The 57,671-nt window shown below is 48.4% G+C and carries 43 protein-coding genes (2 of these 43 running past the window's edge); 35 read left to right on the top strand and 8 right to left on the bottom strand.

Annotated elements, in window-relative coordinates:
- The 13 genes from NO352_RS16190 to NO352_RS16130 all read left to right on the top strand — a co-directional run.
- A protein-coding gene (locus tag NO352_RS16190; protein ID WP_289356144.1) for a hypothetical protein crosses the window boundary here: on the top strand, positions 1-520 show its 3' portion. 245 nt of this gene lie to the left of the window's left edge; only the last 520 of its 765 coding nucleotides appear in the window; the start codon falls outside the window, past its left edge; its stop codon occupies positions 518-520.
- A 25-nt stretch (positions 521-545) separates the two neighbouring features.
- The gene (locus NO352_RS16185; RefSeq protein ID WP_289356143.1) at positions 546-1,283 is read left to right on the top strand and encodes a hypothetical protein; all 738 of its coding nucleotides are present in this window, start codon (positions 546-548) and stop codon (positions 1,281-1,283) included.
- Between the two features lie 26 nt (positions 1,284-1,309).
- Complete coding sequence (locus NO352_RS16180) at positions 1,310-2,278, top strand: DUF4179 domain-containing protein (RefSeq protein ID WP_289356142.1); 969 nt, start codon at positions 1,310-1,312, stop codon at positions 2,276-2,278.
- A 257-nt stretch (positions 2,279-2,535) separates the two neighbouring features.
- Positions 2,536-3,597, top strand: a complete 1,062-nt coding sequence (gene aroF / locus NO352_RS16175; protein ID WP_268598988.1) for a 3-deoxy-7-phosphoheptulonate synthase — start codon at positions 2,536-2,538, stop codon at positions 3,595-3,597.
- A gap of 594 nt (positions 3,598-4,191) precedes the next feature.
- Positions 4,192-5,616, top strand: coding sequence for a type I glutamate--ammonia ligase (gene glnA, locus NO352_RS16170; RefSeq protein ID WP_028531881.1), 1,425 nt, complete (start codon positions 4,192-4,194; stop codon positions 5,614-5,616).
- Positions 5,617-5,828: 212 nt separating this feature from the next.
- Positions 5,829-7,124, top strand: a complete 1,296-nt coding sequence (locus tag NO352_RS16165) for a sugar ABC transporter substrate-binding protein (protein ID WP_289356141.1) — start codon at positions 5,829-5,831, stop codon at positions 7,122-7,124.
- Between the two features lie 79 nt (positions 7,125-7,203).
- Positions 7,204-8,520, top strand: a complete 1,317-nt coding sequence (locus tag NO352_RS16160) for a sugar ABC transporter permease (RefSeq protein ID WP_289356140.1) — start codon at positions 7,204-7,206, stop codon at positions 8,518-8,520.
- The gene (locus NO352_RS16155) at positions 8,521-9,354 is read left to right on the top strand and encodes a sugar ABC transporter permease (protein ID WP_289356139.1); all 834 of its coding nucleotides are present in this window, start codon (positions 8,521-8,523) and stop codon (positions 9,352-9,354) included. It begins immediately after the preceding gene.
- Between the two features lie 62 nt (positions 9,355-9,416).
- Complete coding sequence (locus tag NO352_RS16150; RefSeq protein WP_289356138.1) at positions 9,417-11,168, top strand: glycoside hydrolase family 13 protein; 1,752 nt, start codon at positions 9,417-9,419, stop codon at positions 11,166-11,168.
- 116 nt (positions 11,169-11,284) lie between these two features.
- On the top strand, positions 11,285-12,199 hold the full coding sequence (locus NO352_RS16145) for a LacI family DNA-binding transcriptional regulator (protein WP_289356137.1): 915 nt from the start codon (positions 11,285-11,287) through the stop codon (positions 12,197-12,199).
- 206 nt (positions 12,200-12,405) lie between these two features.
- Positions 12,406-13,752 (top strand): alpha/beta hydrolase, encoded by a 1,347-nt coding sequence (locus NO352_RS16140; protein ID WP_268593711.1) that lies wholly within the window; start codon positions 12,406-12,408, stop codon positions 13,750-13,752.
- Positions 13,749-15,092: an alpha/beta hydrolase gene (locus tag NO352_RS16135; RefSeq protein WP_289356136.1), complete on the top strand. Its 1,344-nt coding sequence runs from the start codon at positions 13,749-13,751 to the stop codon at positions 15,090-15,092. The genes NO352_RS16140 and NO352_RS16135 overlap by 4 nt, the downstream gene beginning before the upstream one ends.
- Positions 15,093-15,188: 96 nt before the next feature.
- Positions 15,189-15,917: a hypothetical protein gene (locus NO352_RS16130; RefSeq protein ID WP_289356135.1), complete on the top strand. Its 729-nt coding sequence runs from the start codon at positions 15,189-15,191 to the stop codon at positions 15,915-15,917.
- A 71-nt stretch (positions 15,918-15,988) separates the two neighbouring features.
- Here NO352_RS16130 and NO352_RS16125 read toward each other — a convergent pair whose 3' ends face one another.
- On the bottom strand, positions 15,989-16,132 hold the full coding sequence (locus NO352_RS16125; RefSeq protein WP_289356134.1) for a hypothetical protein: 144 nt from the start codon (positions 16,130-16,132) through the stop codon (positions 15,989-15,991).
- A gap of 140 nt (positions 16,133-16,272) precedes the next feature.
- On the opposite strand from NO352_RS16125, the gene NO352_RS16120 reads away from it, so the two are divergent.
- Genes NO352_RS16120 through NO352_RS16090 form a run of 7 tightly spaced genes read left to right on the top strand, consistent with a single transcriptional unit; the run spans position 16,273 to position 22,666 of the window.
- Positions 16,273-16,848: a sigma-70 family RNA polymerase sigma factor gene (locus tag NO352_RS16120; protein ID WP_005548403.1), complete on the top strand. Its 576-nt coding sequence runs from the start codon at positions 16,273-16,275 to the stop codon at positions 16,846-16,848.
- A complete protein-coding gene (locus NO352_RS16115; RefSeq protein WP_005548401.1) occupies positions 16,838-17,668 on the top strand; it encodes a hypothetical protein in 831 nt (276 codons plus the stop codon). Before NO352_RS16120 ends, NO352_RS16115 begins: the two co-directional genes overlap by 11 nt.
- A gap of 29 nt (positions 17,669-17,697) precedes the next feature.
- Positions 17,698-18,537 carry a carbohydrate ABC transporter permease gene (locus NO352_RS16110; protein ID WP_289356133.1) on the top strand — a complete coding sequence of 280 codons (840 nt, stop codon included), beginning with the start codon at positions 17,698-17,700 and terminating at the stop codon, positions 18,535-18,537.
- Between the two features lie 13 nt (positions 18,538-18,550).
- A complete protein-coding gene (locus NO352_RS16105) occupies positions 18,551-19,429 on the top strand; it encodes a carbohydrate ABC transporter permease (protein WP_289356132.1) in 879 nt (292 codons plus the stop codon).
- 20 nt (positions 19,430-19,449) lie between these two features.
- The gene (locus NO352_RS16100; protein WP_289356131.1) at positions 19,450-20,607 is read left to right on the top strand and encodes an efflux RND transporter periplasmic adaptor subunit; all 1,158 of its coding nucleotides are present in this window, start codon (positions 19,450-19,452) and stop codon (positions 20,605-20,607) included.
- A 51-nt stretch (positions 20,608-20,658) separates the two neighbouring features.
- Positions 20,659-21,987 (top strand): ABC transporter substrate-binding protein, encoded by a 1,329-nt coding sequence (locus NO352_RS16095; protein WP_289356130.1) that lies wholly within the window; start codon positions 20,659-20,661, stop codon positions 21,985-21,987.
- 22 nt (positions 21,988-22,009) lie between these two features.
- Positions 22,010-22,666, top strand: a complete 657-nt coding sequence (locus NO352_RS16090; RefSeq protein ID WP_289356129.1) for a hypothetical protein — start codon at positions 22,010-22,012, stop codon at positions 22,664-22,666.
- A 418-nt stretch (positions 22,667-23,084) separates the two neighbouring features.
- Here the strand turns inward: NO352_RS16090 and NO352_RS16085 are convergent, their stop codons facing one another.
- Positions 23,085-24,233, bottom strand: a complete 1,149-nt coding sequence (locus NO352_RS16085; RefSeq protein ID WP_171418213.1) for an oxalate decarboxylase family bicupin — start codon at positions 24,231-24,233, stop codon at positions 23,085-23,087.
- Positions 24,234-24,701: 468 nt separating this feature from the next.
- Here NO352_RS16085 and NO352_RS16080 point away from each other — a divergent pair, with 468 nt between their 5' ends.
- Together NO352_RS16080 and NO352_RS16075 are read left to right on the top strand one after the other, a co-directional pair.
- Entirely contained in the window at positions 24,702-25,571 is an 870-nt protein-coding gene (locus NO352_RS16080; protein ID WP_289356128.1) for a lipoate--protein ligase family protein, read from the top strand.
- 143 nt (positions 25,572-25,714) lie between these two features.
- Positions 25,715-26,407, top strand: coding sequence for a LysR family transcriptional regulator (locus NO352_RS16075; RefSeq protein WP_289356127.1), 693 nt, complete (start codon positions 25,715-25,717; stop codon positions 26,405-26,407).
- 276 nt (positions 26,408-26,683) lie between these two features.
- Here NO352_RS16075 and cydB read toward each other — a convergent pair whose 3' ends face one another.
- Together cydB and NO352_RS16065 are read right to left on the bottom strand one after the other, a co-directional pair.
- Positions 26,684-27,700, bottom strand: a complete 1,017-nt coding sequence (cydB, locus tag NO352_RS16070) for a cytochrome d ubiquinol oxidase subunit II (protein ID WP_289356126.1) — start codon at positions 27,698-27,700, stop codon at positions 26,684-26,686.
- Complete coding sequence (locus tag NO352_RS16065) at positions 27,684-29,093, bottom strand: cytochrome ubiquinol oxidase subunit I (protein ID WP_268621642.1); 1,410 nt, start codon at positions 29,091-29,093, stop codon at positions 27,684-27,686. The genes cydB and NO352_RS16065 overlap by 17 nt, the downstream gene beginning before the upstream one ends.
- A 454-nt stretch (positions 29,094-29,547) precedes the next feature.
- Here NO352_RS16065 and pdxR point away from each other — a divergent pair, with 454 nt between their 5' ends.
- From pdxR to NO352_RS16045, 4 genes are all read left to right on the top strand, one after another.
- Positions 29,548-30,996, top strand: coding sequence for a MocR-like pyridoxine biosynthesis transcription factor PdxR (gene pdxR, locus NO352_RS16060; RefSeq protein ID WP_289356125.1), 1,449 nt, complete (start codon positions 29,548-29,550; stop codon positions 30,994-30,996).
- A 190-nt stretch (positions 30,997-31,186) separates the two neighbouring features.
- Positions 31,187-34,717, top strand: coding sequence for a discoidin domain-containing protein (locus tag NO352_RS16055; RefSeq protein WP_289356124.1), 3,531 nt, complete (start codon positions 31,187-31,189; stop codon positions 34,715-34,717).
- 347 nt (positions 34,718-35,064) lie between these two features.
- A complete protein-coding gene (locus NO352_RS16050) occupies positions 35,065-36,105 on the top strand; it encodes an efflux RND transporter periplasmic adaptor subunit (RefSeq protein WP_005552228.1) in 1,041 nt (346 codons plus the stop codon).
- A gap of 1 nt (position 36,106) precedes the next feature.
- Positions 36,107-39,211, top strand: a complete 3,105-nt coding sequence (locus tag NO352_RS16045; RefSeq protein ID WP_289356123.1) for an efflux RND transporter permease subunit — start codon at positions 36,107-36,109, stop codon at positions 39,209-39,211.
- A 96-nt stretch (positions 39,212-39,307) separates the two neighbouring features.
- Here NO352_RS16045 and NO352_RS16040 read toward each other — a convergent pair whose 3' ends face one another.
- A complete protein-coding gene (locus NO352_RS16040) occupies positions 39,308-40,225 on the bottom strand; it encodes a serine hydrolase domain-containing protein (protein WP_289356122.1) in 918 nt (305 codons plus the stop codon).
- Between the two features lie 459 nt (positions 40,226-40,684).
- Here NO352_RS16040 and NO352_RS16035 point away from each other — a divergent pair, with 459 nt between their 5' ends.
- The 9 genes from NO352_RS16035 (at position 40,685) to serC (ending at position 53,689) form a co-directional block, all read left to right on the top strand.
- Complete coding sequence (locus tag NO352_RS16035; RefSeq protein WP_289356121.1) at positions 40,685-41,476, top strand: alpha/beta hydrolase; 792 nt, start codon at positions 40,685-40,687, stop codon at positions 41,474-41,476.
- Positions 41,473-42,435 (top strand): ABC transporter permease, encoded by a 963-nt coding sequence (locus tag NO352_RS16030; RefSeq protein ID WP_289356120.1) that lies wholly within the window; start codon positions 41,473-41,475, stop codon positions 42,433-42,435. Before NO352_RS16035 ends, NO352_RS16030 begins: the two co-directional genes overlap by 4 nt.
- A gap of 14 nt (positions 42,436-42,449) precedes the next feature.
- Entirely contained in the window at positions 42,450-43,352 is a 903-nt protein-coding gene (locus NO352_RS16025) for a carbohydrate ABC transporter permease (protein ID WP_289356119.1), read from the top strand.
- A 345-nt stretch (positions 43,353-43,697) separates the two neighbouring features.
- Positions 43,698-45,293, top strand: a complete 1,596-nt coding sequence (locus tag NO352_RS16020) for a type 2 periplasmic-binding domain-containing protein (protein WP_005552220.1) — start codon at positions 43,698-43,700, stop codon at positions 45,291-45,293.
- Positions 45,294-45,562: 269 nt separating this feature from the next.
- Positions 45,563-47,728 carry a glycoside hydrolase family 3 N-terminal domain-containing protein gene (locus NO352_RS16015; protein ID WP_289356118.1) on the top strand — a complete coding sequence of 722 codons (2,166 nt, stop codon included), beginning with the start codon at positions 45,563-45,565 and terminating at the stop codon, positions 47,726-47,728.
- A 124-nt stretch (positions 47,729-47,852) separates the two neighbouring features.
- Positions 47,853-51,248 (top strand): GH36-type glycosyl hydrolase domain-containing protein, encoded by a 3,396-nt coding sequence (locus tag NO352_RS16010; RefSeq protein WP_289356117.1) that lies wholly within the window; start codon positions 47,853-47,855, stop codon positions 51,246-51,248.
- Between the two features lie 178 nt (positions 51,249-51,426).
- A complete protein-coding gene (locus tag NO352_RS16005) occupies positions 51,427-52,392 on the top strand; it encodes a LacI family DNA-binding transcriptional regulator (RefSeq protein WP_289356116.1) in 966 nt (321 codons plus the stop codon).
- 87 nt (positions 52,393-52,479) lie between these two features.
- Entirely contained in the window at positions 52,480-52,626 is a 147-nt protein-coding gene (locus NO352_RS16000) for a hypothetical protein (protein WP_163979111.1), read from the top strand.
- Positions 52,598-53,689: a 3-phosphoserine/phosphohydroxythreonine transaminase gene (gene serC, locus NO352_RS15995; RefSeq protein ID WP_005552214.1), complete on the top strand. Its 1,092-nt coding sequence runs from the start codon at positions 52,598-52,600 to the stop codon at positions 53,687-53,689. Before NO352_RS16000 ends, serC begins: the two co-directional genes overlap by 29 nt.
- Before the next feature lie 103 nt (positions 53,690-53,792).
- On the opposite strand, the gene NO352_RS15990 is transcribed toward serC, so the two are convergent.
- The 3 genes from NO352_RS15990 to NO352_RS15980 form a co-directional block, all read right to left on the bottom strand.
- Entirely contained in the window at positions 53,793-54,377 is a 585-nt protein-coding gene (locus NO352_RS15990) for a DUF3238 domain-containing protein (RefSeq protein ID WP_289356115.1), read from the bottom strand.
- A gap of 132 nt (positions 54,378-54,509) precedes the next feature.
- Positions 54,510-55,220 (bottom strand): response regulator transcription factor, encoded by a 711-nt coding sequence (locus NO352_RS15985; protein WP_005552212.1) that lies wholly within the window; start codon positions 55,218-55,220, stop codon positions 54,510-54,512.
- A 261-nt stretch (positions 55,221-55,481) separates the two neighbouring features.
- Positions 55,482-57,671, bottom strand: partial view of an MMPL family transporter gene (locus tag NO352_RS15980; protein ID WP_289356114.1) — the 3' portion only. It continues 972 nt past the right edge of the window; the window shows 2,190 of its 3,162 coding nt (coding positions 973-3,162); its start codon lies beyond the right edge, outside the window; the stop codon is at positions 55,482-55,484.

Genomic DNA, 57,671 nt, shown 5'->3' with positions numbered 1-57,671 from the left:
TGTTATCTTCACCGGGCATGTCGCACCTTCCTATGAAACCTATGAGGATTATTTGAAGAAGGCTGCTGATTTAAAAGGAGTCATATTAGTAGAGCCTACAAATCTGCCAGAAGGATATTCCTTTGCAAAAGCAGAACTTTTATGTCCATTCAGTCCGCAATTCAAGAACGATTTGCGAGCAGAGGCCAAGCAGAAAGGTGCAGCTGTGTTGTCGAAGAAATATGAGTGGACAGAAGCTGGTCAACTTGTTTTGGAATATAAGAATGGTGAAGATAAGTTGCTTTTGGAATATATTGCACGGGATTCGAAAGCATCCTCTGCCCAGAAAGGGTATCATTATCAAACTGCTGATGAGAAAAGGCAAAAGTTAAAACCAGAATTTCGGAATAGCCCGCAGCAAAACACACTTCTATGGACGGAACAAGGCAGGCAATTTCGGATTATAACCAACGAAGGAAATACTTTGACGAAGGCAGACTTGATCAAACTTGCGGAAACGATGGTCAGAATTAATAGATGAGGCTGAAAGAGAGGAGAATATATTTATGAAAATGACATCCAAACTAGCAATTGCAGCGGTGTGCGGTATGCTGCTATTCAGCTCCGTGAACTTTACAGTGGAGGCAGCGGCTAAAAAAAGCGCAATTGATTATACAATGAAAGGCGCTTCGGGAGAATCAAAGGTCTTGGAGGAAGAGCTGGCAAGATTGGATAAAGAGGTACAAAAAAACGGCGGTACTTATTGCGTATTCGTAGATAACAAAAAGACGAAGTCCAAAGGGCCGGAGGTGTTCTGGTATGGGAATGTAAAGCAACAATTTCAAAATTATGACGACTATATGAAGAAAGTCGCTGGATTAAAGGGAGCAGCATTGCAGCGACCGACAGACCTGCCGGAAGAGTACGCCTTTGTTGAGGCAGGATTTCTGCCTTATTTGGATCAGAATTTTAAGGCGAATTTGAGGGAAGAGGCGCAAAAATCAGGAAAAGTGGTGCTTTCGAAAAAATATAATTGGAATAAATCAGAATCGATGACACTCAAATTTGCAAATGATAAAAATTATGTGAAGTTGAACTTTTATGATATGGGAACGAAGCATGCGACGAACAAGAAAGAATACACTTATTACCCTGCGAAAAAAGGCAGTGGCAATAAAGCGGGAGAGAACCAACTAATTTGGGTCGACAAAGCGTTGAGCTGCAATATTTATACGAACGCTGATAACCCGATGACGAAGGAAGACTTAATTACACTTGCGGAATCGATGATTGTCAGAAAATAATCAAGAATGAAGGAGGAAATGTGGAAATGAGTACATATAAACAATCATTATTGAAGAAGATGATAGCGGTAACGTGTTTGGCGGCTGTATTGGGCACAGGAGCAGGAGTGGCTAGCATTGATTTGCCTGCCGCAAGTGCGGCGGCATCCGGATCAAGTATGTTTCAGGAGTGGGGAGACTCTGGGTTAAAGGCAGCCAGTAAAAAAGGCTTGACGACAATGAAAGATGCTAAGGCAACAAAAGACGGAGTTACGTTAAGCGTGCCTGAGCTTATGTTCGACGGTCTTCGCTTGGTCATGGTGTTGAAGTCCGAAGGCGGAGAGAACCCACTATTTGCTAGTAAGAGCTATCTGGTAAACGGACAGCCGCTTCAGGTGGACAAGCTATCGATGATGGCTAGTTCGGTTCCTGTGGAAAAAGGAAAAGAGAATAATATGTGCATGATTGAGTTTACAAATGCCATCGATCCGAAAACGGGAGAGCCTATTCTTCCGAATGAATTTGAGTTGACGATTAATGCGAAATTTGAGGCAGCGGAGGTGTCTCTTGTCATTCCAGTGAAAAACATCTCCAAACGGGATATAAACATACAGCCGAATACAAAGAAAAGTACGCAGAAATTCAATTACGAGGTAACAAGTTTGCGAATGACTGACGCAACAACATTGCTGCAAATTCACAGCAAGGGAGAAATTCCAAGCAGCAGCACGAAGCGACCGAATGGGTATCATCAATCCAAAATGTATTATGAAATCGTAGACGATAAAGGTAAAGTATTGGAGCAATCCATGCTGGGCATTTACGCAAAAAAACCAGAGAAGGAATATAACGAAAAAATATTGTATGCTCCATCGGCTTCTGCGACAAAATTTATTATTGTGAAGCCATATACTCTTTTTGTCAATAAGAACGGGATGCCTTTGGAGGATAAAAAACGAAACATGATAAAGGATTACCATAAAGCGCTAGAAATGAAGATTCCGGTTACCTCATAAGACGTGAAATAATAATTTAGGGATGAAAAGAAGTCGTGCGTTATGCAGGGCTTCTTTTGTTATTTTTCTGAAAATTATTGTAACAAAGGGTTGACGATCAGTGGTTTGTTCTGTATAGTTTCTTTAATAGTTAAAAGCATAAAAGCTTATATGTGTTAAAGCATTAAAATATTAAAGTGAAATGAAAAGTGTCGTAGGTAAACGCATTTCTGCTTTAAGGGGTTAACTGGCACTGCGCATAGAAAGGGTGTACAATCATGATTGTTATTGTAAATAATGAAGCATCTGAAGAACAGATTGCAAATATAGCCAGCATCATTGAAGGGCAAGGCAATCAGGTTCATATATCCCGCGGCACTGCTCATACTGTGATTGGGATTATTGGACATGCGGAGCCGAAGCTGGCAGAACATCTTAGACAAATGAAGGGCGTAGAGAACGTGGTTAAAATTACGAAATCATACAAGTTGGCAAGCCGTGACTTCCACCCGGAGGATACGGTAATTGAAATACGCGGCGTGAAAATCGGCGGCGGCAATTTGGTAGTTATGGGAGGGCCGTGTGCGGTTGAATCGCCTGCTCAAATTAATGAGATTGCGCGATTAGTGAAGGCGGCAGGCGGGCAAATTCTGCGTGGGGGAGCGTTCAAGCCGCGTACTGGGCCATACAGCTTCCAAGGCATTGGCGTAGAAGGGCTTGAGATGATGAAGGAAGCGGGCGAGAAGCACGGCCTTCTTACCATTACAGAAGTGATGACGCCAGAGTATGTGGATATTTGTGCGGAGCATGCGGATATTTTGCAGGTAGGCACACGGAATATGCAGAACTTTGATCTGCTGCGCAAGCTTGGAGAGTGCGGCAAGCCGGTGCTGCTTAAGCGGGGCTTCAGCGCAACCTATGACGAGTGGCTTAATGCCGCGGAATATATATTGGCTGGCGGCAATCCGAATGTCATGCTGTGTGAGCGCGGTATCCGCACATTTGAGACGTATACACGGAACACGTTTGATTTAACAGCTATTCCGGTTATGAAGCAGCTTAGTCATTTGCCGGTCATTGCGGATCCGAGCCATGCGACAGGACGACGCGAGCTGGTAGAGACGATGTCGAAGGCGTCTGTGGCTGCCGGTGCGGATGGTCTTATTATTGAAATGCATACCGATCCAGACAATTCGATGACAGGCGATGGGGTGCAGTCTCTCTTCCCGGATCAATTCGCTGGCCTGCTGCGTGAATTGGAGCAGCTTGCTCCATTGTGCGGCAAGTCGTTTGATACGAAGAAAATGGAGCAATCCTTTTTTCATACATGGGAAAAATAAGTGCAGTGTGATGTGCTGAACTGATCTCATTAATATAGAACTGGTTTCCTTAGCGGGAGACCAGTTCTTTTTTTGTTTCCTGATACCTTTGATTGTGCAAATGCAGCTTCGCTGCTTCTTTGCTCCACTCTCCCCTTGGCTCAGTCCTTCCGTTAAAGCAAGGTAGCAAGGGTGAGCGGGTAGTTTGATGTAGATTGTACGGAAAAACGGAAAAAAGATGAAATTTTGTACATGAATATTAGGATTGGAAAAGGTGTGGAATCTACAGTTTGAGCTATTTGTATGTTTAATAGTGCAAAATATATATTGGATATGTTATGTACCATTCTGATCACTATCGATATAAATATGGCCATGCCAACAGTGTGATTCAAGAAAATGAAGGACTGAAATAAGTAGGAATGAATGATAACGACAAAAACGGAACTGGAAAACCTGATTTAATGTAAACATACCTAACATGAAATAAAAAAATACCTTACATCAGTATTGACGAAGGAGTATCCTCCTACATATAATGATTTCAACAAATAATACAAATTGAACATTAAGATGAGAATAAATATGAAATGTTCGGATTGGGGAGGAATCGAGATGTCAGTCAATACCGTATTGGAGTTAATGAAAGAGAAGCAAATTGAGTATGTGGATTTTCGCTTTATTGATCTGTTAGGTCGTGCGCATCATATCAGCTTGCCTGCATCCGAAGTGGATGAGAGCACGTTCGAGAACGGCGTTGCGTTTGACGGCTCCTCGATTACTGGTTTCCGTGGAATTGAAGAATCTGATATGGTCATGATGCCGGATACGGAGAGCAGCTATGTCGATCCATTTACAGCACGTCCGACGCTCATTATCATGTGCAACATCTTCACGCCTGACGGCGAGCGTTATGAGCGTGATCCACGAAGCATTGCACAGAAGGCGGAAGAGTATCTGGCAACGACAGGAGTAGGCACGGATGCATACTTTGCGCCAGAATCTGAATTTTTCATCTTCGATGATGTTCGTTATGAGAATACAATGAATAGTTCTTCCTTCTTCGTCGATTCCGAAGAGGCTTCTTGGAACACGAACCGCAAGGAAGAGGGCGGAAACCTTGGCTTCAAGATTCATACAAAAGGTGGATATGTGCCTGTAGCGCCAATCGATACACAACAAGACTTGCGCAGTGAAATGTGCAGCCTGTTGCAAGAGGCAGGACTTCGCATTGAACGTCACCACCATGAAGTTGCGACGGCAGGGCAAGGGGAAATCAACTTCCGCTTTGATTCACTGACACGTACTGCAGATAACCTGATGAAGTATAAATATATCGTACACAACACGGCACGCCGCTTCGGCAAAGTAGCGACCTTCATGCCGAAGCCGCTGTTCGGGGATAACGGAAGCGGGATGCATGTGCATCAATCGATCTTTAACGGCGATACACCGCTATTCTATGAAAAGGGCGGCTATGCGAACTTGAGTGAAATGGCGCTGCATTATATCGGCGGAATTTTGCACCATGCGCCAGCACTTATCGCATTGACGAATCCGAGCACAAACTCCTTTAAGCGACTCGTGCCGGGATATGAAGCGCCTGTAAATCTCGTATTCTCGAAAGGCAATCGTTCTGCGGCTGTACGCATTCCGGTAGCGGCGGTTACACCGAAGGGCTGTCGGATTGAGTTCCGTACGCCGGATTCTACGGCGAATCCATACCTTGCCTTCGCTGCGATGCTGATGGCGGGGCTCGATGGAATCAAGCGCAAGCTGGATCCTACAGAGCTTGGTTATGGGCCGTATGACCGCAATATTTACGAACTGTCGGATGCGGAGAAACGTGAGATTCGCAGCGTTCCAGCGACGATGGAAGAATCGCTTGATGCGCTTGAAGCTGACTATGAATTCTTGCTTGAAGGCGGCGTATTTACAAAGGCATTTATCGAAAATTATTTGCATATCAAACGCAAGGAAGCCAAGTCTGTAGCGATCCGTATCCATCCGCAAGAATACAGCCTCTATTTTGATTGCTAATATTCATATTCCTATATTCATCTTCATCACCCTCGTGTCCCTAGTGGATACGGGGGTTTCGTTTTGGAATCATCTAGAAACATCTGCTTATTTTCTTTATGTTGTCCCTGACTCTGCAATTTTTATTTGACGGCACGGGGCACTTGAAGGTATCATGTTACTGAAATTACTTAAACGTTTAAGTTAACAACCAATAGATGGGGGGGGAGAAAGTGTCTAAACGCTTCTTCATTTCAATGTTGATGCTCTCATTGTGCATCATGATGCTGCTCTCGGCTTGCGGCGTACAGCATGCGATCTCAACATCTTCGGAAGCTGGAGGGAAGAATGCACATCAGGGAGAAGGACAAGCTGGATTGCAGCCGGAGAAGGGGGCTCATTTGCTCGTATGGGAATCGAAGGGGCCTGAACTGGATTTTTTGAAAGCGGTCGCAGAAGATTTCGAACAGGAATATGGGATTGGTGTAAAAGTAGTGGCGGTTCCGTCAATCGACGCTGTCACGAAGCTGACGACGGATGGACCTGCTGGAATCGGGGCTGATGTGTTCTCCGCGCCGCATGATCATTTGGGGAATGCAGTCATGGCGGGACTCGTGCTGCAAAATGATGTATACGACGAGCAAATGAAACATCAAATTATGGATTCCGCCCTAGAGGGTGTCAGCTATGATGGGGTGTTCTACGGTTTTCCAACCGCGATTGATACGTATGCGCTGTACTACAATAAAAAACTGCTGAATAAAGCTCCTGCCACTTATCAAGAGCTCATTCGGTTCGCTGAAACGTATAACGATCCAAAAAACAAACAGTACGCCTTTATGTGGAATGTAGGTCAGTTATATCAGTCTTACTCGTTTCTGGCAGGCTACGGGGGATACATATTTGGCAACGGAGGGAAGGATGCTGGCGATATTGGCTTGAGCAATGCGGAATCGATCGCCGGAGCCGAGTTCTTTCGATCGCTGAACAAAATACTGCCTGTCAATAGCAACGATATGAACGACAATATCATTACCGGATTTTTCATGGAAGGGAAAACAGCTGCTATTATAGGCGGGCCTTGGCTTATGACGGACGTGAAGAGCGCGGGAATCGATTTCGGAGTGGCTCCGCTTCCCCTGCTGCCTAACGGAGAACATCCGCAAAGCATGTCCGGCATCCGGGCGCTGTATGTCAGTTCCTATACCGAATATCCGGTTGCAGCGAAGCTGTTCGCGCGTTATGCGACCTCTCGCAAAAATCTCGTCAAGCGATATGAAAAGACAACACAACTGCCGCCGAGACAAGACATGATGGAGGAGCCGATCATCAAGGGGAACGCGAATGCACTTGCATTTCTAGAACAAACGAAGCATTCTGCTCCAATGCCGTCCATCCCGGAAATGGGCAACGTTTGGGTACCGGCAGGTGCTGCTCTTGCTGCAATATGGAATGACAATCAACAACCGGGAGATGTCTTAAAGAAGGCAGTCGAGCAGATCAAAACAGCGATCCAGACAAAAAAATAGCTTCATCGTTGAATCACATCGTGATCAAAATCGGACTTTTTGAGCTATATCTAAAAAATCGACGAAGGCGGTCTTCCGAATGGAACTGACAACAGATGCCCGTCGGCATCGGACGAAAGCGGCTGTATTCTCCGCTGTATGTATCGGGTTAGGCCAGCTGTACAACAAGCAGTATATGAAGGGCTTGCTGTGGATGATCGCGGCACAGTTATTCTTTTGGAACTACTATCCGATTGCTTATCGAGGAATAAGAGGCTTGATAACGTTAGGCGACGCGCCTACGAAGGTGGTTGCCGGGCAAGTGACCAAAGGCGATCATTCTATTTTCATGATGATTGAAGGACTTATTACATTGGTGCTCATTCTCTTGTTCGCCGGGTGCTATGTCCTGAATATTTATGATGCAAAGAAAAACGGGGCGCTGCGGGATGAAGGTCGGCCTGCTCCGGGGTTCATCGAATCCATCAAGCAGACGAAGCTTCGGCGCTTCCCATATTTGCTTCTGTTGCCTTCCATCTGCTTTGTGCTGTTCGTAACGGTAGTGCCGCTCATCTTCAATATGCTGATTGCCTTCACGAACTATTCGGCTCCGAACCATATTCCCGACCGGAACTTAGTAGATTGGACGGGGCTCAGCTCGTTTTATGACTTATTTGCACAAGAGGCGTGGCGCAACACCTTCTTCGGCATTTCGGTGTGGAACGTCATCTGGGCTGCGGCCTCTACGGTGTCCGTCTTTTTTAGCGGGCTGTTGCTAGCATTGATGGTGAACCATCCAAAAGTGAAATTCAAAAAATTTTGGCGTACGATGTTCATTTTGCCGTGGGCGGTTCCGCAATTCATATCGATTCTGGTATTCAGGGTGCTGCTAAACGGTTCGTTCGGGCCCGTGAACGATATGATCACCAAGCTCGGCTTCGCGCCAGTACCTTGGTTGTCTGATCCGACGATGGCCAAGTTTACGATTCTGCTTGTGAACTTGTGGTTCTCCACTCCGTTCCTGATGGCATTGATGTCAGGGGTATTAACGACCATGCCGCGGGATTTGTACGAAGCTGCTGCTGTTGATGGAGCAACGGGAACGCAGAGATTCGTCAAGCTGACGCTTCCGTTGGTGCTGGCGGCGACGGCACCAATTTTAATCATGCAATTTGCTTTTAACTTCAATAACTTCAATTTAATCTATATGCTAACGGACGGCAATCCGAACCAGCCTGATTATTATTACGCGGGCAGCACGGATATTTTAATCTCTTGGATATTCAAGATGACGTTGAATCAAAGCCAGTTCAATATGGCCTCTGCCGTCTCGATCATTATGTTCGTCTTTATCACCGTATTCTCCTTATGGAACTATCGGCGGATGAAGATAACTCAAGAAGAGGATATGGTCTAAATGTCTAAATTGCTGAACAACTTGGTCGTGGCGGGCATTTACGCGGTGTTTGCCGTGCTGCTCCTAACGACGGTATATCCGTTGATTTGGGTGATCGGAACATCGCTTAACCCAGGAAATTCCTTAATGGTAAGCCGAATGTTTCCTGATCAGCCCACGCTCGCACATTATACAGAACTGATTCGGAATACGGATTTCGTGCTATGGTTTTCGAACACCGTCACGATCGCTCTTGCGAATGCGACATTGTCAACGACATTGGTGGCAGCGACAGCCTACGCATTTTCCCGTTTTCGATTCAAAGGCAGAAAGCAAGGGCTAATGACATTGCTCATTCTTCAAATGTTTCCGGGCTTTCTGTCCATCATGGCGATCTTCGTGCTGCTGATGCAGACGAAGCTGCTCGATACGCATTTGGGTCTCATTCTCATCTATGCGGGCGGTTCTATCTCGATGGGGACATGGGTAATGAAGGGGCATTTCGATACCATTCCCAAAAGCCTGGAGGAAGCGGCCTATATCGATGGCGCAGGCCCTTTGGAGACAATGTTCAAAATCATATTACCACTGTCTTTGCCCGCAATTACGTTTGTTGCATTGAACAGCTTCATTACGCCATTCATGGATTTTATCCTGCCGCAAATCGTGCTTCGATCATCTGAGAAGATGACGCTGGCGCAAGGCTTGTACAACATGGTAGCGAACGAGACCAATTCAAGCTTTACGACCTTTGCTGCCGGCGCCGTTCTTGTAGCGCTGCCGATTACGCTCCTGTATATGTATTTCCAGAAGTATCTCATTCACGGCATGACGGCAGGTGCGGACAAAGGCTAACGACTAATAAGGATACATCCTGAATACTCTTCGTGATCAAAAGCGACAAAAAGGAGTTTGTTATGTTACTGGAAGCGATCTACCACAGACCTGGAAATTCATATTGCTATTCATACGATAACGACACGATCCATATCCGGCTGCGCGCGAAGAAAGGCGATCTTCGATCAGTCACTGCGTTGTATGGCGATAAATACGATTGGGACAAGACCGTAAAGGAAGCTGCCATGTTCATCATGGGCAGCGACGAGATGTTCGATTATTGGCATGTGGAGGTAGCTCCTCCGCACAAGCGGCTCCGTTATGCCTTCGAATTAGCTGCGGGCGAGCAGACGTTATGGTATACGGAAAAGGGATTCGTTGCCGAAAAGCCAGCGGATCCACTGACGTTTTTCGACTATCCTTTCTTATGGTCAAGCGAGGTGTTGCAGCCGCCGTCGTGGGTGAAGGATGCCGTATTCTATCAGATTTTCCCTGATCGGTTTGCCAACGGGAACCCTGACAATGATCCTGAACAGGTGCGGCCTTGGACAGCCGACGATCCGGGGCAGGATGATTTCTACGGCGGCGACCTCCAAGGGGTGTTGGATCGTCTGGATTACATTAGCGAGCTTGGCGTTAATGCCATTTACTTTACCCCGTTGTTCGAGGCAAAGACGAATCATAAATACGACACGACGGATTATTTGAAGGTGGATCCGCAGTTTGGCGATGTGGTTCTGTTGAAGAAGCTGGTGAAGGCCTGTCACGACCGCGGGATTCGGGTTATCTTGGATGCGGTATTCAATCATTGCGGCTATTGGTTCGCTCCGTTCCAAGACGTCGTGAAGCATGGGGAAGCATCACGATTTCGAGACTGGTTCCATATTGAGCGATTTCCGTTCGTGCGCGAGCCGAGAGCCTCTTACCGCTGCTTCGCCTTTGAATCCCATATGCCGAAGCTGAATACAGTCAATCCTGAAGTTAAAGCCTACTTGCTTGAAGTCGCTCAATATTGGATTCGGGAATGTGATATCGATGGCTGGAGATTGGATGTTGCGAATGAGATCGACCATGATTTCTGGCGGGAGTTTCGCAAAACATGCAAAGGATTGAAGCCGGACTTTTATATTTTGGGTGAGATATGGCATGATGCGATGCCTTGGCTGCGCGGTGATCAGTTTGACGCGGTTATGAATTATCCGGCTACGGAGGCCATTCTTGATTTCTTTGCAAAAGGGGTAATCGATGCAAAACAGTTCTCTTATCAAGTGAACAGGTTGTTGGCTGACTATCCCCAGCAAGTGGGTGAAGCTACCTTCACGATATTGGGCAGCCATGATACGCCGCGTTTGTTAACAATGGCTCAAGATGAACGCAAGATGAAGCTTGCGGCGCTGTTCCAGTTCGCCTTTCTTGGCGCACCATGCATATATTATGGAGACGAAGTGGGCATGACGGGCGGGCCGGATCCGGATTGCCGGAAACCAATGGTATGGGAAGAGGAGAAGCAGAATAGCGGATTGCTGCATTTTTATCGGAAACTGATCGCTTTGCGTACCGCCCATCCTGCGTTGCGACAAGGTTCATTCCGATTCGTTTATGCATCCGGAGATCACTTGGTCATCCGAAGACAGCGCGCTGGCGAGCAGATGTATATTTGCTTCAATAATAGTGAGCAGGCAGGAGCCTTCACCTTTGCGTTTGAACAGAAAGATACGCTGCCATTATCACCTTCTATGATCGGATCCGGAACATTTGTATTAGAGAATGACAACGTTACGATTAGCTTGCCTGCGTATGGCTGGATGGTATTGATGGCTGAATCAAGTTAAAGAGAAGCTGCTGCTAGATATGGATTACGGGAGATTAGGGCTAAATTGACACCATTTGGGAGGTATGCTTTAATTGGCTTAAACGTTTAAGTCTAAACCAAGTGAGGTCGGATAAGATGAAGAAAACAACGATAAAAGATATCGCCCAAGCAGCGGGTGTATCCATTGCTACTGTGTCCTATATATTGAATGACGTTAAGAATCAATCCATTTCGAATGAGACGCGCGTCAAGGTGTTAAAAATCGCGCAGCAGCTCAAATACGTGCCGAACCGTACTGCCCGGTCTTTAAAAGTAAAGAAGTCGGGCTTGATTGGAATTCTGGTATTCAAGGACGATCAACAAAGCTTTGGGTCAAATTTGAAGTACGCCAAAACGATAAGCAAAATCGAACAGCAGTGCAGTGCGCTCGGCTATCATGTTATTTATATGCAAATCGACGATACGGAGCCGTCATACAAGGTTATTATGGAACGGAATTTGGACGGCGTATTTTTAATCAATGTGGATCAGGAGCGATTTGCGACGATTACGCCCTACTTTGGCTTCGGTATTCCCGTGTTTGTCGTGGACAGTTATATTGAAGACTCGCTTTTTCATAAAATTATGCCTGATGTGGAAGCGGGCTTTCAACGATCCCGTGATTTGCTGAATGAAGCTCCGCAATTTCTGATCATGGATCGCTATAACAATAACCAATGGTCGGATGTCATCAAGCGGGCATCGGGTTTGCCGGAAGAACGGATTCATATATATGAACACTGCCAGGGGATGGAGTCTTTTTTAGCCAAGTTCGATGGTCAACCGGGCATCGTATTGAACGAATTTATTGCCAACGAAGCTTCCAAAGTCCATCCCAACTTGATTGCATGGTGCACCTGCCATTGTCCCGAAATTCTCGGCCAAGATACGGAGAGAGTCACCTTCGACTTGAGTAGATACGATTTATTTGTAGGCGTTATGAACAGCTTTATTGATGATGTGGAGTATGTGCACGAGGAGAAGTTCTTGAAATTGCCAGTCTCCTCGTAGATCAATATATGTGCGAGTCCAAAAGGGCCGCTTTTCAGCACCGAGAAGGTTGCAAGAACTCGAAGAAGGAAGAACGGAGTGTAGGCAGGACTACATGAGTACTGGACTTCGAGAGTGAAAGCAAGATTCGATGCCGAATGGCTTCTTATGTTGCTTCGTGATCAAAAGCGGGTTTTTTGAACAACCTCTATAAGGAGAAATGCGTAGTGGATTCATCACGTCTTATTCAGATCGACGAGTTTTATTCGAGGATCTTATCTAATCGAAGAAAAGTATTTATTTACTTGCCTCCGAGCTATCGAGTGAACGAACAGAAGCGGTATCCCGTGCTCTATTTGCATGATGGGCAGCATGCATTTTTTGCGGATCAGAAGGGAGACTCCTGGGACGTCCATCTTACGGTTGATCGTCTTGTCGCCGAAGGCAGGATGAAGGAAATCATCGTGGTTGCCATTTCCCATATCGAAGATGCACGGATTGCGGAGTACATGCATGCCAATCCGGATGGGCATAACCTATTCAACACAGCGAATCAAGGTGAGCGGTATGAGCAGTTTCTCGTAGAGGAAGTGAAGCCTTATATCGATCGAGAATACCGGACACTTCCAGGCAAGGAGCATACGGCCTTGATGGGGTCATCCGCTGGTGGCTTGGTGTCCTACAATATCGGATTTCGCCAATCCGATACATTCGGCATGATTGGGGCATTATGTCCGTTCGTCGTCAGCGTAAATCCAGATACGATGGAGGATCGCTGGCTAAGTCATATCTATACGGAAAAGAAGGATCTCAAGATCTGGATGGATGTCGGTGATGCAGAGGGCTTCACCGTTATGGAGAAGCATGTGCGGCAGGTCGTAGACACGCTCGTTCGCATCGGGTATGAGCCGGGGAATGATCTGATGTACTACTATGCCGTCGGTTCCGGACACGCGCAGAAGGATTGGGCCGCAAGGGTTCATGCACCGCTCCTTTATTTCTTCGGAGATATCGGCATGCCTGTACATGTTGAACTGCATGGTTCCCGCGTAGTAGGGATTCAGGGGCCGACGCAGAGGTTCAATGCGGTCGTTCATTACGATAGCGGCTTTGTCATGACGGATTTGAACGCTCGGTACGAAGTGTCCGATCCTTGCATCCTAGAGGTAACCGTGGATGGAACACTCACTCCGAAGCGGTCGGGCAAGACGCGCGTCATCTATCATCATGATGAGCTCACAGCGCATGCAGAGATTACAGTTATTCCGCATCTTTCGGAGACAGCTACAGTTACGTTGGTCGTAAAGGTACCCGAAAATACGCCGCCTACCGAAAGGCTGTATGCAGGGATCGAACTGCCGATGATCGATGAAGGGCAATATGGAGGCACGTTCGAGGTGCCACGGGATATGGCGTTCGAGTTCCGGATTTCCCGTGGCTTGGGCAAACATGAAACGGATCGTTACGGTCAAGAAGTGCCGTATCGCAAATTTACGGTTATCGATGGTTTGGAGCTGCATTACGAAGTCGAGAATTGGATCGATATAATGGCGGAAAGGGTGGAGAAGCGATGAGCACGAAGTACGGATCAAGCATCCTGCGCATTGAAACATTTCACTCGGAATATCTGAATAACGATAGAGAGCTGTTCATTTATCTTCCTCCAAGCTACCAACAAGACCTGAACAAGCGCTATCCGGTCTTATACATGCATGACGGTCAAAATATTTTCCATCCGGCCTTCAACGGCTATTCATGGAACGTGCACGCTGCCGCCGATAAGCTGATTGCCGAACAGCGTATGAAAGAAATCATCATTGTCGGCATTCCGAATATGGGGATGGAGCGGGCAAATGAGTTCACGCATGACTTGGAGGGCGTTCGTTATCAAGACGACAAGTTTGCGGTCGAACCAAGAGGCCACCAGTATGAGCAATTCCTTATTGATGAGGTTAAGCCTTATATAGATGCCTTGTTCCGCACGCAATCGGAGCCAGAGCATACGGCCTTGATGGGCTCGTCAAGGGGCGGGCAGGTGACGTACCATATTGGGCTGCGGCGTCCCGACGTGTTCAGCATGCTGGGGATTATCTCTCCTTACTTGTATTGCGTTTATCCCGACACCTTGGAAGAAGTGCCCTTGTACCATACCTTTACCACGAAGCAGTCCATTAAGAAAATATGGATCGATCTCGGCAGCCGTGAAGGGCTGCTGGTCATGGAAAAGCATGTGCGCGAGGCAGCAGAACAATTGCTTAGCATAGGCTACAAAGCCGATGATGAGCTTGTCTACCTCTATGAGCCCGGAGCGGCGCATGTGGAGAAGGACTGGGCAGCCAGAGTGTCTGCGCCGCTTCTTCACTTCTTCGGCAAGCGCGGCAAGGCTTGCTCTCTTACGCTGCATGGCGATCAGGAGGTTGGGATCACAGGGCCACCGTGCCGGCTGAATCCGATTATCGAGTTCGATTCCGGCTTCAAGATGTCAGCGCTTCGTGCTGCGTACCGCGTAGAGGATGAGCATATCGCGCAGGTTCAGGACGATGGCACGGTCTTTCCTCGTCACCCGGGCGTTACGGAAGTAACGGTGCAATTCGAGGGATGGGAAGCCTCGATTCCTCTCCGAATCGTGGAGGAGCTCCGTACGCATGTTAATTTGGAGATCATTGTTTATGTTCCGCCTAATACGCCGCAGGATCTCAAGCTGTACGCTTGGTTCCCGTTGACGTACGATCCGAACAAGGATTTATATGCAACACGCCTGCGCATCCCGTTGCATACAGATTGGCTGTTCCAAGTGAGTCGAGAAGACGGAATCGTCGAAGTTGATGGAGCGGGGGCTCGCGTCGAACGTAGCTATAAGGCAGAGCAGGACAAAACCTTAGAGATACATGTTGAGAGATGGAGCGGGCAATAAGGATCATCGGATGGAAGCATGATGTGAATGAACGTAATAATGAGTGATACACGAATTGGGATCGGAAGAAGAAAGAGACGAGAGGAACGATACAGCATGAAGAAATGGAAAACAGGCTTCCTATGCGGCGCTATCTTGTTCACGGGAATCGCATTCGGTACTTCGGCGATAATAGCCAATGCTGAGAAGCACGGTCTTGATGAGGAAGGAAAGAAACTGTCGACCAACAAGCCTGTATCGATAGTTGATCATCTTCCAGTGCGAGAGCTGTCCGGAGAAATAGGCGGTCGAACGATCATGGTGACGCCGATGGATAAAGATATCTCTAAGAATGCAAGTGCAGACGTTATCGATCATGGCGACATGACGAAGGACGAGAATCGCAATCATACGAAGCCGGGAGTGAATTCTAGCAGCAGTGACAAGAAGATAGGCAAGCTGCCTGTAACCCATACCGTGAATGATGTAGAGGTTACGGTTCATTCGATTCGGGTTACGGAAAAGGCTACGGACTTCGAAGTGACGATTACAAACAATTCGGATAAAGACAAGGTTACACTTGATATGCAAAAAGTAATAACCAAAGCGAACATCGGTGTTAAAGGGAGAACTGCAGAAGCGGTCGAGATTGCATCGGATAATCCAGACTTTGCGAACAAAACAATTCGTCCGAAGAAGGAGTTGCATGGCTGGATTCGTAATCAAGGCTTGAAGGATCGCGATATTATCAATTTGAAGTTCGCCCTATCCGTAAAAGGAGCGAAAGAGACAAGAGCGTATTCGTTCCTTATTGATTGCACGAAGCTGAAGTTCCGTACCCTATAATCGGTGCGGTGACTGATGCTGAAGTGAACAAGGCGTGTGTGAGAAGAGATTTCTCATTCACGCCTTTTTGCTTATGTGTCCGTGTACACACTAAGCACGATGAAAACATCCCAATGTGTTATTTTCTTACGCTCTGCTGCTTTTGAACCGTGTGAATGCCGATGACGACGCAGGGCTTCATTAGAGATATAATCGAATACAAAGATGTTTTTCAATTCGTCTCATCTCTCCTTATAGCCGATCCTTTCGTTTGTTTTGAATGATCTGATATTTTAAAAAAGTTAAAAAGAACCGAACCTTTTCGGGTGAACGAGGCAATATAGGTTGTAAGCTTACCAAGGAGGGCCCTTTTTTCATGAAAGATATCAATATCGAGCACTGGATTGAACGGATGAAGGAAGGGGATTCGTCTGCGTTCCAAGTGATCTATGATTGGTCATTCCCCGAAATCTACCGCTCCGCTGTCTTTTTGATGACGGAAAAAAATGAGATAGAGGATGTCATGAACGAGATTTATTTTCAGCTGTGGCGATCCATCGGCAATTACGATGCGAATCGTCCCTTCCGATTTTGGATGCATGGCATTGTGCTGAAGCAAATACAAAAGTGGAGAACAAAAAGCTGGAGAAGGTTCCGAATCTTCGAGAAGAAGAGGCTCTTAGAGAGGGAAGAGCATCTGTTCACGGATCGCCAGATCTTGGAGGCCGAAACCCATCGGGAGATGTTGACCATGGTTCATCAGCTATCCTACAAGCTTCGGGCGGTGATTATTCTGCGCTATTATCACGAATATACCTTCGATGAAATCGCTGAATTGCTGGACATTCCCGTGGGCACGGTCAAATCCAGGCATCATGCTGCACTAGGGAAGCTTCGCGAGCTCAGCCCGTATCTAGAATCAGCAAAGGAGCAGGAACTTTATGTCCATTGAACAACAACTGCGCGATAAGCTTCAGGATTGTGCGGAAGCAATGGAAAATCCATCTGACATGCAGAAGCGCATTCAAGAAGCTTCTTACGAGCGATATCGCAATGAAAAAAATAATGAAACATCAAAATCAAATCTGAACATTCGCATGGTAGCCTGTGTGCTTGCGGTTGTACTCCTCGCGCCAATTATCATTTATACCGGTCCTACCGTAGCGGCACAGATTCGCACCTTGCTCAATCTATCTGGGACAGAAGATGCGCGCAACTTCGTCACGAAGGATGCGGATTCAGATTATGTCATTACGAACTTATATGCGGATGAGATTAGCGGCAATAAGACGGCGCAAGAAGTGCTTGCGCGCATTTACCGTGGGTTCCCTGAGACGAAGAACTTCGACATCGCAAACGCGCAAATTACCAAGGGAATCAGGGCCGGTGAAAAGATCCATATCTTTAATATCATGTTAATGGAAAAAGGAAAGACATTTGCGGAGCCGCATCAAGAGATTGTAGTCAATGCTGATGTGGATACAGGGCAGATTCATTTTGTGCAAACGACTGGCTTAGAGCCATACGCTCCGCATGTTGCGAAATTGCAGGAATCGGAAGCGATTGCTATCGCCAATGCATTCTTGAAGCAATTGGATGTGCCTATTGATGGATATGAGCCTGAAGTGTCAGGAACCCAGCCAGGTAAAGCACAAGGAATCGGTCAATTCATCGTTATCTACAAGCGTGCAGAGGATGGCAAGAAGCTGTTCCAAGTGAACCTCCAAGATGGAGGCATAAGTGTAGCATTCTCCCCTTCAGATAAGTCATGAGGCGAAATCGTATCAGCAGAAGAGAGAGCATGGTGGCTCTAACGTTCTTGTTGCCGAGCGCCATTGGCTTTGCCTTGTTCTATCTCATTCCGTTTGGGATGGGGCTTGTCTACTCGGTATTGGATCGAACGGTTGGCGGTTCATTTGTTGGACTCTCGAATTATCAGGAACTGCTCAGCAGCGATTCCTTTCGCAAAGCCGCCTTGAATTCCTTCTGGTTCACGGCAATGAATGTCCCGCTAATGTTAGTGCTGTCACTTGGAATCGCGCTCGTGCTGAACCGAAATCTCTATCTGCGTCAATTTCTTCGAATGGCTTATGTCCTGCCGCTGGTCGTGCCCGTTGCCTCCGTCGTAATGGTGTGGCAAGTGCTGTTTGATTGGAATGGATCACTTAACGCCTGGATGCATGCTGCCGGGCTTGAACAAATAGATTGGATGAAATCGGACTGGGCGAGAGGCGTTATTTCCGTATTCTACCTATGGAAGCATATCGGCTACAACATCATCTTATTCCTTGCAGGACTGCAGAGCATCCCGCGAGATTACTATGAGACGGCTGAATTGGAGGGGGCGGGCAAGTGGTTTCAATGTTATGAAATTACACTTGTCTACTTGACCCCAACGATGGTCTTCGTCGTTCTGATGTCGATTATGAATACGTTCAAGATATTCCGCGAAACGTACCTGATCGCAGGAGATTACCCGCATGACAGCATCTATACACTTCAGCACTACATGAACAACATGTTCCTCGGGATGGATGTACAGAAGCTGTCTGCGGCTGCGACGCTTATGGTGATAGTTATCTTTATCATTGTGACGATTCTGCTTCGGATAGAAAAACGATTTACACAATTTATGGAATGATACGGGAGGGAGAATGAAGAACAGGGGGGCCATTCGGAACCTGTCGTTCACGCTGGTGATGGCATGCATCGGGCTCATCATGTTATTCCCTATTGTGATTACTTTCACAAATTCACTGATGACGGAGCATGAAATTCGCGGGAATTACGGTCTAGTGGGTCAAATGCCAGTCGTTACGCAAGGGGAGCCTGCTGTATTCGTGAATCTGAAGCTTATTCCGGATTGGCTGTCCTTCGAGCAGTATGGGTGCGTTTTGCTAGAAACGCCCACGTATTTGTTCATGCTATGGAATTCCATCGCGATGGTCGTGGCGATTATTGCGGGACAGACCGTTGTCAGTGCACTGGCTGCGTACGCATTTGCCAAGCTCCGGTTCAGAGGGAGAGAAGGCTGGTTTCGGGTGTACTTGCTGACGATGCTGATGCCTTTCCAAGTGACCTTGGTTCCGAATTATATTATTGCTGACAAGTTGGGACTGATGAATACAGCAAGCGCGATTATTTTGCCAGGGATATTCGCGGCATTCGGTGTGTTCATGCTGAGGCAATTTATGCTCTCGATTCCCTATGCGCTGGTTGAAGCGGCTCAGATGGATGGCGCGGGTCATTACCGCATTTTCTATCAGATTATGCTGCCTCTGATGAAGCCGGGGATTGCGGCGCTGATCGTCTTGCTGTTCGTCGATTATTGGAATATGGTCGAGCAGCCGCTGATTTTCCTCGAGGATGCATTCAAGCAGCCATTATCGCTCTATTTATCCAGAATTCATAGGGAAGCCCAAGGCATCGGCTTTGCCGCGTCGATAATCTATATGACGCCCATGGTTCTCCTGTTTTTGTATGCGGAGTCTTATTTTATCGAAGGCATTCAAATGTCGGGGATCAAAGGGTAGCTCATGAGAGGAGGGATAGGATGGCTATAGGGTTCACAGCAGCGCTGGATGCAAGAAAAAAACGAAAAATAGTATGGCTCTCCGGCCTGTTCTTCAGCTTGCTCCTTTTCCTTACCCTGGCGAGCAATACATTGCTGACGTTACATTTGCCGAAGGTGCGCACCGAACAAGGGAGGGAAGGAGCGCTAGTAACCACGTGGCGTGGTACGGCCCGATTAATACCTCGGCAGCATATCGATTTATCGAACAGGGCGGAGTGGTCAATCAAAAAGGTTTATGTAAAAGAGGGAGATCGTGTAGTTAAGGGGCAGACGTTAATCACCTATGAGAATCCTGCTGCTGTTCAGGAAATATTGGATGTACAGGCGGGCCTTGCAGGGCAGCGGCTAACATTAGTTGACTTGCAGGATGATTATATTGAAGCCGTACAAAATAACGACGGTATGCGAGCGCGCAGCACAAAGCGGGAGATAGAACGTGTGCGAATAGCTATAGGAGTTCAGGAGCGAAAAGTGACCACAATGCAGTCGGAGGCGAATGATCGTAGACGAATCATCGCGCCCTTTGACGGTGTTGTGACACAAGTACGTGCGACGCCGCAGCTTCCTTCAGGAAGCGGCGGCCCAGATGTTAGTGTAGCGAATAGGCAGCAAGGGTATCAATTCGAAATTGTCATCCCGGATGCCTTCGGCCGGGAATTGCGTACCGGGGAAAAGATACGCGTGCATATCGAGCATGAGGAGGCAAATGTTCCGGTTGAAGGGAGCATTATCGACATTCGACCGATGGCAGGCGTTGATGGAGGGGCTTCCCTCCAAGAGGAAGCAGAATGGAGTGCATCGCAGACAAATTCGAGTCAACGGGTCATTGTGAAGGTTCAACATCCGAATATTCAAGCGAATGAGCTCGTAAGCGTGGAATTGACACAAACGAAGAAGAGCGATGGCGGCATGCTCGTATCAAACCAAGCGATTCGTCAGGCAGGGAAGGACAGCTATGTGCTTATTATCGAAGAGCGTTCCGGCCCATTGGGCAATATTTTTATTGCTAGCAAGGTTTCCGTTCGATTAGGGGGGACGAATGGCCAAGAAACGCTGGTGCAAGGGGTATACGCGAAAGCCCAGATTATTGTCGAGAGCAGTGAGCCAGTAACAGATGGTCAACGTGTAAGGATCTAATGCGTTTGAACGCGCAACGATCCCATGAAGAATGGAGAGGAGCGATTCAGGGTGAAAAAAAGGAGTGTACGCAGTCTGGTCGTTGCATTAACGATAGCGATGACATTGGCAGCATGTGCCGGCAAACAGGCTGGTGAGGCGAAGCAAGAAGAGCAGCAGGGACAGGACGGGAAGAAAGTCGTTGTCTTGTCCGTATTGGGAGCGGATCCTGTGTATGCTCAGGCTGAGAAAATGTATGAAGCGAAGCATCCCAATGTGGATATTCAAATCAAAGAATACAGCCTAGGGGGAGGCTCCAATCAAGAAGGAAGTGCCGAGAAGTATGTGAATACCACTACTACAGAGCTATTGTCCGGTAAAGGGGCCGATTTGATCGACTTGAATGTGAGCGGGTTGCCAATAGGGAAATACGTAGACAAGCAAGCGCTGGTGAACTTGAGCGAGCTGATGAAGCAGGATCCTGCCTTTGATTCTAATTCGTACGAGATGAACATTCTGGACGGGGCCAAGATGAGAGGAGGTCTCTATGCGCTGCCTCTGCGGTTTTCCTTGGACAGTCTTATGGGCGATGCGAAGGCAATTCAGCAATCCGGCGTCACATTCGATGACAACGCATGGACATGGGGAGAGTTTACGGAAGTAGGCAAACGTTTGGCAGCGTCCGGCGGGCACACGTATTCGCTGGGGAATACGCCGCCAGAGCGGATGTTGAACATTCTGTTCGCTGATAACTATGCTCGCGTTGTCAATGAGGAGCAGCGCCCCGCCAGCTTCGATGCCAATGCATTTGTCGGATTGATGGAGCAAGTGAAGACGATGTATGTAGATAAGGTAGCGACGGATGCGACAGTGAGCGCAGGAGATTACTTTTTTGCACCTAATTTGATTACTTCGCCGGAAGATTACTTCAGTACGCCAGCAATGTTCTATGAGCAAGGGAAGATTTATCGCAAGCCGCTCGCGGCTGGGCAGCAGGCCGGAGGCACCTTCGTGACATCTAACAAATTAGGGATGAATCGGAATTCGAAGGTGCAGGCCGAAGCATGGGATTTCATGAAGTTCTTATTGTCTGAGGAAATACAGACCATGCCTGGACTGCGAGGGTTCTCTGTCAATAAAAAGGTAAACGAGCAGACGCTCAAGGCGCTTGAGGACAAAGGCACTGTCGAATCGCCAACGGGATCCGCAATCCAGATTCAGAAGGCAGACATTGACATGGTCAAGCAGATGCTGGCCGATGCGAACACCGCAATAATGGATAATTCGAAAGTTCAATCGATTATCGAGGAGGAAGCGAAGGCTTACTATAACGGTCAAAAATCGGCACAAGCGGTTTCGGATTTGATCGCAAACCGTGTGACGACCTATTTAAATGAATAGACACGGAAGGGGGGAGGCACAAATGCGAAGTGATAGGGATGGAAGCAGGTTGAAAAAGTGGATGGTTCTATTGGCACTTTCGGCAGCGGTCAGCATTTCTGCTTGCAGCTTCTCAGGCAGCGAGGAGAAGAATGCTGATGAGACCAAGAACGTCTCTTTGACTCCGCAGCAGGAGGAGAGTGAGCAAGGGAGAGCAGAACAAGAGAATAAGACTGCGGAAAGGGAGGCTCCTGAGCAAGGAAGAATTCACGTGTTCTCGAATTTGATGTCACTGAAGCTCCCGCAGGGATTAGAGGCGCAAACGAATGAGACATCGAACTCGAAGCTTGTTTACACGGATAGCAGCAAGAAAGTTAAGCTTGAGATACAGCATGATCCAGAACAGCTCGTGACCGATGCTGGAATCGATGAGGGTCGAATAAAGATGAAGGGAATTTTGGAACAAGACAGTGGAGGAGAAAAGCTAGAGTGGTTGAAAAATGAAACGCTGCTCGTTCATGGGAAGCACATTGCAGTCAATGAAGTTATTATGCCTTCTCAGAAGGGAGACACTTATCGTCTCGTCGGCTGGGCGGAACTAAATGGGGCACATCTTGAAATTCAATTTAGCGCTCCAGCTATTGAGCAAGGGGAATGGCAGAATGCCGTTCATGAAATGATTGAATCGATTCAGATGTAGAAAATCAAGAACAATGACAGATCTACAAGGCCTACTAATTTCATTGATGGAAATAAGATAAACGTTGTTCTTTATTTGGACATGAAAAATGCTCCCCTTACGGTTAACAGGTTTCACCTGTCTATCGTTTGGGGAGCATATTATATCCCACCTACGGGCAGCCTTTTTCTGCACATGTTTAGCATTGCCTAGCTTCATCCATAAAAGCTTCGGGCTTATGCTGCCAGCTCCAAGTTTGTAAGAACAAGCGGGGCCATAGACTTGGTACCGCCCCTGCAGGATTTCTTAGGCCAATAACTAGATGACCTAAGTCGTGTTAGATTGCCACGACTAAAGCCGCTGCGTTCCTGTTCCTCGCTATACACCCCGTACCGAGCAAAAAGCATTTCGATAAGGATTGAGAGACGCAGCTAAAGCTTTAATTTTTAATCACAGGTCGTTTATCATTATGCAAAGTCTTGATGAACTTATCATCAATGTTGAGTGTCTCTTTGAGCAAATTAGGAGGCGTCTGTGACATCCATTGGTTCAGCGAGACATCTGCAAAGCGGTCGCTTTTGAACATCTCAAGGAAGATCAGCGGCTCTTCCCCCGTATTTTGGACATAGTGTCCATAAGCAAAAGGCACATATCCAACGTCCCCGGCTTGATAGTCAAAAGTGCGGGCATGTCCTTCCGAGGCAAATACAGTCATTCGGCCTTTGCCCTGAATGTAATACTGCCATTCCGCCGCATTAGGATGCCAATGCAGTTCGCGCATACCGCCCGGTTCGATTTCAACAAGGGCCGATGCAATGGTTTTTGCAGCAGTGAAGTTGGTGGAATCAGCAATGCGGACTTTGCCTCCATTTGTAATTATAGGTTCTTGGTTGAGTAAATGGTAACTGAAAGAATGTGCAACCCCGCCATTTGTTTGATGTGGGCGTTCCTTTGCAATGGGGCCCGGCACCGTTCCTTGAAACATATATCTTTCTTCTGGAGGAATATTCTTGAGAGCTTCTTCCGGTACACCGAAATTGGCGCTTAATACATCTTTGGGTGTATGGGAGAACCAATCTGAAATAGCAAAGGTACTATTTTCAGAGAATGAACCGTCATCGAAAACCAGGAGGAATTCACAGCCTTCCTTAAGGCCGGTAATGGAATGGGGGATGCCTGATGGGAAATACCACAAATCACCTTCACTTACATCGTCAATGAATTCTCGCCCATTCTCATCAACAGCTGTAATGCGTGCTCTTCCGCCTAACATGTAGGCCCACTCGGCTTCTTTATGCCAATGAAGTTCACGGACACCCCCTGGAGTCAATCGCATATTCACAGCGGCAAGCGTCGTCGAGACCGGCAATTCGCGTACTGTCACTTCACGGGACCAGCCGCCGCGTTCAATACGAACATGGGTATCAGAAAAAGAGAATTTCAAATTCGGAATTGTGCCTGAATCGGTTACCGGTGGAACAAGCAAATCCGGATTTTGAAGATCGCGTTCAATATTTCTTGGGCCTTCATCAGTTGCTCCTTGATCGCCTCTAATTGGTTGTGGAATCTTATTTTTCAGCTGTTCCATTGTAAACGTCTCCCTTCATTTCAGATGAACTGATTTGCTTTCGTGGAAAAACGAAAATGGGAACACCTCACAACAGGCGCAGTATTTAGATCCGGCGGCAACGGTAACTCCGAGACCAACGGCCTAAACAGGAGTGAACTGATTCCTTCGACGTTTCATCAATAAAAATTGATGCTTGAAATCAATCATTATGATGCCCTCCCCTTGACTGGTTATTTATGCCAGATTCGTGGTGGCTGTCTCTATCATAGCAGAGGCAATATCAAATATCAAAACATGGTAGAATTGGTGAAAAAAACATATAGGACGGAAGGTTGCTAGCTGATGTAACAGATACGAACGTTATCAGCGGCGAGACTTCTTATTTTTCCATACGGACTCATTCCGTGTTAAGCTACATATAGTTTGGCGGAATCCGATTATAATAAAGGTTTGGCAGGTTTTGATGATTTAAAGGGGGATGCAGAAATGGCGGATTGTACGACTTCATTAACGAAGGGAGAAGGACTGGACAATATTTTATTGCTGGATCGCACGCAGCATCTGGAGGAGCCCGACATTTTGTATCCTTTTGCATTGGACGAGCTGCTGTGCAGACATACGGGCAAGGGAGGACCCGCTGTATGTCATCTGTGGCGTCATCCGCGAGGCTTTGTGATGGGGCTGCGCGACAGCAGACTGCCGCATGCCGCAGAAGCGCAGCAATGGCTGGAGTCGCTTGGCTACTCGACGGCTGTCCGCAGCACGGGCGGGGCTGCCGTACCGCTCGATTTGGGCGTTGTGAACATTTCATTGATCCTGCCAAAGGAAGGGCTGGGCGACAAATGCTTCCGCTCGGACTATGAGCGCATGTATCAGTTGATTAAGCTTGCTCTGCGGAACACGGGCTATACGGTCGACAAGGGTGAAATCGATGGCGCATACTGCCCTGGCGATTATGATCTCAGCATAGGCGGCATCAAATTTTGCGGCATTGCGCAGCGGCGTCAAGCTCATGCCTTTGTCGTGCAGGCATTCGTCATATGCGAAGGTTCGGGCAAAGTGAGCGCTGAGCTCGTCCGCTCCTTCTATGAGCGTGCTGCGTTGGGCGTGTTGCAAGCGGATCATCCTGTTGTGACGGAAGATAAGACAGGCAGTCTCGAAGAGCTGGCTTCGCTCGGCAGCAATGTTGGGATAGGGGCGGCGCAAGTCTTTATAGATGCTGTGAAGAAAGTAGTGCAGGAACGCCAGTCAGAGCGTTGTCTCGAACAAGCGGCTTCAGGATTGTGGCTCCCAGAGTCAGAGCAAGTGCATAACGTCATCCATACATTGCGTGAACGTTACGGAATCAAAGCTTGAGCGTAAATAGGTAAGAGTGGAATCCTCCACATCTAAGGAGACCATTTGGAAAAGGGGCGCAGGAATGGACATACGCAAATTGCATTACTTTATTGCTGTAGCGGAAGAGCTTTCATTTTAACCGTGCAGCGGAAAAATTGAATATGTCACAGCCTCCCCTCAGCCAACAAATTCAAGCTCTTGAAAAAGAAATTGGCGTAAAACGATTGGAACGCAATACCAGGCAAGTTCGTCTTACGCCTGCGGGCGGACTAATGATTGATCTTATACAAGCATTTCGGGGGAATTTCCCACAAATACAGCTTACTTTGCGTGAGATGACCTCTGCCCAGCAAGGGCAGGCTTTGCTCGATGGAACTATTCACATCGGATTTCTTCGCTCCATCGAGTGTGCAAAGCCTATTGATTATCGAACCTTCACCAGTGAATCTCTTATTGCCATACTTCCCGAACAGCATCCCTTGGCTAGTCAGCAGATTTTGTCCGTCAGCTCGTTAAAATTGGAGCCGTTCATCTTGCCTCCGCGTCATCTTGGCGTTCCTTTTCACGATCTCATCATGGGCTTTTGCGCACAACACGGCGTTTATCCGAATGTTGTACAGGAAGCGATTCAAATGTATACCATTGTAAATTTGGTGGCTGCGAATTTCGGCGTTTCCATCGCACCTTCTTCGGTTGCCGTATTCCAGCGCAGTGGTGTTGGATTCCGGCCATTTGAAGAAAGTGTACCGTCGGTTCCCCTTATTGCCGCTTGGAGAACCGATACGGATAAGGGGGCCTTGTCCGCCTTTCTTGAGACTATGGAAGACATAAGTCCAGCAGCTACAAATGAATAATCCGTGATTAGCCGGTTTTACCCGAATCGCGTTCAATAAGCCCGTCAAGTATAAGGTCGATTTGCTAATGTACACAAGCATGCGCTGTCTGATCGTCCACTTGCGCGCCGTGAGTAATCCAATTTCCCAAAGCAATCTCGCTTACGGATAATCCGCTTGTACCAAGCTTTCGCGAATTCATTCTAACCCCTCCTTTTCAGGTAACGGTTCGAGTATAGCAAGCCTATATTAATTGGTGAAATACTCATTATTTTGCGTATTGATTCGAAAATCCTATTAATATTCCAGATGTTCCTTATCATCGATCCGCTTGCGGAAGACGTAGTAGCTCCAAATTTGATATCCAAGCACAAACGGCAGAATTGTCAACGAGATATACGTCATCACCTTTAGCGAGTAAGCGCCGGAAGCGGCGTTCATAATCGTCAGATGGAACTGAGGGCTGATCGAGCTGACCATAACCCGCGGGAACAATCCGATGAACATGCTCACGGCTGATAGAATGATAACGGCACCCGTCATGGCGAACGCCAAGCCATCCCGTTCCCGTCTAATGAGCAACATGGCTAGAATCAACGCGCAACCAGCTAACAGAGGCAGGATAATCCATACGCTGCCATGCACCGTATAAATATCGGTGCTGACATACGTCATCATGGCGAACAGCAGCAGGAGGACGACAACTGCCGGGCTGACATCGCGTGCTGCCTTCCGTGCCCGCTCCCGCAGCTCGCCAGTGGTTCGCAGTGTAATGAAGACGAGCCCGTGCAGGATGCACACCATGACTACGGCCACACCGCCAGCGAGGGAATATCCGTTCAGCAGATCAAGCACACTCCCGACCATTTCCTTGCTGCCGTCAATCGGCACACCGCGAATCATATTGGCAAATACGACGCCGAACAGGAACGGAGGCAGCAGACTCCCGATGAATATCGCGGCATCCCACGCTTTTTTCCAAGCGCCATAATCCATCTTACCTCGAAATTCGAATGCTACTCCGCGCGCGATAAGCGCCAACAGCAGCACGACGAATGGAATATAGAAGCCGCTGAACAACGTGGCATACCATTCTGGAAAGGCAGCGAACATAGCTCCTCCAGCCGTAATTAACCATACCTCGTTTGCGTCCCAATACGGGCCGATTGTGTTGATGATGATGCGCCGCTCATGATCCGTCTTCCCGAGGAACCTAGCGACCATGCCTACCCCGAAGTCAAATCCTTCAAGGAAGAAAAATCCGACGAATAAGATGGTAACGAGTATGAACCATAACTCATTTAGCGATAGCATGTGCTTCCTCCTTATCAAATGGATCGTAATTCTTCATATCTTCTTCCTCCGGTTTTTCCATCTGCTCATCTTTACGAATTACCTTGACGAATAGAACAGCGTCGATAATGGCCAGTACCGCATAAATGGTCGTAAAAGCAATGAGTGAGAAGAGCAGCTCTTCCGCCGTAACGGTCGGCGATATGGCGTCCTCTGTGCGCATGACTCCGAACACAACCCACGGCTGACGACCCATCTCGGCCATAAGCCATCCCGCCGAATTGGCGAGGAACGGAAAGGCGATCATGCCGACCATCAGCTTCAAGAACCAGGGGCGCTGCTCTAGCATCTTTTTGCGGGAAAATAGGAGTCCGAGGATGCCGACAAGGCACATGAGCCCTCCTGCTACGACCATCATGCGGAAGCTCCAGAACGTCATTTTGACCGATGGAATATAATTTCCTGGTCCGTACTTCTGTTCATAGCGCGCTTGAATTTGATTCATCCCTTCCACGCTGCCGCTAAGCTTGTTATACGATAGCAGACTGAGCATATAGGGTACTTGGATATCGAACGAATTCTCTTTCTTTTCCGTATCTATGTTGGCAAATAGAGTGAACGGTGCTGGATCCTCGCTTGTATCCCAGAGCGCCTCGGCTGCTGCCATCTTCATCGGCTGAGAAGCGAGCAGATGCTGCGCCTGTGCATGCCCAATGTAGGCAACGAGGACGGATGAAATCAAGGCAACGGTAATCGAGACACGGAACGAACGGCGGAACATGTCTGGATTGTGTCCACGCAGCAGCTTCCATGCACTGACGCCTGTCATAAAGAAGGCGCCGGTTGCGAATGCAGCGAATAGCGTATGCGGAAATTGCAGCCATAATTGCGGATTCGTAATAAGCGCAAAGAAGTCGCTCATCTCTGCCCGGCCGTTTTTGAATTCATATCCGACTGGCGCATGCATGAATGAGTTGGCCGTCAAGATCCAGAACGCGGACAATACGGTGCCGATCGAGACGATCCAAATGCAAGCGAGATGAACGCGCTTCGATAAGCGCTCCCAGCCGAACACCCACAAGCCAATGAAGGTGGATTCCATAAAGAAGGCGAGCAGCCCTTCAATGGCAAGCGATGGCCCGAACACGTCTCCGACGAAACGGGAATAATTGGACCAGTTCATCCCGAACTGGAACTCCTGCAAAATGCCGGTGACGACGCCGACTGCGAAGTTAATCAGAAATAATTTGCTCCAGAATAAGGCAGCTTGCTTGTAAATCTCCTTACCCTTGAGGACATAGAGCGTCTCCAATACAGCGATTAAAAACGCCAGTCCGATCGTCATCGGGACGAAGATGTAGTGGAATAGCGTTGTTGAAGCGAATTGAATTCGCGCGAGAATGACTTGATCCATAGAGGCCTCCTATTGGCAAAAAGCGATGTTCGTTCGTGTAGGATGGGTTGCGTGCTTGAAATAAACAATGTGAATAACTTCACGTTATGGGATGCTCTGTGTGCTTACAATGGTTGTCATCGGTTTGAATGTGTTTGGCAATTCATCTAAATATGATGTAGGTGCTGTAGGTGCATCGCAATAAGGTGCATCGCGATTTTCTGACTCATAGCGCTGTTATGCGGTATGAGTGGGCTGATTTAGATACATTCACATGTTCAGCCTTATCATAGAGCAGAGTGGATGGGATGTCGCCATCCATTTCAGCAGGGGGAGATCATCCATGTTCAAGAGACTGACACAGAGTTGACAACGTTTCGATGAAATCAAGCCATGGGGGAGCGGTGAGGGTAATGATATACTTAGTTAAATGTGATAAAAATCACAGACTACGAAAGCGAGAGGTGTATTTTCCATGTGGAAACCGGATCGCTCCAGCAAACAACCGCTTTATCAGCAGATTGCCGCATATATCGAGCGCAGCATTTATAACGGTGAATTTTCTCCGGGAAGCATCCTACCATCGGAACGTAAATTTGCCGAGCAAATACATGTGAACCGAAGCACTGTCGTTCAAGCCTATGAGGAGCTGCGTGCTGCAGGCATTATCGAAAGCATGGTCGGCAGCGGTACCCGAGTAAGTAAGTCGATGTGGGGAACGGGTTCTCAGCAAACGCCAGATTGGCATCAGTATTTAGATGGATGCAAGGTGGTCCAGCCTGATCCGCTGTACTCACAAATTATTCGTTCCGCATTGGATTCGGGCATCAGCTGCATTGACTTTGCCAGCGGGGAACTGTCCCCCGATTTGTCGCCAAATGAAGAAATGCGGATGCTTTTGAGCGAGCATCCGCTGCACGAGGATATGAGCTATGACCATTCGCAGGGCTATATGCCGCTGCGGGAGGTTTTGTCCTCCTTTTTGCATCATTACCGCGGCATTCGAACGACGGAATCATCGATTTTGGTTACGTCAGGATCTCATCAATCGCTGTATTTAATCACCCACCGTTTGCTTCAGCCAGGGGATGCGATTGCGATTGAGGATCCTTCCTACTATAATTCTCTGCCTATGTTCCACGCGGCTGGCTTGCGCTTGTTTCGGCTGCCTGTAGATGAGAAGGGGATATGTCCGGATGGGATATTGTCCTTGTATCGGGAGCACAACATACGGATGATATTTGTGAATCCGAATTATCATAATCCAACGGGCCGTGTGCTTGATCCTTCTAGACGGGAACAGTTGCTTGAGATTTGCGGCAGCTTAGGCATTCCGATAGTGGAGGATGATCCGTTCAGCCTGACCTCCTTTACAGGCAATCCGCCGCCGACACTTAAATCGCTAGATACGAATAATACCGTCATTTACATTGGTTCATTATCCAAAATTGTAGCCTCTGGCCTGCGGATTGGTTGGATGGTTGCCCCGCAGTCAGTCATCACTCGGCTTGCTGCTGAACGTCAGCAAATCGACTTCGGGATGAGTGTGCTGCCACAGCGAATCGCTGCACGCTTGCTGTCAGAAGCTTATTTTGACCAGCACTTGGTGCGGCTGCGGCAGGAGCTTCTCAAGAAGCGGAATTTGCTTATCGATGCTTTGCAGCGCGAACTTCCGGGGGAGGTGGCGTATTCGCTTCCGCAAGGAGGGCTGCACTTATGGTGTAAAGTGAACCCCCCATTCCATGATACATTATTGCTAGAAGAAAGCGTAAAGCAAGGGGTATTATATTATCCCGGAACGGTTTACGGCTCAAAAGCCGGGTATGTCCGGTTTACGTATGCAAGACCGCATGAGGATGAAATTGACTTAGGGATAGCGCGATTTGCCCAAGCGTTAAAAGCATCCCGGCAGCGTATGAAATGATACATGTTGGAGAAAAAATTCAAAAAAAGAGATGCAGTTGGAAAGTTTCCCCTTTCTGATTGCATTTTTTTGTAATATGATGGAGAGGCAAGATTAAAGTAAGCGTTTACGAAGCAGAGCGCAGTTGAGTGGAGGGATGAGGAAAAAGCGAACATACATTTTTGATAACGAGAAGAGATGGAGGGAAATAATGAAACGATCCATTTATTTGAAAGCGATTTCTATGCTGCTCAGTTTGATGGTTGTCTTGACTTCTGCACTTACAGTAGTTCAGCCTGCCAAGGCGCTTGCTCAATCAAATGAGCAGGATGGCGTGAAAGTGGAATATAAAACGGATGGCCCTGTTATATCCGTACCAGATAAGGCGGATGGTACTCCACCCAGTGTAACTGATGTCGTTTATGATAAGGATGGCAATATCATTCCAGATCCAAATGGGGATACAAATGAGGAAGCCGCCCGCCTTCTCGCAACTGCTACATTTAGCGGAACGAATCTAGCGCTGCATAAGCCGGCGTTTTCCTCTGGCAATGAAGTGGATTATTTAGGATCTGAGCTGGCTGTAGACGGTAAAGGGAATACAAGATGGTCTTCAGCAAAAGAAGATGAACAATGGTTTTATGTAGATTTAGGTGAGAAGAAATCGTTCGATCGAGTGGTTATCCGTTGGCAAACTCCGGCTGATACATACAAGATTTTTGTATCGGATGATGCCAAGACATGGACGAATGTGAAAGAAAATGACGGCATTATTCCATGCAAGGGCGGTGTGGAAATCGTTGATTTTCCTGTCCGCGAAGCACGTTATGTGAAGTTCCAGGGCGTCAAGCGCGCGCCTGTTGAAGGTACACTGTACGGCTATTCTTTCTATGAATTTGAGGTGTATCAATTGTCTGATCTGCAATCGGTCATTGATAAGGTGACGGCTGCGCTAACCGTACGGGCCGGACAGACGAAGCTTGACTGGACCGCTGCAGGAGTGCCCGAAGGATACAATGTGAGCGTATTTGGCAGCGACAGACTTCCGGTCATTGATCGCGATGGCAACATCCATACACCGCTTGTAGATGCCAAGGTGAATTTGATTATCCAAGTGGAGGAGCAGAACAATCCAGATCGGAAGCTGCTGTCAGGTAGTGTACCTGTAATCGTTCCGGGCTTGCATAAGCAGACGCCGGATCGCAATGCTGAGCCGGAAGTGATTCCTTCTCTGCGCGAATGGTATGGGGATTCAGGAAATTATACATTAACTGCATCTTCGCGGATTGTCGTTAATCCGAAGGATGAATCACAGTTGCGCAAAGCGGCGGAGATTACTCGCGATGACCTGCTGGATTTGACAGGCTATACGCTAGAAGTGGCAGTAGGACAGCCGCAAGCAGGCGACATTTATTTGGCTATTGACCCATCCTTGTCTTTGCTCGGAAATGAGGGCAATGTGTTCAAGGTAGCCGAGTACGTATCGATTACCTCTTCATCGGCAACAGGGGCATTTTACGGCACACGAACGGCGCTGCAAATTATGAAGCAGCATGAGGATCATACGATTCCGCGCGGGGAAGCAAGGGATTATCCAAAGTATGAGAAGCGCGGACTCATGATTGACGTAGCACGCAAATTTTTCACGATTGATTTCCTTCAGGATTATGTGAAGCTGTTGTCCTGGTACAAGATGAATATGTTCCAAATTCATTTGAATGATGATGTTGGTGAACCGTTCGCAGATGGCACGCGTGCAGCCTATCGCTTGGAAAGCGCGACGTATCCGGGGCTTGCAAGCGGCAGCGGCCATTATACGAAGCAGGAATTCAAGGATTTGCAGCTCCTGGGCATGGACTACGGCATCAATATTGTACCGGAAATCGACACGCCAGGACATTCTCGCGCATTCACGACCTACAATTCGGCGCTTGGAGATGACTCCCACTTGGATATCTCTAAGCCGGAAACAGTTGAATTCATCAAGAACTTATTCAATGAGTACTTGGATGGAAGTGATCCGACCTTCGTTGGGCCGGAAGTGCATATCGGTACGGACGAATATTGGGGATCGGATATTGAGCGGTTCCGATGGTACATGGATACGCTCGTGAAGCATATTAACAGCAAGGGGAAGCATCCGCACATGTGGGGTGGATTGACGCAATATAACGGAACGACGCCAATCAGCAACGAGGCAACGATGGGCATCTGGTATGAGCCATACGGCGCGCCGCAGCAGGCGGTGGATCTCGGCTATGATGTCATCAACTCTCAGAATGTATACATGTACATCGTGCCTACCCTTTACGGCAACTATTTGAATTCACAATTTCTGTATGATGAATGGGAGCCGAACAAATGGGAGAATACGATGCTGCCGCTTGGACATCCGCGTGTAAAGGGCGGCATGTTCTCCATGTGGAATGACGTATCGGAAGCGAATGGCTTGTCGATGGACGATGCGCATATTCGATTGCTGCCAGGCATACAGGTAGTGGTAGAGAAGATGTGGACGGGAACGCGTGATGATAAGTCTTTCGCGCAATTTAACAATCGTACGAAGGTGATCGGCGATGCGCCGAATGCCGATCGTTCTCACAAAATTACCGTGGGGAATCCAGATAATCTTGTTATGGAATACCTGTTTGAGCAAGAATTCAAAGATAGTTCTGGCAATGGCTTTGATGGCAAGGCAGTTAATGTGGATATTGCGGAAGGCAAGTATGAGCAGGGGGCGCGCTTCAACGGAGGAAAGAGCTACATCGAGACACCGGTCGATGCGATTGGGTTCGGTTGGACTGCATCGATGTGGATCAAGCCTGACAAGGACAATCCAGAAGATGCTGTGTTGATGGAATCGCCTGTTGGTGCGCTGAAATTGAAGCAAGGCAAGACAGGCAAGCTTGGGTTTAGTAAAGAACATTATAACAGTACGTTCAATTATGTCGTTCCAGAGGACAAGTGGACACATATTTTGTTGAAGGGCGATGACAAGGGTGTATCGCTGTTCGTCAATATTGATGAGTATGTCGAACGTCTGGAAATGCAGTATCCGAAAATGCACACGCTCGTCTTGCCGTCGCTTCGCATCGGCAGCGAGACCAACGCATTCAAGGGCACCTTGGATAATGTGGTCATCTACAACAAAGCGATCGAACTGCTCAGCACGGAAAATTTGGCGCTAAATAAGGCTACAGAATCTTCTGAGCCAGAGTTCCCGTATTATTCTTCTGATAAGGCCGTGGATGGAAATGAGTCCACACGCTGGTCAAGCAAGTATGTGGATGATGCCTGGTTCCTCGTTGATTTGGGAGAGGACAAGGACATCAATAAGATTGTGATTAAGTGGCAAGGTGCATATGCAGAAAAATATCAAATTTTGGTTTCGAATGACAAAGCAAACTGGCGCAACATTTCCGGAGAAGGCGGAGTCCTTGATTCCAAGGGTACATTAGACATTCTTGAATTTGATACAACGCAAGCTAGATATGTGAAGTTCCAAGGTGTAAAGCGGGCAACCGTCTTCGGCAACTCGTTCTTCGAGTTCGAGGTATACTCGCCAGGGCAAATTCCGGAGTACAAGCGTTTAATTGAAATGGTGGAAAACCTTCTGCCGAAGGTAAACGGCAATGAGAAGCTGCGCCAACTGATGCTGCAAGTATTGAATCGCTATCCATATGATGCGAACCGACCAATTGATCCGATAAAGACGCTCGCCTCGCAGCTTCAGCAGAAATAGGAAGGTCAGGCCTCGCTTCCTTGCCGGAGGCGAGGTTTTTGTGTGATCTATTCAATTTCTTGTTTACGGCTCATGGTAAGGGAGCTAGTGAAAGTTTCCTATGTTATCGAGAAAACGATTCTGATAATGGAGTCATAGAGATATCGTATGACAAATCAACATCACGTAATCTTCACATGTTTATCCATTCTACTGAATGACCCGTTATTCATTTTCGTGTTATCATTAAGGGGAGCAGCTGATATTTTACGTCTAAACCATATTAAGCAGAACTTTAGTAAAAAGGCTGCGTTGAAATGCTAAAGGGATTATTTCATAAATATAGACAAAAGGGGAGTGGGACAGTAATGGCAGTGAGAAGACGTTGGCTGATTACGGGCAGTATTTTGCTTATGCTCGGAGCCGCGACGGGATGTGGAAGCCTAGAGGAAGAACAGCCAATGCAGGGGGCACAGGAGAAGGAGACGCCTGTTCAGGTGGCAGCCGTGCAGAAGGGGGCACTGAATCAGACCAATGAAATGATTGGATCGGCGAGTGCAAGCCGGTCTGTCGAGGTGATTCCGAAGCTGAGTGGAGAACTGAAAAGTGTGCATGTGAAGAAGGGTGATACTGTCAGCAAAGGCGCCACTTTGGCAAGCGTAAAGGCGGACGATCTCGACATTCAGCTCCGCTTGGAGCAGCTAGGCTTGGAACAAGCGCAGGATCAATATAAAACGCTGCACAATGCTCAGGCGTCCGAGCTTGAATTGGATCAGGCGAAGCGCAGTATCGAACAGGCAGAGCTCCGTATTCAGCAAGCGAACAACCGTAAAGCAGACGCATCCATCAAGGCGCCGATCAGTGGTCAGGTGGTGCGTGTAGCGGCGGAGCAAGGGGAGCTTGCGGCAGGCACTTCGCCGTTGTTCACGATCGTGTCAACCAATCCGATCAAGTTCACGGCGAATGTGAGTGCGAACCAGATGCTGCTTCTGCAAAATCGGAAGGAAGTCAAGGTGGAGCTGCCGGATCTAGGCAAAACCATCAATGCGCGCATTACATTTTTGTCGCCTGTTGCGAACGAATCAGGATTTTATGCACTGGAAACACAGGCAGAGAACAAGAAGGACGAGATAAAGCCGGGCATGACGGCCAAATTCTTGGTTGATCAGCAAGTGCTAAAGGATGCTTTGCTCGTGCCGACAGAAGCAATCGTCGAAAAAAATGGCGCTTCGCACGTATTCGTCATTCGCGATGGACAAGCTGTCGAGGAAGCGGTAGAAGTGCTTGAGGCGCAATCCAAACTGACGGCCGTGAAGGGCAAGCTTCAGCCGAACGATCAGGTTGTTGTCAAAGGACAACTGACACTGACAAACGGCAATAAAGTCAAAATTGTCGAGGGGGCACGCTAACGTGAAAGTAATCGATGTCTCCGTTAAGCGTCCTATCGGCGTAATGATGCTCGTGCTGGCGATTCTGGCACTGGGTTTATTCAGTCTGCGGAGTCTTGCTATCGACCTTTTCCCGAAAATCGATGTGCCGATTGCAGTGGTCGCAACCTCCTATCAAGGGGCTGCTCCAGAAGAAATTGAGAAGCTGATCTCAAGACCGTTGGAGTCTTCTCTCAGCACGATTCAAGGGATTAACACGCTGTCGTCTCAATCACAGGCGAATTCCTCGCTGGTCATGTTGCAATTCAAGACCGGCACGAATATGGATAACGCCCTGATCGATGTCCGGGAGAAGGTCGATCAAGTGAAGGGGATGCTTCCCGACGATGCCAATGATCCGACCGTGCTTCGTTTCGACCCGAACCAGATGCCGATCATTACGCTTGGCTTAACTGGCGCAGCTCCAGAGAAGCTTCAAGAATATGCAGACAAGACCATAATTCCAACCTTGGAACGAGAACGTGGGGTTGCATCTGTATCTGTTGCTGGGGGCAAAACGCGAGAAATTCTCGTTGAGCTCAATCGTGCAAGCTTGTCGCGATACGGTATTACGCCAGCTCAAGTCGTACAGGCGATCAATGCAGAGAATAAATCTCAGGCAGCGGGCTCTGTGCCGAAAGGCGTGCAGGAGCTGCAAATCCGCGTGAAGGGCGAATACAGCTCCGTAGATGAAATCAAGCAGACTATCATTCATTTGCCGCGTGGAGGACAAATACAGGTCAGTGACGTAGCTGTTGTCAAGGATACGTTCAAGAAGCAAACCTCGCTGACGCTAGTAGATGGCAGCCCTGCTCTTGTCCTGTCGGTGCAGAAGCAATCGGATGCGAATACCGTTGCGGTTGCGGATAACATCGACAAGGGACTTAGCAAGATGAAGGACGTATTGCCGCAAAGCATTGAATTGAAAAAAGTGTCAGATACATCGACCTTCATTCGTCAATCCATTGATAGCGTCATCGGCAATATGTTGAGCGGCGGCGCATTGGCCGTCGTGATCCTGTTGCTCTTCTTGCGCAGTGTACGCTCGACCTTCGTTATTGCGCTGTCCATGCCGATTGCGATTATTTCGACGTTTACGCTCATGTATTTTACGGGGCAGACGCTCAATATCATTTCGATGGGCGGGCTTGCGCTCGGCATCGGGATGATGGTCGATAACTCTATCGTTATATTGGAAAATATCTTTACCTACAGGCAGCAGGGCATGTCCATGAAGGAGGCTGCCGTGAAGGGGGCATCTGAGCTCGCTTCTGCGGTTATCGCCTCAACAATGACAACACTCGTCGTGTTCCTGCCGATCGTGTTCATTCAAGGCTTGACTGCCGATATCTTCCGGCCACTCGCACTGACGGTGTGCTTCTCGCTTATTGCATCGCTCGTCGTGGCGATTACACTCATTCCGATGCTGGCATCGAAAATCGTATCCGAGAAGAAGATCATGCAGCAGGAGAAGAAGGGCTGGTATTTGCGCTTCTTCGGCGGGTTTGTTGCAGGATATAAAAAGATATTGAAATGGGCGCTCGGACATCGCAAAACGACGGTGTTTGCCACGATTGCTTTACTAGTAGGGAGCTTCTTCCTCGTACCGTTCATCGGCATGGAATTTATGCCTGGCGGGGATCAAGGGCAAATTCAGATCAGGGTTCAGACGCCTAGCGGCACAAGTTTGGAGGAGACGAAGAAGACCGCTGACGAAGTGGCAGCACTGCTCAGGCCTTATGAGGGCATCATCGAGACGGCTTCCCAATCGATTGGCGGCGGTGGAGGATTCGGCGGAGGCGGAACAAATTCCGCTACGTTCACCATTCAATTGGTTCGGGCTTCGGAGCGGGATATGAAGACCAAGGAACTGATGCAGAAATTAACGGATGCGACAGGCAATATTGCAGGGGCAGACATTACCGTGTCTGCACAGGAGTCAGGCCTTAGTGCAGGCGCTCCGATCCAGATCAAGTTGAACGGCCAAGATCAACAGATATTGGAGGAAGTGGCGAATCAAGTGGTGTGGATGATCTCTGACGTGCAAGGGGTATACAATGCAGAGTCATCCGCCGCGGAAGGTAATGCGGAGTTGAACATTATCGTCGATCGCAGCTTGGCGGCTTCCTATGGCATCTCGTATCAACAAATATTGAGCGAGATTTCGCTTGCCATGAATGGGCAGACGGCTACGCAATATCGAGAAGACGGCAATGAGTATAATGTGAAAGTCATTATGCCAGAGGAGGAGCGCAACAGTATCGCTGCATTGAATGCCTTAACGATTCAATCTCAGAATGGCCAGTTAATTCCGCTATCTGCTGTTGCGAAATTCAATCAGCTCCAAGGGCCTGTCATGATTCAGCGCGAGAATCAACAGCGTCAAATTAATGTTATGGCTGATATTGCGGGCAGAGATCTGGGCAGCATATCGAAGGATATTGAACAATCGTTGAAGAAAATGAACTTCCCAGAAGGGTATTCGTACTCCATGAGCGGAGCGAGTGAAGATATGGTGGAAGCGTTCGGGGATCTTGGAATTGCACTCGTATTCTCCATCTTCCTCGTCTATGTCGTCATGGCGGTTCAATTCGAATCGCTTCTGTATCCGTTCATAATTATGTTTGCGATGCCTACGACGTTCATTGGGGTTATTGGTGGATTGTTCATTACGGGCACACCGCTGAGCGTAACAGCGATAATCGGTGTCATTATGCTCGCCGGAATCGTCGTAAACAACGCGATCATATTGGTGGATTACATTAACATCCAACGCCGTAGCGGATTAGATCGTCATGAGGCAATCATGCAAGGTGCGCCGAGCCGGATTCGCCCGATCTTCATGACGACGTTAACAACGGTGCTCGGCTTGCTGCCGCTTGCACTCGGCATCGGGGAAGGGGCGGAAATGCAGGCACCTTTGGCGGTAGTCGTTATATTCGGACTTTCCTGCTCAACCATCTTCACGCTGCTGCTGGTGCCAGTCATGTACACGTATATGGATGATTTCTCGAACTGGATGAAGCGCTTGTTCACACGCAAAACGAAAGTGGAGAACGTGAGCGAAGCAACGGTATCCCATTCATGATGCCAATTTCCAATATCAAAGAAATGTTGGTATAAAGACGCTCCCGCGAACGAATATAGTCGTTTGTGGGAGCTTTTTTATGGAGAGGCAATTTTGCTATAATAACGGCCAAATCTTTGCCCACACCGCATCCAAAATGTCCTGCAGCCGATCTTCCTGACTGTTGATAGCGATCACGGCACCCTTATCGGGCATGATAATACAGAACTGTCCATATGCGCCATCAGCGCGATAGGCATTATGGGAGCACATCCAGAATTGATAGCCGTAGCCCTGGCACCAGTCAAAGCTGCCTTCATTGTCGATCTGCTTACTCGTTGCAAGCCGAATCCAATCGGCAGGGACAAGCTGTGACCCGTTCCACATTCCCTGCTGCAGAAGCAACTGACCAAAGCGGCTCAGTTCTTCGTTCGTAAGTGCAAGCCCGGCACAGCCAAGCGTTACGCCGAGCGGCGAGGTATCCCACGTCTCTTTCGTAATCCCAAGTGGCTCGAACAGCCTTGGGCGCAAGTAGTCGTGCACCGTCAGTCCGACAGCTGCTTGCACCATTGCCGATATCATGAAGGTATCACCACTGCTGTATGTGAATCGCTCACCTGGCACCCTATCTAGAGGCAGCGACATGTAGTAGCGAACCCAGTCCTTTTCCTGCAGGGAAGCTCGTTCCTCTGCCCAGAGCGGGGGAGAGTCATGCCCGGAAGACATGCGGAGCAGCTCGCTCAGTTTGATGCCTGCGGGGCGAAGCAGGGGATTGGGCTCCGTATGCATATGAGCGTACTGCGGGAAAAAATCTCCCAGCGTCGTGTCCAAGGCCAGCTTGCCTTCCTCGATGGCGAGACCGACGGCCATGCACGTGAACGATTTGCTGATTGAGTGCTGCAGGCGCCGGCTGTCTCCGTTCTGATCCCATTTTCCAATCAACTCCCCGCCTTGACGAACCCGCACAGAGGCGATCTGCAATTGTTCAGCCGTAATCCGATTCACGAATTCGGTTAGGCGTGAGGGTCTCATCATCTCTATTTCTCCTTTCCCGATGAGCGGTATGTTCTATATTCCCCCAGTCCATTTCGTGTACATTCTATTTCGAATATAAATATTGCCGTATATATCATAGATGGACTCGGTAGAAACGTATCCAAATCACTTCATGAAAATCGTGAAATCACGCGTCATCATTGAATAGAAACGTTTCGGTAAATGGTGATGAAATCTATAATGCAAGTATGTCATTGATTCTAGTGCGTTGTCAATGAGTCTATAGTAATCGCTTTCTTTTTATTTTATGTATCAAAAACTGGGTAATTATCAATAAAATGTAGTCATAATTTCCCTGTTGATCAATTTCATCAAAAAAAGGATTGACAGATTAAAGATCACAGATCTATGATTGTGTCGAAACGATTCGAATAAATCGCTTACATTACGTAGGACAGAACTATAATTTCAAAAATCCTAAAATGAAAGGGATTACATATGGCGCATGTCACGATAGAAACTGGGTCGAACATTTTACGAATGAACACGAGCGTTCACGTCATTTATCCCTTGGAATCGCACATTCCGCCAAGCAGTACGCTCTATTTGCTGCATGGTGCTGGTGACAATGCGAGCACATGGCAGCGGCTGACGACGATTGAGCAATATGCGCAGCGGCACAATTGTACGGTAATTATGCCAGAGGCGAATCGCAGCTATTACACAGACATGGCGTACGGACTCGACTATTTTACATTTATCACCGAAGAGCTTCCCGACTTGTGCAGCAAGCTGCTCCAGTTGAATGTCGAGCCAGAGCATACATACGTTGCGGGCTTGTCGATGGGAGGATATGGCGCTTTGAAATGCGCACTTACCTATCCCGAGCGCTACGCCAAGGCAGTATCGTTGTCTGGGGTAACAGATCTACAGCGACGCCTCCGCGATCCCGATATGCCCCAAGGAATGGTAAAAGAAATGCAGGCGGTGCTTGGCGTGGATTTACTTGTGAAGCCCGAGCAGGATCTATATGCGCTGGCTGCCAAGAGGATGGATGCGGGAAGCTTGATGCCGCACATTTTGTGCTGCTGCGGCTCGGAAGACCCCTTCATTGAAATGAATCGAGCGTTTGCTGTGCACATGAATGCCGCTTCCTCATCCGGGTTCCACTTTCGCTATGTAGAAGATTCAGGCACCCATGACTGGGTATTTTGGGAGAAGCATTTGAGGACAGTCTTTGACTTTCTTTTTGACAACAAGAAGCGAATTGAGAGGGGAAATGCAATGTGAAATCTGCAGCCTTGCAAGGGCCTGACGGCAAGCTGAAGAGTCGATCGAAGCTGGGAGCGCTATTCAGTGATATATGGAAGCATCAAATGGTATATACGCTGCTTCTTCCTGGGCTGATCTGGCTTCTACTATTTGCGTATTTGCCGATGGGCGGCTTATCGCTCGCCTTCAAGGATTATAAGGCGAACCTGGGCATTTGGGGCAGTCCATGGGTCGGATTCGAAAATTTCAAGTACGTGTTCCGTGATCCCGCCTTTCTCGATGCGCTCTGGCGAACGTTGTACATCAACATCATTAAGTTGGTTATTCAATTCCCATTCCCGATCCTGCTGGCGCTCATGCTTAACGAGCTCCGAATGAAGCGCGCGAAAAAAGTATTTCAAACCGTGCTGACGTTTCCCCATTTCTTGTCATGGATAATCGTGTCAGGGGTTGTCATTAATGTACTGGCCTATGATGGACTTGTGAACAGCGCGCTAGCGCTGCTTGGATTGCCAACGATAAATTTCCTTGGGTCAGAGAGCACGTTTGTTCCGATGCTGCTGCTTACGGACATTTGGAAGTCGACCGGATGGGGAGCCATTATCTATTTGGCTGCTATCTCGGGAATCGATCAGGATCAATTCGAATCTGCCCAGATTGACGGGGCGTCACGGATGCAGCAGGTGTTCCGCATTACATTGCCCAACATTATGCCTACCGTCACGGTCATGTTCATTCTGTCCGTGGGCGGACTGATGTCCTCGGGCTTTGATCAAATTTTCAACTTGGCAAATGCAGCTACGAAAAATGTGTCCGAGGTGCTGGATGTGTACATTTACCGGATCACCTTCCAATCTTCAACTGACTTTTCGTTCTCAACGGCGGTCAGCTTGTTCCGATCTCTGGTGAATATGATCCTGCTGCTTGCTGCCGATCGAGTAGCGAAAATGCTGGGCGGAGACGGGCTATTCCGATAAGGAGGGATGCAATAATGAGCAAGAAAACTGCACGGCGGTCAGCGTTCCGCAGAGAGAAGATGACTGCCCTCGACTACATCTTATTTCTCATTCTACTTGGTATTGCACTGTTGATTCTCATTCCATTCTGGAATGTCATTATGATTTCATTCTCGACACCGAAGGAGTACGCCGACAATCCGTTCATGCTGTTCCCGAAAAATCCGACGCTGGCCTCCTACAAGGCGCTTTTCATGGACGGAAGTATTCTTATGGGATACTGGAACACCTTCAAGCTGCTTATTATCGGTTTGCCGTTAAGCCTGTTCCTGACGAGCAGCATGGCTTATGGACTTAGCAGAAGCAAGTTTCCGGGCAAAAGGATTATCTTCTTTCTCGTGCTGTTCACGATGATCTTTAACGGTGGCATCGTCCCGCTGTACCTGATCATGAAATCCCTGCATCTGACCGGGACATTATGGTCTGTCATTTTTGCCGGCAGCTTCAGCGCCTTCAATATGATCCTGATGATGAACTATTTCTACAGTCTTCCAGAATCGCTGATGGAATCCGCGCGCTTGGACGGAGCGGGCGAATGGAGAATTATGTTCTCAGTCGTGCTTCCGCTGGCCGCTCCCATTATGGCAACCATTACGCTGTTCTATGGCGTCGCATATTGGAACAGTTGGTATGATGCGATGATCTTCCTGCGCAAGGCAGAGCAGCTTCCGCTGCAGAACGTGCTTCGCACCATTATTGTGGAATCGACGACGAACGCATCTAATGCTTCAAGCGTAAGTGCTGTCGGCAAGCAAGCTTTTTCAACGGGGATGAAGATGGCTGCAGTGTTCGTCACGATGGTGCCTATCATGTGCTTCTTCCCTCTGCTTCAGAAGCATTTCGCTAAAGGGGTGTTAACAGGGGCAATTAAGACCTGATGATACACATAGATTTTTGTTATTTTGCATGATGGTATGACGGCAATATGCATCAAAAATCTAAAGGGGTAGTTTAAATAGGTCGCTTTTGATCACGAAGAAAATAATGTACAGGAAGTGAATCGGCGTCGAATCTTGCATTCACTCTCGAAGAGCGTATGCTTTCGAAGTATGTTTCTTTCAGAAACATTTTAGCTGCTCATGTAGTCTTGCCTACATTCCGCTGCTCCTTACAAGCTTTGCGCAGCAAAGCTCACTTCGGAAGCATAAGCTTCGAGTTCTTGCAACCTTCTCGGTGCTGAAAAGTGACCTATTGAACTCGATCTTAAAAAGGGGCGACAAAACATGAAAGCAGACAAAAAGCTGTCGGTAAGATCCATTCTTCTCCTCTCGCTATGTCTGGTAGTGCTGCTGGCTACAGCATGCTCGAAGGAGGGGGCGCAAGGGGGCAACGAGAAAGATGAAAACGGAAATTACAAGGATAAGCTCAAAATTTCCGTGGCAAGCACCATTAATCTGAAGGACGGACAATTGAACAATGAGTTCCACAAATTCTGGATGGATAAATTCAATCTGGAGTGGGACTACAACTTCATTGAATGGGATTCATGGGCGGAAAAGCTGCGGCTGTGGGTCAGCTCCGGCGATCTTCCTGACGTGGCTACATGGAACTATATTCACGGCGACGCGGTGAACTATATCGACCAAGGGCTTCTGTACAAGTTCCCGGACGATTGGAAGGAGCGCTGGCCGAACGTGGCTACTGCCTACAAGCTGACTGGGCTTGGCGAGAAGCTGGAAGAGCTGAAGGGCGGCACTTATCTGCTGCCGCGTCCCGTGTACTACGAGAACAAGCCTGCTGATCCGCTTGTCAACCAAAACGGCGTTATTGTCCTGCGCAAGGACTGGGCAAAGGCTGTCGGCTTTGAATTAAAGGATGCCTATACGACAAGTGAATTAATGACGTTTGCCAAGCTGGTGAAGGAGAAGGATCCGGGCAAGGTCGGCGCGAATCTGGTCCCTCTTTCCTTCAATGCAGGAGATGCATTGGTGAACATCATTATGCCGAACAGTGAGCATTCCCGTGTGGAGTCTGCCTTCTATAAAGGAGAGGATGGAAAATATCACTGGGGGCCAGCGGATCCAGAAACGCTTGTCGGCTTGAAGCTGATGCAGCAGGCGTACAAGGAAGGACTGTTGAATCCTGAGTTCTATACATGGAAAAACAGCGAGGGAGGCGACAACTTCCGCGTGAAAGGCGCAGCGGCAGTAGCCGGCCTTGGCGGTCTGGCTTCCTTTAGACAAGACGTGGATAAGGATATGCAGAAAAACCTGGGCGTGAGCAGCGACGATCTTGTTCATACTGCGATCGTGCTTGGCGACGACGGCAAATATCGAAATCTGGAGCAGGCAAATTTCTGGTCGGCACTCATTTTCTCGCCGAACATCAGTAAAGAGAAGTTTGAACGAGTTATGGACTTATTGGATTATTCGACTAGCACAGAAGGGCAAATGATATTGAACATGGGCTTCGAGGGCAAGGATTGGAAATACGGCGACAACAAGGAGCTTGTAAGCCTGCTGCCGGAAGGAACATCGCTTGAGGACAAATATCCAAGCCGCTTTGAAGGGCTGTATTTATTAGGAGACGACTTCAGCATCATTAACCCGGCGATTAAGAAGGAATATCGCGACCGCTCCGTTCTGCATTATCAGAACAAGGCGAAGCTGGGCAAAGAGGGCGGTAAGCTGGCCGCCTATGACTGGACGGTTCAATTGCACGATTCCAAGGTGAAGAACCAGGCAACTTTCACTTACGAGACGGAGTACACGAATCTTATTTTGCAGAGTGGTGATCTGGAATCGAACTGGAAAAAGTGGGTGGAGAGCAAAATGTCACTCGTACAGCCGGCTCTGGATGAGTTGAACAATTTGAAATAGGTACGATTTGTTTGAATGAACCCGGTATGCCAATTGAGGACAGGGATTGCTGCTGCCGGGTTCCTTTTCCACAATATTGTTCTTCTCAATGAGGAATTTGCACAATCGATGATTGCTGCTCTTTGGCGCACGCACAACGGAGTCAAGTATTGCGCAAGTCCCTGAGGAAGGAGAAGCACTATTTAAGGAAATGAAAAATGAACATCCCTTCGAATGATGACCAGTCAATGATCTTTCATACGAGAAATTCGAACCGTGGAGGAACTACTATGGATAATCAACAACTTAAAGCGCTTGTACAACAGATGACATTGGAAGAGAAGATTGCTCAACTGCTGCAGCTTACGGGACATTTCCATGAAGGCTCAGACAGCGAAGGACAGGTCACGGGGCCGATGGAGGAAATGGGCATAACCGAGCAGATGGTTGCAGCGAGCGGCTCTGTGCTTGGCTTGTCCGGGGCGCAGGCTGTAATCGATGTGCAGCAGAATTATATGAAGAAAAGCCGTCTTGGCATTCCGCTTCTGTTCATGGCCGATGTCGTTCACGGCTTCAAGACCATTTTCCCGATCCCGCTCGCGATCGGCTGCTCGTGGAATACGGAGCTCGCAGAACAGAGCGCGGCAATCGCAGCGCGAGAGTCGGCAGTTTCAGGCATTCATGTGACGTTCGCACCAATGGTCGATCTGGTGCGTGATCCGCGCTGGGGAAGAGTGATGGAAACGACGGGCGAGGATCCGCATCTGAACAGTTTATTCGCGCGGGCGTTTGTGCGCGGCTATCAAGGCAGCGATATAAAGGAAGATTCGGAGCGGCTGGCTGCATGCGTGAAGCATTTTGCCGCTTATGGGGCACCGGAAGGAGGCCGCGAGTACAACACGGTTGATATGTCGGAAAGGGCTCTGCGCGAATATTACTTGCCTGCGTACAAGGCAGCGCTGGAGGAAGGCTGCGAGATGGTCATGTCTTCCTTCAATACCGTCGACGGTATACCGGCGACAGGCAATGAGAAGCTGCTGCGCGGCATTCTGCGCGAGGAATGGGGCTTCGGCGGAGTTGTGATTTCGGACTGGGCTTCCATACGGGAAATGATTGCTCACGGTGCGGCTGAGGATGATCGCGAGGCAGCTCTCCGTGCTATAAGAGCGGGCGTGGACATCGAGATGATGACGCCGTGCTATGTACATCATTTGCCGGGGCTTATCCGCGAAGGCAAGGTAGATGAGGCGCTTGTCGATGAAGCGGTGCTGCGTATTCTGCGCCTTAAGGACAAGCTGGGCCTATTTGAGAATCCGCTGCGCGGCGCGAATCCGGAACGGGAGCGCGAGATTCTTTTTTGCGCGGAGCATCGCAAGGCATCCTACGAACTGGCAGCCAAATCCTGCGTACTGTTGAAAAATAACGGCATGCTGCCACTGCAGCCTAATACCAAGGTTGCACTCATTGGGCCATTCGCTCAGAGTGAGGACGTGTTAGGCTGGTGGTCCTGTGTCGGTGCGAAGGAGGATGCAGTGAAGCTGGGTGATGCCTTGTTGGAGCGGCTGCCAAGCGGTCATCTGAGCATCGCGGCTGGATGCGGCATCGAGTGTATGACAACGGCTCAGTTGAAGGAAGCGCTCAATACGGCTGCTGCCGCGGATGTCATTGTGCTTGCGCTGGGCGAGGAATCCGCGATGAGCGGTGAAGGCGCCTCCCGTACGGATCTTCGTCTGCCGGAAGTGCAGATGGATCTAGTGAAACAGCTGAAGACGCTTGGCAAGCCGATGGCTGCTGTCTTGTTCAACGGACGCCCGCTTGATCTGCATGGTGTCATCGAATCAGCGGATGCTGTATTGGAGGCATGGTTCCCTGGCAGTGAGGGCGGAGCAGCTGTTGCGGACATCTTGCTTGGCAAGGTGAATCCGTCAGGCCGGCTTACGATGTCATTCCCGCAATCGGTTGGGCAGGTGCCGGTTTATTACAATCATTTCAATACAGGACGGCCGCTGAATCCAAGCAAGACGGATGAACGCTATGTCTCGAAATATATCGACTGCTCGAATGATCCGCTGCTTCCGTTCGGCTACGGATTGTCCTATACATCGTTCGCCTACAGCAATCTGGAGCTTTCCAGCAGCGAGATAACAGATGAGGAGAAGCTTGAAATCCGCATAACCGTTACGAACACAGGAGCGACAGCAGGTGTGGAAACGGTGCAGCTGTATATCCGCGACATATCCGGCGAGGTTGTTCGTCCGCTGCGCGAGCTGAAGGACTATGTGCAGATTGAGTTGGAATCAGGAGAAAGCAAGGAAATCCGCTTCCACTTAACCGAGGAGCAGCTAAGATATCACCATTCCGATCTTCGCTTGGCAAGCGATGAAGGAATGTTCCAGGTACATGTTGGATCGAACAGCCGTGATACATTGCAGGACTCTTTCCGACTCGTTCGCTGATGCTGATTTAGGAATAAAAAGATGAACGACCAAAAAGGTATAGCCTTACTAGAATAACTACTAGAACTAGATTTATAGAAACAAAAGAAGACTTGCTATGACTGGGATAGGAGGAAGGGCAGACATGACGACAATAGAGAGATCAACGCAGTCGAATTTTACGATTCAAGCCGGCGAATTGTACTTTTCGTTTTGGTCGAGCGGTGATTTGCATCAAGCAGTTAGCGGGCAGATCATGCTCAATCAGTTGGTAACGAGTCCGCTTGATGGCTCGCTCAACAATTTATATTTACGGATTCACGACGATTCGGGTATCCGTTTCTATCCGCTGCTCGGGATTCGCTCGCGAAGTGCCGTGCGGACGGAAGGAAATCAGGTAGTATGGGAAGGAGCCGTTGAGGGAGCGGCGTATAAGGTAACCTTTGCACTTATGAGAGAGGGCATTTGGTTCTGGGATGTTGCTGTACGTGGGGAGGGGATAACTGTCGATATCCTGTATGGTCAAGATCTTGGCATTGCTTCAATAGGTACGGTACGAAGCAACGAGGCGTATCTGTCGCAATATATTGATCATGCTGTCTTCGAGGATGAAGAGATCGGCTGTGTTGTCTGCTCACGCCAGAATCAACCGCAAGGCGGAGCATTCCCATATATGCAGCAGGGAGCGCTCAGCCGCGCAATTGGCTACTCGACCGACGGATTTCAATTTTTTGGATTGTCCTATAAGGAAACCAACATACCGGCGAGTGTGAGCAAACCTTGTCTTTCCAATGAAGTGTATCAGTATGAATTTGCCTATACTGCGCTGCAATCGGAGCGAGTTACGCTTCATGGGGAAGAGCGATTTGTATTTTATGGTCTGTACAGAGCAGACCATGCAGCCGCAATAACGGAACTGGAGTATCGGGACGAGGTGGGGCAGGCATGGGAAGCTTACTTGTCCGAGTCAAGTCATATAGCTGCGAACGAAAAAAATGCAGCATCGAATCCGTTAAATCCTGTCCAATTCAATGCCGATATGGCTGAACCCCTGCGGACGCTTTCGATGACAGAAGCAGAAGTAGAGGCACTTTTCCCGGAACGATATCAGGAAGAGCGCATGGATGGCAAGCTGTTGTCCTTTTTCACAGACACCTACGAGCATGTCGTGCTAAAGGAAAAGGAGCTTCTCGTCGAACGTCCGCATGGACATATCGTAATGAGCGGAAACAGCGTGAAATTGGGCGCGCAGGTCATGACGACGACTGCTTATATGTACGGCATATTCAACTCGCATGTGGTGGTTGGCAACACCAATTTCAATAAAATGATGAGCAATGCTCGCAACCCGCTGAACGTGCCAAAGACGGCGGGACAACGCGTCTATGTGCACATGAACGGAGAGTATCGGCTGCTCGCAATGCCATCCATGTTCGAGATGGGCTTCAACTACGCACGCTGGTATTACAAGACAGACGACGACATGCTGATTGTGACGAACTACACGGCAACGGATGCGCCTGAGATCCACTTGGACGTCCGCTCTGTGAGTGGAACGGCCTACAAGTATGTGGTAACCAATCAAGTGACGATGAATGTCAACGAATACGAGCTTCCAGTTCACATGAAGCAGGAAGGCGGTACGCTGATTTTCCATGCCAATAAGGAATCGCTTAGCGCTAAGGTGTGCCCGAATCTTGAATATCGCATGTGGGTGGAAGGGGCGCCAGTGACGATCGGTGATGAGACGATGCTGGCAAGCGGGATCCAATCCGGTGACGCTTCGCTTGTTGTCATGCAGCTTGATGCGACTCAGGAATGGACGTTAACGATCCACGGATTGCTGGATGGACGAGAGCGTGCAGCGAATTTGGAGCACTCCCCGACGATACGTGATATCCAAACTGAAATGGATGAATACCGTGCCTTTTTGAAAAGCTTGATGAACGAATTCCATCTTTCGTACGGAGTGGGACAGTCCGATGAACTGTTCAAGATGAATGCCTTGGCGTGGTGGTACACCCACAATATGCTCGTTCATTATGCAGTACCGCACGGACTAGAACAGTATGGCGGAGCGGCTTGGGGAACGCGGGACGTATGCCAGGGGCCGGTTGAATATTTCATGGCTACTCACAAGTACGAGCAAGTGCGGGATATTGTGAAAATGGTCTATTCCCATCAATATGAGGACGATGGAAACTGGCCGCAATGGTTTATGTTCGATGAGTATGTTACGGTGCAGCAGGAGGAGAGCCACGGAGATATTATCGTATGGCCGCTCAAAGTGCTGGGCGATTATTTGACGGCAACCGGGGATTACAGTATTTTGAAGGAAAAGGTTCCTTATACCATGAAGCAGCGTTTTAACTTCACGTCGGATAAGGCGACCATACTGGAGCACGCCATCAAGGAAATTTCTTATATTCGTAAGCATTTCCTTCACGATACGCATTTATCGTCTTATGGCGATGGAGATTGGGATGATACGCTGCAGCCGGCGAATGCGCAGTTGAAGAAATATATGATTAGTAGTTGGACCGTAGCGCTTACGTATCAAGCAATGAAGCAATTTGCTGATGTGCTGCTTGCAGCAAACGAGAAGCTGGCTGAGGAATTGCAAGAGATCGCATCTGGCATTGAACAGGACTACAAACGCTACATGCTGCACACGGAGGTCATTCCCGGCTTCATCTATATGGAAGATCCGGCGCATGCCAAGCTGATGCTGCATCCGACGGATACGGAGACAGGTATTCAATACCGGCTTCTGCCGATGACGCGCAGTATTATTGCCGAACTGGTCGATGAGAAGCAGGCACGCATTAATTATCGTTTGATTCAGGATCATCTGTCGTTCCCGGATGGTGTACGGCTAATGAATCGACCGGCTCAATATGCAGGCGGCGTCAGCACGCATTTCAAGCGGGCTGAGCAGGCTTCAAACTTCGGACGCGAGGTAGGACTGCAGTATGTGCATGCGCATATTCGCTATGTTGAAGCGATGGCGAAGCTTGGGTGTGCGGACGATGCTTGGCGCGGATTGGAGACGATTAATCCCGTTGGCATTTGTGAGGTCGTCCCTAATGCGGGGCTGCGTCAAAGCAATGCCTACTTCAGCAGTTCAGACGGGAAGTTCAATACCCGATATGAGGCGCAGGAGAATATGGACGCGCTTCGCAGCGGAGCGGTGCAGGTGAAGGGCGGATGGAGAATCTATTCCAGCGGTCCAGGAATCTATATGAATCAACTGATTGCGAATGTGCTTGGCATTCGGCAGGCTGAAGGCGATTTGGTCATTGATCCTGTACTTCCGAACACGATGAACGGGCTGCATTTTGACTACCATTTTGACGGAAGACAGGTTACCTTCATTTATCATATTGCAGGCGGTGGCGTGAGCCGCGTAGCGATAAATGGGATGCAGGTGAATGCGGAGAGGTTGAATAACCCGTATCGGCGAGGTGGCATACAGATTGCCAGTGCGGATGTGGAGCGCGAATTGAAAAGCAGTGCAAATCGGATTGAAATATGGATGTAAGGAAAGGCAAAGGCGATCTTTTCCGGATCGTCCTTTTCTCTATAATGCTACAATAGGGAAAGGACATCTGAAGAGCGTGAACGGACATCGGCACATCTCAGTAAGACAAAGCGGCATCCGAACGGATGCAACATCATAAGGAAGAAGGATTGGTTACCAAACGGAGGATTGAGGACAAGTGGTCAGTATTAAGGATATCGCCAAAAAAGCAGGAGTGTCGATTTCTACGGTATCTTATGCCCTGAACGGCAGCAGCAAGGTGACGGATGAGACAAGCTCAAGAATATTGGCTATTGCCAGAGAATTGAACTATGTACCAAATGCTGCTGCCCGCAATTTGAAAAAGAGAGAAACAAAGATCATTGGAGCCTTTTTAACGGACTTCAAGGGCGAAGTATATGGCGAATTGCTGGACGGCATGAAGAAGGTATGCAATGCGCAAGGCTATGATCTGATCGTATGCAGCGGGAAGCAGTCACACCGCATGCTGCCGGAACGAATGATAGACGGGGCCGTCATTCTCGATCAGACGTTCACGAGCGAGGAATTGCTTATGTACGCTGATCGCAACCATAAGATCGTGGTACTGGATCGGGAATTGGATCATCCGAACATTAATCAGGTGCTGTTGGACAACAAGGCGGGTGCGACCTTGGCGACGGAATATTTGGTGGAGCAGGGGCACCAGAAGATTTATATTGTGACAGGCCCGCCCGGATCGTTTGATTCCGAGCAGCGGATGAAGGCCGTGAAGCTCGTGTCGGATCGAGCAGCGAATGTGGAGTGGATTGAAATCGTCGGCGATTTCAACAAAAGCGGCGGTGAGAGGGCTGCTGAGCAAATCTTGCAGGAGTACAACAGGCCGGCTGCTGTATTCTGCTTAAACGATGAAATGGCGGTGGGGCTGTGCAATCGTATTTCGGATACAGAACTTCGTATCGGCGAGCATATTCATGTCGTCGGGTTCGACAATATTGAGCTGACTCGTTATATGCAGCCGCGCCTCGCAACCATCGATTATTCTAAACATAAGTGGGGCGCGCTCGCATGTGAACAACTGCTAAAAATGATTGCTGATGAGAAGGTCGAGCATGAACGCGTCTACGTTACCCTTGTTAAGGGGGAATCCGTAGGCAAAGCATAAAAGAATGAGCCCTATTATGCCTCTCTGTCTATGAGAATCGTTCGACATCCATGTCAATCAACTGCAAAACGTTTGGATTGCTCCTTGATGGCGAACTCAAATACTGCTATCATTATCGATAAAATATCGCTAGCAGAAGACGTTCGGATCATTTCATGGGCGCCTATGAACATGCTAGTCATGGAGACAAAGGTGGGAGAAACCGATGGGACAACATCGCGCGTACAATTTTAATGCAGGGCCGGCTGCGCTGCCGCTGGCTGTATTGGAGCGGGCACAAGCCGAATTCGTGGATTTTCAAGAGCAAGGCATGTCCATTATGGAAATGTCGCACCGCGGAGCGGTATATGAACAGGTTCACAATGAAGCGAAACAATTGCTGAAAGAGCTGCTGGGCATTCCTTCTGGGTACGATGTATTGTTCCTGCAGGGCGGAGCAAGCACGCAATTCGCGATGGTGCCGATGAATTTGCTCTCTGAAGGTAAAGTAGGCGCATATGTACATACCGGAAGCTGGGCGGAAAAAGCAATTAAAGAAGCCGAGCTGATTGGTGCAACTCGCGTTATTGCTTCGACAGAAGCGGATCGCTTTATGCGCGTTCCGGCGCCTGAAGAGGTTGTTGTACCGGAGGATGCGGCCTACGTGCATATTACTTCGAATGAAACGATTGGCGGAACGCAGTATTCAGCCTATCCAGACAGCGGGTCTGTACCGCTTATTGCGGATATGTCCAGTGATATTCTGTGCCGTCCAGTAGATGTATCCAAGTTCGGTATGATCTACGCAGGCGCTCAGAAGAATCTGGGACCGTCCGGAGTTACCGTTGTCATTGCGAAAGAAGACCTGATCGCGAGCAGCCCGAAGACGATTCCATCCATGCTTCGATACAGCACGCATTATAAAAATAATTCCTTGTACAATACACCACCTTCCTTCTCCATCTACATGGTCAATTTGGTGCTGCAATGGCTGAAGGAGCGCGGCGGCCTTGAACAGGTTGAACGCGATAACCTTGCTAAGGCAGAGCTCTTGTACAGCACGATTGATGCTAGCGGAGATTTCTATCGCGGCTGCGCGGAGCGCGGAAGCCGCTCCCTCATGAACGTGACTTTCCGCTTGGCGGACGAAGAGCTTGAGAAGGCATTCATTAAGCAAGCTGGCGAAGCAGGATTCGTAGGTCTGAAAGGACACCGCAGCGTTGGCGGGCTTCGCGCTTCCATCTATAATGCGGTGCCATACGAGAGTTGTGAGGCGCTTGCGCAGTTCATGAAGCACTTCCAACAACGCAACGGCTAAAGGGGAAAGTGAAATCATTGTTCTTATAAGTAACAACGAGTTAGTGGGAAGTTGCTCCTGCTAACTCGTTTTTTTGTATGCCTATATAGAGCGCAAATTGTAGTTATAACACTTTTTTGAAATGGTACTCCATTTCCCCGGCCAGAGCTTGAGCGGTATCTCCGGTTTCTCTGAAATCATGAATATAGATTTGTTCAAATGATCCAAAGTCTACTTGCTTATAAAATTCAAAACACGGGAATCCATCATGGCTGCCCTCAACTTCAACGGCACCATTTTCTGTAACTCGTATGCGTAATAAATAATCAACAGGAGGCGCAAGTGCTAGTAATGGATTACTGGCACTTGCACACATTTGAAACATGACTTCATTAGAGCCCCAACGAATATGGGTACACAAAATGCCCTCTGTACTGGCTTTGCCGGTTCTTTTATTCACAGAACCATCTGGCTGAGTCACTTTTTCTGTTGTGATTCCAGTATTCGAATAGGAGAACACTTCCTTTTTATAAAAATCAACAACAACTTCTTGCTCAACTCTGGAACGCATTGCGTTTACGGCATAAGGTGTAAATTCGCGGGTGTCGCCTTCGTATTGAATGATATTTCCCGTATCCGACTCTTGCTTCGGCTCCGTCCAAGACATAGGTATAAAAATACTTGCTCGAATTTTGACAATGTTCGCCATAGCAACCTCCATGGTCTGTAATTGTGTTCGTTCATTCATAATAGCCCAATGCGCTGATTATGCAGGGACAACATATAAAAACCCCGCCTGCTCGGGGAAACAGGCGGGGTTATATCGGAAATGAGGAATAAGTTAGGCTAAGTGACGCTTTGTCGGTTCTGTAAGCTTGTAGCCTACATTACGAATCGTCATGATATATTCAGGGCTGCGTGCGTTTTTCTCCAGCTTATCGCGCAGGTGGCTAATATGCACATCGACGATGCGTGTATCGCCGAGGAAGTGATAGTCCCATACGCCGTGCAGCAGCTGTTGGCGGCTCAATACCTTGCCACGATGACGGCATAGGAAGACGAGCAGTTCGAACTCCTTCGGAGTTAACTCTACATCCCGGCCTTCCAGCTTCACTTCACGCTGATCCGCCATGACGTGCAGACTGCCGATTTGGTACACCTGTCCTTCATCTACAAGAGGGAGGGAACGGATGCGGCGCATGACAGCCTGAATGCGGGAGATGAGCTCCTGCGGGGAGAACGGCTTCGTCATATAATCGTCAGCGCCATTATCTAATCCATCAATTTTGTCACCTATTTCCTGCATCGCTGTCAGCATAATAACAGGCACCATATTGTTCGCCACGCGCAGCTTGCGGCATACTTCCAATCCATCGCTCTTCGGCAGCATGCGGTCAAGGATAATCAAATCTGGACGGAAAGTGGATAGAACATCAAATACAGCTTCCCCATCATAGACACACAGAACGTCATAGCCAGCCAGCTTCAAATTATATTCAATGAGGGTAGAGATTGAAGGTTCGTCATCGACAACTAAAATTTTGGATTTCAAAATAGTCCCTCCCACAATTCATTTAGTAAGTAATCGGTTGAACGAATTCCTGCATTCGATATCGTACGCCAAATTGTTTACCGATCGAATGTCATATACCAACATTATGAAGGATATTCGTCAGCGGCATATTAAGCAAACGTAAACTGGGTGTAAAAAATAGAGGAACCGATGCTCGGTTCCTCTTCAACATTGCGGATGTATTTCATGCGATCAATGGAGTTTCAATGGATTAATACTCACGTGACGTAGAAAAGCAGCTTAGGCACTTACTTGCTGTTTCGCTTTCTCGTCCTGCTGCTTATGGAAGAACGGCCACCAGTTGGCAGAACCGAACGTCTTGACCATGACGGGTACGAAGAACGGCAGGATGAGGAACGTATACAGTGTAAGTCCGGATAATACGACGGTTGCAATTTGCATCATGGACAGTACGCCTGATGGATAGAAGGAAGCAAATGTTCCTCCTAAGATGATTACGGCAGAAATAATAACCGTCCCCATATTTTTCATCGCGTATAGGATTGCATCCTTCACATCCAGATGCTTATTCTCATTGAAGCGTTCCATCAAGAAGATGCTGTAATCGACGCCAAGTGCCATCAGCATAACAAAGCCGAAGAATGGAGCTGCCCATGTAACCCCGGAGTAATCCAGCATCTTCGTAAAGATCACTTCCGTAATTCCCATCGAAGTGAAGAAGGTAAGTAGCAAGGATGCTACGATATACAGCGGCATAATGATGGATCGGAACAGGACAATCAGGATGAGTAATATACCGATGATCATGTACGTTACGGTTCTCATATAATCTTCACCAGACATTTGCTTCAAGTCGGCAAACGTGCTCGATACACCGCCAACTGCGATCGTCGCCTTTTCCAAGGAAGTTCCCTTCACGCTGCGATCTACAGCTGCTTTCACAGCGTCGATTCGATCAATAGCCGGGGTTCCATATGGATTATCAGCAAAGATGACGTCTAAGGTCATTACACTGTGATCCTCGGATAAGTACATATCGAGCGCCTTGCGGAAGGCGTCATTCGATAATACCTCATCAGGGACGAACCAGCCGCCAAGCTCTTTATCGGGCGCTGTACTTACATTTTGCAAATATCCCTGAGCAGAGTTAAGCCCATCCGATACTTGCGTCAATCCATCGGCTCCATCCTTCAAGCCGGTCGTCAGCTTGCCAATCTGATCCGATAATTGCGAGAAGCCGTCTCCGATCTGTTTTTGGCCAGCTTGAAGTTTATCAAGTCCTGTTATGATGCCAGGTACTTTGCTAATGATTTGGCCTTGGCCATTGGCTGCCTGCTTCAGACCTGACTCTAGCTGCGAGATGCCTGCAATGAGCTGATCGAACCCTGATGCCAGCGCCTTCTGGCCGGTAGTGGCTTGCTCGTAGCCTTGGTTCGCCTGAGCCATGCCTCCGTTTACTTTCGCTAATGTAGATTGCATCTGTCCAAGAGCGCCGGATAATTGGGCTGCCCCTTGCCCAGCAGCGGTTACGGTACCGCGAATTGTCATATAATCAGCGTCTTTCAACAAATCCGGGAAGCGTTCCTCCAAGCTTGCGAATCGGCCCGTTAACGATTGCAGCGACTCGGTCAATTCGCTGAACTGTGTATTCATTTGGCCAACGCCGCTTGTTATTTCAGTAAGACCTTGCCCAATCTGCTTATAGGTATCGAGCAGCTTCTGATGCGCTTGGGCCAGCTTTTGCGCACTCTCCTTGGCCTGCTTCAGACCTTGCTGCAGTTGGCCGGCACCGGCAGAACCATCGCGAATGCCGGATTCAATGCGGCTAAGTCCGTCATTCAACTGCTTGATTCCGGATTTCAGTTCTTGTGTTCCCGTGGTAAGCTGTGCTGCTCCGCTAGCTGCCTCTTTGAGCTTAGGCTCGTTTTTGCTTAATTCGTTGCTTGCTTCGGACAATCCATCTTTAATTTTGGATAATCCGTCATTTCCCTTGGACAGGCCGCTGTCAAGTGTCTTGACCTGTTCGGTAATTTGGAAGTCCTTGATTTCATCGCCTGCAGGTCGGCTAAGGCTGCGAACGCCCGATACACCATCTACCTTAATTAGCTCTCGGCTCATTTTCTCGGCTACGGCCATATATTCGCCCACCTGAAGCGGGGAATAGCTCTTGATGACGACTTGGGTCGGCATGGATTCGCCAGGCTCGAAGCTGTCTGCAATAATATTAAAGGCTTTGACGGAATCGTATTTATCTCCGATTTCCTCCAAGCTGTTAAACGATACTTCACCTTTATAGGATATTAGGAACGGAACAGTGACGGCTGCAACCACGAGCATCGCTGCCAGCGGTCGGCGCAGTGAGAATGAGCCAATGGCACCCCACGAACAGCTTTCTTTATGCTCAATCGATTTCTTCGCTGGCCAGAACAGCTTCTTGCCGAGCACGGCCATGAAGAACGGTACGACCGT

The sequence above is a fragment of the Paenibacillus sp. S-12 genome, assembly GCF_030363895.1.
Classification (GTDB): domain Bacteria; phylum Bacillota; class Bacilli; order Paenibacillales; family Paenibacillaceae; genus Paenibacillus_B; species Paenibacillus_B alvei.
The sequence above is the reverse complement of the archived record's forward strand: the minus strand, read 5'-3'. Positions and strand labels throughout refer to the sequence as shown.

What these genes read in the sequence shown, in the direction of transcription:
- NO352_RS16020 (WP_005552220.1), top strand. Translation starts at nt 43,698, where the DNA reads ATGAAAGCAGACAAAAAGCTGTCGGTAAGATCCATTCTTCTCCTCTCG.
- NO352_RS16080 (WP_289356128.1), top strand. Translation starts at nt 24,702, where the DNA reads ATGGCGGATTGTACGACTTCATTAACGAAGGGAGAAGGACTGGACAAT.
- NO352_RS16115 (WP_005548401.1), top strand. Translation starts at nt 16,838, where the DNA reads ATGTCCATTGAACAACAACTGCGCGATAAGCTTCAGGATTGTGCGGAA.
- NO352_RS16025 (WP_289356119.1), top strand. Translation starts at nt 42,450, where the DNA reads ATGAGCAAGAAAACTGCACGGCGGTCAGCGTTCCGCAGAGAGAAGATG.
- NO352_RS16010 (WP_289356117.1), top strand. Translation starts at nt 47,853, where the DNA reads ATGACGACAATAGAGAGATCAACGCAGTCGAATTTTACGATTCAAGCC.
- NO352_RS16065 (WP_268621642.1), bottom strand. Translation starts at nt 29,093, where the DNA reads ATGGATCAAGTCATTCTCGCGCGAATTCAATTCGCTTCAACAACGCTA.
- NO352_RS16160 (WP_289356140.1), top strand. Translation starts at nt 7,204, where the DNA reads ATGGAACTGACAACAGATGCCCGTCGGCATCGGACGAAAGCGGCTGTA.
- NO352_RS16090 (WP_289356129.1), top strand. Translation starts at nt 22,010, where the DNA reads ATGCGAAGTGATAGGGATGGAAGCAGGTTGAAAAAGTGGATGGTTCTA.
- NO352_RS16130 (WP_289356135.1), top strand. Translation starts at nt 15,189, where the DNA reads ATGAAGAAATGGAAAACAGGCTTCCTATGCGGCGCTATCTTGTTCACG.
- NO352_RS16185 (WP_289356143.1), top strand. Translation starts at nt 546, where the DNA reads ATGAAAATGACATCCAAACTAGCAATTGCAGCGGTGTGCGGTATGCTG.
- NO352_RS16150 (WP_289356138.1), top strand. Translation starts at nt 9,417, where the DNA reads ATGTTACTGGAAGCGATCTACCACAGACCTGGAAATTCATATTGCTAT.
- NO352_RS16100 (WP_289356131.1), top strand. Translation starts at nt 19,450, where the DNA reads ATGGCTATAGGGTTCACAGCAGCGCTGGATGCAAGAAAAAAACGAAAA.
- NO352_RS16040 (WP_289356122.1), bottom strand. Translation starts at nt 40,225, where the DNA reads ATGATGAGACCCTCACGCCTAACCGAATTCGTGAATCGGATTACGGCT.
- NO352_RS16075 (WP_289356127.1), top strand. Translation starts at nt 25,715, where the DNA reads ATGTCACAGCCTCCCCTCAGCCAACAAATTCAAGCTCTTGAAAAAGAA.
- aroF (WP_268598988.1), top strand. Translation starts at nt 2,536, where the DNA reads ATGATTGTTATTGTAAATAATGAAGCATCTGAAGAACAGATTGCAAAT.
- NO352_RS16180 (WP_289356142.1), top strand. Translation starts at nt 1,310, where the DNA reads ATGAGTACATATAAACAATCATTATTGAAGAAGATGATAGCGGTAACG.
- NO352_RS15990 (WP_289356115.1), bottom strand. Translation starts at nt 54,377, where the DNA reads ATGGCGAACATTGTCAAAATTCGAGCAAGTATTTTTATACCTATGTCT.
- NO352_RS16035 (WP_289356121.1), top strand. Translation starts at nt 40,685, where the DNA reads ATGGCGCATGTCACGATAGAAACTGGGTCGAACATTTTACGAATGAAC.
- NO352_RS16110 (WP_289356133.1), top strand. Translation starts at nt 17,698, where the DNA reads ATGGTGGCTCTAACGTTCTTGTTGCCGAGCGCCATTGGCTTTGCCTTG.
- NO352_RS16155 (WP_289356139.1), top strand. Translation starts at nt 8,521, where the DNA reads ATGTCTAAATTGCTGAACAACTTGGTCGTGGCGGGCATTTACGCGGTG.
- NO352_RS16055 (WP_289356124.1), top strand. Translation starts at nt 31,187, where the DNA reads ATGAAACGATCCATTTATTTGAAAGCGATTTCTATGCTGCTCAGTTTG.
- NO352_RS16105 (WP_289356132.1), top strand. Translation starts at nt 18,551, where the DNA reads ATGAAGAACAGGGGGGCCATTCGGAACCTGTCGTTCACGCTGGTGATG.
- serC (WP_005552214.1), top strand. Translation starts at nt 52,598, where the DNA reads ATGGGACAACATCGCGCGTACAATTTTAATGCAGGGCCGGCTGCGCTG.
- pdxR (WP_289356125.1), top strand. Translation starts at nt 29,548, where the DNA reads ATGTGGAAACCGGATCGCTCCAGCAAACAACCGCTTTATCAGCAGATT.
- NO352_RS16000 (WP_163979111.1), top strand. Translation starts at nt 52,480, where the DNA reads ATGGCGAACTCAAATACTGCTATCATTATCGATAAAATATCGCTAGCA.
- cydB (WP_289356126.1), bottom strand. Translation starts at nt 27,700, where the DNA reads ATGCTATCGCTAAATGAGTTATGGTTCATACTCGTTACCATCTTATTC.
- NO352_RS16120 (WP_005548403.1), top strand. Translation starts at nt 16,273, where the DNA reads ATGAAAGATATCAATATCGAGCACTGGATTGAACGGATGAAGGAAGGG.
- NO352_RS16085 (WP_171418213.1), bottom strand. Translation starts at nt 24,233, where the DNA reads ATGGAACAGCTGAAAAATAAGATTCCACAACCAATTAGAGGCGATCAA.
- glnA (WP_028531881.1), top strand. Translation starts at nt 4,192, where the DNA reads ATGTCAGTCAATACCGTATTGGAGTTAATGAAAGAGAAGCAAATTGAG.
- NO352_RS16135 (WP_289356136.1), top strand. Translation starts at nt 13,749, where the DNA reads ATGAGCACGAAGTACGGATCAAGCATCCTGCGCATTGAAACATTTCAC.
- NO352_RS16015 (WP_289356118.1), top strand. Translation starts at nt 45,563, where the DNA reads ATGGATAATCAACAACTTAAAGCGCTTGTACAACAGATGACATTGGAA.
- NO352_RS16145 (WP_289356137.1), top strand. Translation starts at nt 11,285, where the DNA reads ATGAAGAAAACAACGATAAAAGATATCGCCCAAGCAGCGGGTGTATCC.
- NO352_RS16050 (WP_005552228.1), top strand. Translation starts at nt 35,065, where the DNA reads ATGGCAGTGAGAAGACGTTGGCTGATTACGGGCAGTATTTTGCTTATG.